Below are 57,671 nucleotides of genomic sequence, written 5' to 3'. Positions count from 1 at the left end.
ACCCTCGGCCTGATCGCCGGGTTGGTCGCGGCGATCATCGTTGGGCTGTCGGCGTCGGAGGCGTTGGTCCGGCTCGGTATCCCCGACCCCGGACCGTTGACGACGTACGGGCTGCCGGCGGTGAAGGCGATCGGCGAGGTCGCGGCGGTGATCGCGATCGGGTCGTTGCTGCTGGCGTCGTTCCTGGTGCCGCCGCAGAAGTCGGGTGTCCTCGATGTCGGCGGCTACCGGGCGGTGCGGACCGCGTCGAATGCGGCGATCGTGTGGGCGGCGTGTGCGCTGGTCCTGGTCCCGCTGACGGTGTCGGACACCGCGGGGCAGCCGTTCGCGGAGGCGTTGAAGCCGGAGAACCTGTGGAAGGCGATCCCGCAGATCGAGCTGGCCGGGGCGTGGCGGAACACGGCGATCCTGGCGATCCTGCTCGCGGTTTGTTCGCGGATGCTGCTGCGGTGGAACTGGACGCCGGTGGTGCTCGGGCTCGGCATCGTGACCCTGATCCCGCTCGCGCTGACGGGGCATTCGTCGGCAGGCGGCTCCCACGACATGGCGACGAACAGCCTGCTGTGGCACCTGGTCGCGGCATCGTTGTGGGCGGGTGGACTGTTCGCGCTGCTGGTGCATGCCCGCCGCGGCGGTGAGCACACCGATCTCGCGGCCCGCCGGTTCTCGGTGATCGCGACGGCGGCGTTCGTGATCATGGCGTTCTCCGGGGTGATCAACGGCCTGGTCCGGCTGCCCCTCGACGAGCTGTTCACCAGCACCTACGGGTGGCTGCTCGTCGCGAAGACGGTTGCACTGGTGATTCTCGGCGTGTTCGGGTTTCTGCAGCGGCGACGGGCGCTGCCCGCGTTGGCCGCCGACCCGACCTCGCGCGGTGCGCTGGTCCGGTTCGCGGGCGGCGAGGCGATCGTGTTCGCCGCGACGATCGGTCTCGCGGTGGGGCTCGGCAGGACCCCGCCCCCGCCGGAGGACATCCGCCCGACTCCCGCGGAGGTGCAGCTCGGCTACAACCTGGACGGTCCGCCGACCGTCGCCCGGCTGATGTTCGACTGGCGATTCGACCTGATCTTCGGGACCGCCGCGATCATCGCCGCGGTCTGGTACGTGATCGGTGTCCGCAGGCTGAAGGCGCGCGGGGACGCGTGGCCGATCGGCCGGACCGTCGCGTGGCTGCTCGGCTGCGCGACCCTGCTGATCGGCACCTCGTCCGGGCTCGGCCGGTACGCGCCCGCCGTGTTCAGCGTCCACATGGGCGCCCACATGGCGCTGTCGATGCTCGCGCCGGTGCTGCTGGTGCTCGGTGGCCCGATGACCCTGGCGTTGCGTGCCCTCAAGCCGGCGGGCCCCGACGGTGCGCCGGGCCCGCGCGAATGGCTGCTCGCGGCGTTGCACAGCAGGTTTTCCCGCTTCGTCACGCACCCGCTGGTCGCGTCGGTGCTGTTCGTCGGCGGCTTCTACGCCCTCTACCTCGGCGGGATCTTCGGCTCGACGCTGGACTCGCACGGTGCGCATCTGCTGATGAACCTGCACTTCATCCTCAGCGGCTACCTGTTCTACTGGGTGGTGATCGGGATCGACCCGGCGCCGCGCCAGATCGAGCCGGTGACGAAGCTGGCGATGGTGTTCGGGTCGCTGCCGTTCCACGCGTTCTTCGGGATCGCGCTGATGAGCACGATGGAGGTCATCGGTGGCTGGTACTACCGGTCGCTGGCGTTGGGCTGGAACGACGACCTCTTCGGTGACCAGAAGGTCGGCGGCGGCATCGCCTGGGCGACCGGGGAGATTCCGCTGGTGCTGGTGATGCTCGCCCTGCTGGTGCAGTGGTCGCGGTCCGACCGGAAGGTTGCCAAGCGCATCGACCGGGCCGCGGACCGCGACGACGACGCCGACCTCGCCGCCCATAACGCGATGTTCGCGGAACTGGCGCGCCGCGATCGGGAGGGCTGGAAGTAGCCGCGTCGCCGGTCGGTCAGGCCGGGGTCGCGTGCAGCCGCTCCCTGGCCTCGGCCGGGCTGACGACCTCGGCACGTCGGCCGGCCTGCAGGTCTGCAGCTCCGCCGCCGTCACGCAGTCGGCCCAGTATCGCGACTCCTCCGCGGGTGAGAGCGCAGCCGGGCCGAACATCTCGTAGCACTTGAGGACCGAGTGCCATCCGGTGATGTGGATCCACAGCTGGCTGGCCGGGTTCCCGCGCAGCGCCGCGAGCAACTTCTCGACGCCGCGTTCGAGGTCACCCGACGGTCGGGTCTGCATGACCTGAGCATGGAGGCGGTCGCCGCGGAAGTGGGCGTCGGAAAACCGGTGCTGTACACGGTGTTCCGCACCCGCGGTGATCTCGTGGCCGCGCTGCTCGACCGTGAGTACCAGCGTGCGGTTGCTCAGGTGCTGGACACGTTGCCCACCGATCTGACCCGCACCGGACCGGCCGCCGCGTACGGCGGCACCGTGACCGCGTTCGTTCGGGTGGTGCTCGACAACCCGACCCGGTGGCGCCTGATCCTCACCGGACCCGACGACGCACCGAGCGAATACCGCGACCATCTGCGGACCGCGCGGGCGGCGATCCTCGACCGCGCGGTCGACTTGGCGCGCATCGGCATTGGGTTGGAACCGGCGCTCGCCGGGTTCGACGCGGAGCTGCTTGGGCACACGATGATGTCGTTCGCGGAGATGCTCGGCAGGCTCGCGGTCAGTGATCCCGAGACGTACACCCGTGACCGGTTGGCCGCCTATGCGCAGGCCCTCGCGGGTCTCGTCCCCGCCGCCGCTGCCCCCTGACCCGGCGGTGGTCGCGCTACCACAGTCCACCGACGACGGTCGCGCCGCGAACCGGTGATCCGTCCCCGCTGTGGAGCGATTCGCGGGTTGTCCACAACGCGCCGTTGGCCCCTCCCGCATCGGCCCGCTCCCGGGCACGGTGGTCGGTGGGGGCGACCAGCCCCGGAACAGGAGGACGGACATGTACGAGACGCACACGGCGGTGGTCGGCACCGTCATCACCCATCCGGTGAAACGATCCACCAATGCGGGCGAGGAGGTGCTGAGCTTCCGGATGGCCAGCAATGCCCGGCGGTTCGACCAGGCGTCGGGGGAGTGGACCGACGGCGGCACGCTCTACCTGACCGTCAGTTGCTGGCGCAGACTGGTCGGGGGCGTCGGCGCATCGCTGATGAAGGGGGATCCGATCATCGCGTACGGCCAGCTGCGCACCAACGAGTACACGAACCGGGATGGTGTCGAACGATCCGACCTCGAGATGCGGGCAACCGCCGTCGGCCCCGACCTCGCCCGCTGCACCGCGAAACTCGACCGGACATCGAAGGTCCCGCCGTCCGAGGCGGACGGGCTCGACGATCCCGACGAGGGCGCGGAGGCGGTGAACGCGGAGGTCGCCGTCGTCGGGTGAGCGCGGACGCGATGTCCCGAAACCCGGACCCGGGCCCGGTGTGCGCCTACCGTGATCAGATCGGCACGGATCGGTCACCGACAGGAGGCACGGATGCCTGGGATGCGATGGAGGACGGCACTGCTGGCGGCGGTGACGGCGGCGCTCGTTGGGATGGCCCCGATCGCGACGTCACCGGCCGCGGCGGCCCCGCCCGCCGACGGACCCGGCAGCGTCGTCGACACGCGGCCGCTGCCCCCGCAGGCCGCGCTCCCCGGAGCGGCGGACGGGTACCGGGTCACCTATCGCACCGCCGATCACCGCGGTGCACCCCGGCTGAGCTCCGGGGCGGTGTATGTGCCGCAGGGGCAGGCCCCGCCGGGTGGCTGGCCGGTGGTGTCGTATGCGCACGGCACCATCGGCCTCGCCGACCAGTGCGCGCCGTCCGCGGTCGGTGGCACCGCGGTGGAGGCGGAGTTCATGGACCGGTGGCTGCGGCGCGGGTACGCGGTCGTCGCCACCGACTACGCGGGCCTCGGCACCCCGGGCGAGCTCGCGTACCTCGACGGTGTCGCGGCCGCGCACGACGTGATCGACATGGTGCGCGCCGGGCGGCAGCTGGTCCCCGCGCTCTCCCCGCGCTGGGTGGTCGCCGGCCTCTCGCAGGGCGGGCACGCGGCCCTCAGCACCGCCCACCTGGCCACCGCGTACGCGCCGGAGCTCGACTACCGCGGCGCGGTCGCCCTCGGTGCACCGATCAACCTCGACCAGGTGTTCGCGCTGGGTAGGCCCGGCATCCCGAACATCGGTGTCGCCGGGCTGACCAAGTTCACGCTGTTCACAATGGCGGGGCTGCGGTCCGCGCGCCCCGACCTGAACATCGACTCCTACCTCTCGCCCCGGGGCCGCGAACTCGCGACCATCGCGCAGCGGGTATGCACCCTCGAGTTCAACGAGTACCTCGGTGGCGCGTCGGTCGGTGACCTGTTCTCCCGGCCGCTGCACGACCTGCGGCCGGCCCTGACCGAGTATCTCGGCGTGCCGACCGGCGGCTACGACCGCCGACTGTTCCTCGGGCAGGGCGCCGTCGACCTGGTGGTGCCGATCCCGCTCACCCTGGTGTTCACCGGGCAGCTCGCGGCGTCCCGGACCGACGTCGATTTCCGGGTGTACCCGTCCGCGGATCACCTGGGCACCCCGGCGGCGGCGTTCGACGACGCCGCGGTGTTCGTCGACGGGGTGATGCGGTGAGGCCGCGCACCGTGGTGTGACCGCCGGGCCGTGGATTGGGGCGGCACCTGTCCTCCCGATACGCTGGTGCGCATGGCGGAGTTCATTTACACGATGAAGAAGGTGCGCAAGGCGCACGGCGACAAGGTCATCCTCGATGACGTCACGATGAGCTTCTACCCGGGAGCCAAGATCGGTGTCGTCGGCCCGAACGGCGCCGGCAAGTCCTCCATCCTCAAGATCATGGCCGGCCTCGACCAGCCGTCCAACGGTGAGGCGTTTCTCGACCCGGAGGCCACCGTCGGCATCCTCATGCAGGAGCCCCCGCTCAACGAGGAGAAGACCGTCCGCGGCAACGTCGAGGAGGGCCTCGGCGAGATCAAGGTCAAGCTCGACCGGTTCAACGAGATCGCCGAGCTGATGGCGACCGACTACTCCGACGAGCTGATGGAGGAGATGGGCAAGCTCCAGGAGGAGCTCGACCACGCCGACGCGTGGGACGTCGACTCCCAGCTCGAGCAGGCGATGGACGCGCTGCGCTGCCCGCCCGCCGACGAGCCCGTCACGCACCTGTCCGGTGGTGAGCGCCGCCGCGTCGCGCTGTGCAAGCTGCTGCTGAGCAAGCCGGACCTGCTGCTCCTCGACGAGCCGACCAACCACCTGGACGCCGAGTCGGTGCTCTGGCTTGAGCAGTTCCTCGCCTCGTACCCGGGCGCCGTGCTCGCCGTCACCCACGACCGCTACTTCCTCGACCACGTCGCGCAGTGGATCTGCGAGGTCGACCGCGGCAAGCTGCACCCGTACGAGGGCAACTACTCCACCTACCTGGAGAAGAAGGCGGAGCGCCTCGAGGTTCAGGGCAAGAAGGACCAGAAGCTGCAGAAGCGGCTCAAGGAGGAGCTCGCCTGGGTCCGCTCGGGTGCGAAGGCCCGGCAGACGAAGAACAAGGCCCGCCTCGACCGGTACGAGGAGATGGCCGCCGAGGCCGAGAAGCACCGCAAGCTCGACTTCGAGGAGATCCAGATCCCGACGCCGCCGCGCCTCGGCAACGTCGTGGTCGAGGTCGACCACCTCGACAAGGGCTTCGAGAACCGGGTCCTGATCAAGGATCTGTCGTTCACGTTGCCGCGCAACGGCATCGTCGGTGTCATCGGCCCCAACGGTGTCGGCAAGACCACGCTGTTCAAGACGATCGTCGGTCTGGAGCAGCCGGACTCCGGCAGCGTGAAGGTTGGCGACACGGTCAAGCTGAGCTACGTCGACCAGTCCCGCGCGAACATCGACCCGAAGAAGACGGTGTGGGAGGTCGTCTCCGACGGCCTCGACTTCATCGAGGTCGGGCAGAACGAGATGCCCTCGCGCGCCTACGTCAGCGCGTTCGGCTTCAAGGGTCCGGACCAGCAGAAGCGGTCGGAGGTGCTGTCCGGTGGTGAGCGCAACCGCCTGAACCTGGCGCTGACCCTCAAGGAGGGCGGCAACCTGATCCTCCTCGACGAGCCGACCAACGACCTCGACGTCGAGACGTTGAGCTCGCTGGAGAACGCGCTACAGCAGTTCCCCGGCTGCGCCGTCGTGATCTCCCACGACCGCTGGTTCCTGGACCGGACCTGCACCCACATCCTCGCGTGGGAGGGCAACGTCGAGGAGGGCAAGTGGTTCTGGTTCGAGGGTAACTTCGAGGCGTACGAGGCCAACAAGGTCGAGCGGCTCGGTGCCGAAGCCGCCCGCCCGCACCGCGTCACTCACCGCAAGCTGACGAGGGACTGATCCGCGATGGCACACACCTGTCAGATCGAGGTGCGCTGGGGCGACTCCGATCGTCTCGGCCACGTGAACAACGTGCTGTACGCGGAGTACGCGCAGGAGTCCCGGGTGCGGTTTTTCCGGGAGTCCGTGACGATCGGTGGCCCGCTCCACCCGCTGGTGGTGCGCAAGCTCTCGTTCGACTACCTGCGTCCGGTGACGGACGAGACGGCGCCGCTGACCGTCGAGCTCACCATCCCGAAGGTGGGCACCTCCTCGTTCGCAGTGCATCAGGTGATGCGGGACCGCACCGGCGCGGTGTGCGCGGAGGTCGACAGCGTGATGGTCGCGTTCGATCCGGTGACCGAGCAGGCCGTTCCGTTGCCCGACCGGATCCGTGAGCAACTGCGCACGCACGCCCCGGTCGACGTGACCTCGTAGCATCCGCCGATCGGGGACCCGGCCCGGCTAGGCTCGTCGGTACACACCTGCTCCAGCGACCAGGGGGTGACCGCGAGATGACCGTGTCCGCAGATCGATTCGGCCCGGAATGGGGCGCTGGCCTGCCCGGCGCCCTGTCCGGGCATCTGCCGGAGGTGGCGGCCGCCTACTTCCGGGGCACCGACGTCGCCTGGACCGGTGGGATCGTCACCGACGAGGCGATGGCCGCGTTCCGGGCCCACCTGGAGCTGGCGGCGACCCGGGGGACCGCCGGGTCGCTGGCCAGGGCAGGCGTGGTGGGCGGCGTGCCCGCGCTGCAGGTCGTCACCGACGACATGCCGATGCTCGTCGAGTCCGTCACCGCCCTGCTCGCCCGCCTCGGGGTGACCGTCGTTGAGATCGTGCATCCGGTGCTGCGGGTGCGGCGGGACCCCGACGGCGCACTGGTCGACGTGCTTGTCGACGGGGCACAGCACGAACGTTCCACGCACACCGAGTCGTGGATGCACCTGCAGCTGCATCCGGCCACCGACCCGGCGCGGTTCGACGTCATCGCCGACGCGGTCCGGGACGTGCTCGTCGACGTCCGCACCGTCATCTCCGACACCGACGCGATGCGCGGGGTGCAGCGCGATCTCGCCGACGGTCTCGAACGGTTCGCCGACTCGGCCCCGACCGGGTATCCCGAGCGGCAGGTCCGCGACGATGCTGCGCTGCTGCGCTGGTTCGCGGCTGGCCACTTCGCGCTCCTCGGCTACCGCCGCTACGCGTACGGGGACCCCGCGGTCGACGACACCCGCACGGCCAGTGTCGTCCCGGGCAGCGGGCTCGGGGTTCTCGGCGCGTCCACCCGCACCGACCATCGGATCGACCTTCCCGCACCGGAGTTCCGTTCGGACCAGCAGTTGTTGACGTTCGCGCAGGGGCCGCTTCCCGCGACGGTGCACCGCTCGGTCTACCCCTCGTTCGTGCGGGTCCTCGACCTCGATTCCGCCGGTCGGACCGTCGGCGAGCACCGTTTCCTCGGCGTGCTCACCGTGACCGCGGTGCACGAGAACATCCTCGACATTCCGGTCGTCGCGACCCGCGCCCGCGCGGTGATCGCCCGCGCGGGCTTCGACCTGCACTCGTTCTCCGGGCAGGCGATGCTGGAGGTCATCCAGTCGCTGCCGCGGACCGAACTGTTCTCCGTCGACGCGGACACACTGTTCGACACGGTGACCGCGGTCCTCGCGATCGGGGTGCGCAGGCAGGCACGCCTGTTCCTGCGGGATGATCACGACGGCCGGTTCGTGTCCGCGCTCGTCTACCTGCCGCGCGATCGGTACAACACCCGGTCGAGGCTGGCGATGCAGTCGATCCTGTTGCGTGAACTTGGTGGCGGCACACTCGATTACAGTGCCCGCGTCACCGAGTCCGACCTGGCCATGGTGCATTTCACGATCCGTACCGAGCCCGGCGCTCCGGTCCCGCCCGTCGACACCTCGGCGGCCAACCGGGAGCGGATCGAGGCGCTGCTCGCTGCCGCGACCCGCGCCTGGGACGACGACCTGATGGACGCAACGACCCGGGAACCGCGGGTGCCGTCGCTGACCGCGCAACGGTACGCGGCCGCCTTCCCGGAGAGCTACAAGGAGGATTTCGAGGCCGCCCGCGCCGTCCGCGACATCGCCCGGCTCGAGCGACTTCGGGTGGGGGAGATCGACCTGGAACTGTACCGTCGGCGCGACGCACGGCCGGGGCAGTGGCGGTTCACCCTGTACATCACCGGGGACGGGGTGTCACTGAGTCAGGTGCTGCCGGTGCTGCAGTCCCTCGGAGTCGAGGTGATCGACGAGCGTCCGTACGATGTGTTCCGACCCGACGGAACGCCCTGCTGGATCTACGATTTCGGGGTGGCGGCGGCGCCGGAACTGATCGACACCGCGGTCGAGGAGAACCTCGAGGTCGAGCTCGACGAGGCGGAGCGGGGCGGGTCGGCCGAGGCTCGGGCGCTGCAACGCCGGTTCACCGACGCCGTCACCGCGGTCTGGTACGGCCGCTCCGAACCCGACCGGTTCAACGAGTTGGTGCTGCGTTCGCACCTCGACTGGCGTCAGGCCGCGGTGCTGCGGGCGTACGCGAAGTACCTGCGGCAGGCGGGATTCCCGTACAGCCAGTTCCACATCGAGTCGGTGCTGCTGGACCACGCGCACACGACCCGGCTGCTCGTCGAGCTGTTCGAGGCGAGTTTCGATCCGGACGCGGCGTCCGCCGACCGGGCCGAGCAGCTCGCCGGGGAGCTGCAGTCCAGGGTCAAGGACGTCGTCGGCCTCGACGCCGACCGGATCCTGCGCGCCATGCTCTCGCTGATCCTCGCGACCCTCCGCACCAATGCGTACATGCGCGACGCGGCCGGTGCGCACCGCGACGTGTTGGCGTTCAAGCTCGATCCCGGTCGGATCCCCGAACTGCCCCGCCCCCGACCGCGTTTCGAGGTGTTCGTGTACTCGCCCCGCGTCGAGGGGGTGCACCTGCGGTTCGGGCCGGTGGCACGCGGCGGGTTGCGCTGGTCGGACCGGCGGGAGGACTTCCGCACCGAGATCCTCGGCCTGGTCAAGGCGCAGGCCGTCAAGAACGCGGTGATCGTGCCGGTCGGGGCGAAGGGGGGCTTCGTCGTGAAGCGGCCGCCGTCCTCGACCGGGGACCCGGCAGCCGACCGGCAGGCCACGCTCGCCGAGGGGCGGGCCTGTTACCGGTTGTTCGTGGCGGGACTGCTCGACCTCACCGACAACGTCGAGCGGGCCACCGGTCGGGTGCTGCCGCCGAATCGGGTGGTGCGCAGGGACGGTGACGACACCTACCTCGTCGTGGCGGCCGACAAGGGCACCGCCGCGTTCTCCGATCTCGCCAACGAGGTGGCCGCCGACTACGGCTACTGGCTCGGGGACGCGTTCGCGTCCGGCGGGTCGGTCGGCTACGACCACAAGGAGATGGGTATCACCGCGAAGGGGGCGTGGGAGTCGGTCAAGCGGCATTTCCGTGAGCTCGACGTCGACGTGCAGTCCCAGGACGTCACGGTGGTCGGGATCGGCGACATGAGCGGTGACGTCTTCGGCAACGGGATGCTGCTGAGCGAACACATTCGGCTGGTCGCGGCGTTCGACCACCGGCACGTGTTCCTCGACCCGGACCCGGACGCGCCGCGGTCATTCGCGGAGCGGCGACGGCTGTTCGCGCTGCCGCGCTCGTCGTGGGCGGACTACGACCGCGACGCGATCAGCGCGGGCGGCGGGGTCTGGGAGCGGTCGGTCAAGGCGATCCCGATCTCGGCGGCGGCCCGCACCGCCCTCGGGCTCGACACCGCCGTCACGGAACTGCCGCCCCCGGAACTGATCCGGGCGATCCTGCGGGCCCCGGTTGACCTGCTCTGGAACGGCGGCATCGGCACCTACGTCAAGTCGCGGGCCGAGTCCGACGCCGACGTCGGGGACAAGTCCAACGACATCGTCCGGGTGAACGGCGCCGAGGTGCGGGCCAGGGTGATCGGCGAGGGCGGCAACCTTGGCGTCACCCCGCGCGGCCGGGTCGAATACGACCTGTCCGGCGGCCGGATCAACACCGACGCCCTCGACAACTCCGCCGGGGTGGACTGCTCCGACCACGAGGTGAACATCAAGATCCTGCTCGACACGGCGGTCAGTGCTGGCGAACTCGGGCACAGCGAACGCAACGAGCTGCTCGCGTCGATGACCGACGAGGTGTCCCGGCTCGTGTTGCGCGACAACATCGCCCAGAACCTGCTGATCGGAACCTCCCGCGCCGACGCGGCGGGGATGCTCGGCGTGCACGCACGGCTGATCGCTGTGCTCGAACGCGACCGCGGCCTGGACCGGGGGCTCGAGGTGTTGCCCACCGAGGACGAGATCGCGCACCGCGCGGAGGCCGGGCTCGGGCTCACCTCGCCGGAGCTCGCGACCCTGCTCGCCCACGTGAAGCTGACCCTCAAGGACGACCTGCTGGCGAGCGAGCTGCCCGACAGTGACAGTTACGCGACCCGGCTGCCGCGGTACTTCCCGGTGCCGCTGCGGGACCGGTTCGCGTCGCAGATCCGCACGCACCGGCTGCGTCGTCAGATCGTCGCGACGACCCTCGCGAACGAGGCCGTCGACGTCGGTGGGATCAGCTACACCTACCGGCTCGCCGAGGAGGCCGGTGCGAGCAGCACCGACGCGATCCGCGCGTTCACCGCGGCCACCGAGATCTTCGACCTGCGGGGGGTGTGGGCGGACATTGCCGCTGCCGCGGTGCCCACCTCGGTCAGCGACGACCTGGTCCTCGAATCGCGACGGATGCTCGACCGCGTCTCCCGCTGGCTGCTGACCAACCGCCCCCAGCCGATCGCGGTCGGTGCCGAGATCAACCGCTATGCGGCCCGGGTGCGGACCCTGACGCCGCGGGTGCCCGGCTGGCTGCGCGGGCATCACCTCACCGAGCTGGACGCGCGGATGGCGGCGGTGCTCGGCCGCGGGTGCCCGCGGGATCTGGCGCTGCGGGTGTTCGGCATGCTCGACGCGTTCCCGATCCTCGACATCATCGACATCTCGGACATCACCGACCGGGACCACGACGAGGTCGGCTCGCTGTACTACGCACTCGACTCGCACCTCGGGATCGACGGATTCCTCACCGCCGTTTCGGGTCTCGCGCGGGGTGATCGGTGGCATTCGCTGGCTCGGCTTGCGCTGCGCGACGACCTGTACGGGTCGCTGCGGGCCCTGACGATGGACGTGCTGTCCGGGGGCGAACCGCACGAGAGCGCGGCCGAGAAGATCGAGGACTGGGAGTCCACCAACGCCTCCCGGCTGGCGAGGGCGCGGGCGGCGCTCGGCGAGATCGGGGCGTCTGGAACCCTGGACCTCGCGACGCTGTCGGTGGCGGCGCGTCAGGTACGGAGCATGGTGCGCGGAGCGGGCACCCGAGCGGAGGGTATGCGGTGAGCGGGGAGCGGACGGGAACGCAGCTGGGGTTCCACACGAAGGTGGGGGTGCGGTGGTCCGACATGGACGTCTTCCAGCACATCAACCACGCGCGCATGGTGACGCTGCTCGAGGAGGCACGGATCCCGTGGCTATTCGAGGACGGACTGCCGACGGTTGCGCTGCGGGAGGGCGCGGTGATCGCCGACCTGCACGTGCGCTACCGCGGCCAACTGCGGCACGACGACGGGCCACTGGACGTGCTGATGTGGATCGACCAGGTCCGCGCCGTGGACTTCACGATCGGCTACGAGGTGCGGGCAGGCGGCGCCGATCCGGCGTCGGCGCCGTCGATCGTGGCGTCCACCCAGATCGCGGCGTTCGACATCAACACGCAGCGGCTACGCAGGCTTTCCGCACCCGAGCGGGAATACCTGGAGCGCTGGCAGCGTGACTGACCGCGTCCTCGTCGTCCCCGACTCGGGGGAGCGGGCAAACCTCGCGGCGTTCCTTGCCCGGGCGGTTCGGCTCGACGACAGCGCCGTCGTTCGCATGCGACGTCGCGACGACGCGCACGTCGTGGCTTGGGTGACAACGGGATTCGACACGATTGCCTCCCGGGTGGTTGCCGCGCGGCTGCGTCCCGACGACATCGTCGCCGCGGCCGACGGGCTGCTGCACGCACTCGACGCGGCCGGGGAGGAGATCGACCCCGGATTCCCGATGGATTCGGCGTGGCGGGGTGCGTTGCCCCCCGACGGGGGATGGGTGCACGTGGACGACCTTCCCGCGCGCCTGCTGATCGACCTGGCCCGGCAGGGCACCGAGGTGGCTGCGGAGCACGGCGGTCACGGGCCGCCCGCGTCCCTCCTGGAGCAGGAGGTCCTCGCCGTCGACGGCGGCGGTGAGCAGGTGGGCATCACGATGCGCACCGTCTTTGCGCTGGCCGCAATGGGATTCGTGCCGGGCGGTGATGTGGAGTCGGCGGTGGTGGATCCGGCCGAGCTGGTCCGGGTCCGGGCAGCGCGGACCTGGCTGCGGCTCGACGCCCGGTATGGCTCGGTGGCCGCCCGCCGCGGCGGGGACATTCCGCTGTCGGTGCTGTAACGGTCCCGGGCCGTTCCTCACACCAGCCAGGCGGCGGCATTGCCGGGCAGCGCGCCGTCCACGAGAGCGGCACTGGCCAGCAGCAGCTGCCCGGGCGGCAGTGCGACCGGCGCGTCGGTGGCGTTGAGTGCGCAGATCAGCCCGCCGCGGCGACGGAAGGCGAAGCAGCCGGGAGGGCTTCCGTACCAGTCGATTTCGGTTCCTGTGCACTCGGGACGCCGGCTCCGTAGTTCGATCGCGGAGCGGTACAGCGACAGCATCGACTCGACGTCCTCGAGTTGGGCCTCCGCCGTCAGGGTCGACCAGTCGGCCGGCATCGGCAGCCACGTTGCCGCTGCGGTGGTGAAGCCGTACGGCGGCTCGCTGCCCTCCCACGGGAGCGGGACCCGGCAGCCGTCGCGGCCCCGTTCGGTGTGCCCGGACCGGGCCCACACCGGGTCCTGCAGCGCCTCGTCGGGCAGATCGACGTTCGGCAACCCCAGTTCGGCACCGTTGTAGACGAATACGGCACCGGGCAATGCGAACTCGACGAGTGCCATCGCCCTGGCACGGGCCAGGCCGATCGCACCGCCCCCGTACCGCGTCACCTCCCGCGGCACGTCGTGGTTCGACAGCGTCCACGTCGGGGTGCCACCGACCGCGTCGACCGCGGCGAGGGAATTGTCGATCGCGGTGCGCACCGGCTCGGCGCCGAATTCCGCCTCGGCGAGCCGGAAGTTGAATCCCAGGTGCAGTTCGTCGGGCCGGATGTACTCCCCGAACCGCTCGTTGTCGCGTACCCAGATCTCGCCGACCGCCATCGTGCCCGGGTACTCGTTCATCACCGTGCGGATGCCGCGGTGGATCTCGTGCACGCCCGGATTGTCGAAGCGCGGATCGTCGTCGTCGTTGCGCAGCAGCGCGCTCGCCGCCCACTCGTGATCGGGCAGGCCCTCCGGCTTCGCCATGCCGTGCGCGACGTCGATCCGGAACCCGTCGACGCCGCGGTCCAGCCAGAATCGCAGCGTGCTGTGCAGGTCGTCGGCGACCTCGGGGTTGTCCCAGTTCAGGTCCGGCTGCTCGCTGGCGAAGATGTGCAGGTACCACTGGCCGGGGGAGCCGTCGGCCTCGGTGACCCGGGTCCACGCCGGACCACCGAAGATCGACGGCCAGTTGTTCGGTGGCTCGTCGCCGTTCGCGCCGCGCCCATCCCGGAAGATGTACCGCGCGCGCTCCGGGGCGCCGGGCGCCGCGGCCAGCGCCTGTACGAACCACGGATGTCGATCGCTGGTGTGGTTGGGCACCAGGTCCATCGTGACCCGCATGTGCCGGGCATGCGCCTCGGCGATCAGCGCATCCATCGTGTCGAGGTCGCCGAAGAGCGGGTCGATGTCCCGCGGGTCGGACACGTCGTACCCGTGATCGGCCATCGGGGACCGCATCACCGGGCTCAGCCACAGCGCGTCGATACCGAGCAACTCCAGGTATCCGAGCCGGTCGCGGACCCCGGCAAGGTCGCCGACGCCGTCGCCGTCACCGTCGGAGAACGAGCGGGGATAGACCTGATAGAAGACGGCGTTCGTCCACCACCGGTCATCGCAGGCCCGATCCGGGGGACCCGCCGCGCGTTCCGCTGTGCTCACGGTCGCCACAGTGCCACACCGGGGCGATGCCCACGACTCGGCGCGGGCGCACCGATCGGCCCGCGCTGCGGGTCAGACGGGGGAGTTCACCAGCGAGTTGGCCGCCATGTCGATGTACTCGACAAGGGCGCGCCGGTGCGCGGCGTCGAGGGTGCGCTCGTCGATCGAATCGATCGCGATGTGCATGCAGCGCAGCCACGCGTCCCGCTCGAGTGGGCCGATCTTGAACGGGTGGTGCCGCATCCGCAGCCGCGGATGGCCGCGTTCCTCGGAGTAGGTGCGCGGGCCGCCCCAGTACTGTTCGAGGAACATGCGCATCCGGCGCTCGGCAGGCCCCAGATCCTCCTCGGGGTAGAGGGGGCGAACGATCTCGTCCTTCGCGACCTCCTCGTAGAAGCGGGCGGTCAGCTTGCGGAACGTCTCGGCCCCACCGACCGCGTCGTAGAAGCTCATCTCGGCATCACTCATGGCGTCACCCATTGTGCCTGCCCGCAGGTGGGGTGTCGACGTGCCTTCGGCGTTGCCTCCCGTTCACCGAATGTCCCGCATGCGGTGCCGCAAATGCGCGTGCGTCCGCGCGTCATCCGTGGTCAACTGGGACAGGTCGTTCTCCGGAGGTCGCATGAAGCACCGGCACAGCACCCGCGCGCATCGACAACTCGAGCCCACCGACGCCCGTGACAGGCCGGGGTCGGGGGCTTCTCCGCAGCGCGCATCGCCCGCGCTGTACGCGATCGACGAAGGCAACAGGCCGACCCGCCCGGGTGACGACCTGGTGGCCGCCTGGGTGAAGCGCCGGGTGCTGCTGCTGAACGCCACCTACGAGCCGCTGACCGCCCTCCCCGTTCGCCGCGCGGTCGTGCTGTTGGTCTGCGACAAGGCCGATTCCGTGCACGAGGACCCGCTCGGCCAGGTCATCCATTCCGCTGGCTGTTCGGTCCAGGTTCCGTCGGTGATCCGGCTGCGAAATTACGTGCGGGTGCCGTACCGGGCGCGGATCCCGATGACCCGCGCCGCACTGATGCACCGTGACCGGTTCCGGTGCGCCTACTGCGGCGACAAGGCGGAGACAATCGACCACGTGGTCCCGCGCAGTCGCGGCGGCGAACACACCTGGGAGAACTGCGTCGCCTGCTGCGCACCCTGCAACCATCGCAAAGCGGACAAACTCCTCAGCGAGCTCGGGTGGACGCTTCGCGCAGCGCTGGTCCCGCCGAAGGGTCAGCACTGGCGGCTGCTCGCGTCGACGAAGGAACTCGACCCGTTGTGGCTGCGGTATCTCGGGGAGGGCGCGGCCTGAGCCGGTCAAGCCCGCCCCAACGGCACATTTTCCCCGGCCCTGGGCTAAGTTTGGCGGGTGAGCATTCTCGAGACAACGCTGATCTACGTCGGGATTCCCGTCGTCGTCATCGCGGTCATGGCGGGGCTGTGCTATCCGGCCAAGCGTGACCCGAGTCCCAAGCCCCCGCGGTACACCCTGGACAAGAAGTGGACCCACGAGCCGGTGCTCTGGTCCGCCGTCGACGAGGTCACCACCCGTCCCGGCCACCACGCTGGCCACGCCGCGATCACGGCGGGCTCGGCAGATCTGATCGGAGGTTCCGCAAGTGGCAGGTGGTAGTAGTTTCCCGGCAGTGATCGAGGCTGATCTCCCGGTGGGCACGGTGGTCACCGCCAGCGGGCGGGTCTCCGGCGTGCATCGGGTCGGTGAGCCGCTCGACACCGCGCTCCCGTTCACCGCCGACGAGCTCGTCGCGCTCGACGACGCGCTGATCGACGCGACCCGCGCGACGAAGGTGCGGTTCAACGTGTATGTCGGCACCCTCGGCGCCGACCCGGCTGCGGGCGTCACCGAGCTGTTCCCGACCACCCCGGAGGCGGAGCGGTCCGTGCTCATCGCGGTGTCCCCGAACCAGCGGGTCGTCGAGGTCCGGTCCGGCAAGGACGTCGCGGACCGCGTCACGGACCGCGTCGCGCAGCTCGGTGTGACGGCCGCGGTGGCGTCGTTCGCCGACAACGACCTGATCGACGGCCTCGTCGCCGCGATCCGCGTGATGAGCGCGGCGATCGCCAAGCCGTAGGCAGCACGCACCACCCCGAGTTCCCCAATGCCACATTCGGTCACCTGACGTGACCCAATGTGGCATTGGGGAACTTCTTGTTTGTCGGGCTACCCGGCGTCGAACGCGCGGGCCGCGAGCGAACGCACGATGCCGGCGCGCCCCTCGACGACCAGACGGCGCAGCGCGGGCGGATGCTCGCCCGCCAGGAACGCGTCCGCGGCGGCAACCGCGTCCTGGTCGATCGACCACGCCGGGTACAGCCCGACGACCACCGTCTGCGCGACCTCGCTCGAGCGCCGCTGCCAGACGCCGGGGATGTCGGCGAAGTAGCGTGCCACGAACGGTTCCAGCAGCTCGCCCTGACCGGCCGGCGCGAAGCCGCCGATGATGGAGCGGGCGGTGATGTTCGCGACCGCGTCGTCGCCGACCACCGTCGCCCAGGCCTGCTCCTTGACCGCCCGCTGCGGTCGGGCCGCGCGGGCGGCGGCGGCAGCGCGGGCACCGGCCGCGGTCGGATCCCGTTCCGCCTCCGCGTCGATGACCGGCGAGTCGATCCCGTCCGCGTCGATCTCACCGGCCGCCGCCAGCGCCGTCAGCACCCGCCACCGCAGATCGGTGTCGACAGTCAGGCCCGGCAGCCCCACCCGCTCCGGTGCGCCGCCGAGCAATTCGGCGAGCACCTCGGTGTGCCACGGCGCCAGGCGCGCGCCGGTCAACGCGTTGACGAACGCCAGCTGGTGATCCGAACCCGCCTCGGCCTCGCGGGCCAGCTCCAGCAGCCGGTTCGCGAAGTCCGGCCAGCCGGTCTCGGCGGCCCAGCCCGGCTCGGCGTACGACGCGAGCGCGGTGTGCGCCTGCATCAGCAGCCGCGAGGCGACCCCGACCTCCGTCTCGGCCCCGATACCGTGCTGCACCAGCGCGACGAAGTCGCGGGCCCGGAACTCGGCCTGCCGCGTCATCTCCCAGGCCGCCGACCACACCAGCGTGCGGGGCAGCGGATCGGTGATGTCGCCGATCCGCGCGATCGCCGTCTCCAGCGACTCCGGGTCGAGGCGCACCGAGCAGTAGGTGAGGTCGTCGTCGTTGACCAGCACCAGCGCGCCGCGCGCCACCCCGACCAGGTCGGGCACCTCGGTGCGCGGGCCGTCGACGTCGAGCTCGACCCGCTCGGTGCGGACCAGCTTGCCGTCGACGTCGTCGTAGACGCCGACCGCGAGCCGGTGCACCCGGGTCTCGCCAGCGCCGGGCGCAGCACCGTCCTGCACCACCGCGAACGAGGTGAACCGGCCGTCGCCGTCGACCTCGAACTCGGGACGCAGAATGTTCAGGCCGGTGGTCTTGAGCCACTGCGCCCCCCAGCCGGACAGGTCTCGTCCGGAGGAGCGCTCCAGCGCGGCGAGCAGGTCGTCGAAGGTGGCGTTGCCGTAGGCGTGCTCGGCGAAGTAGGCGCGCAGCCCCGCCAGGAATGGCTCGAGACCGACGTACGCGACCAGCTGCTTGAGTACCGACGCGCCCTTCGCGTACGTGATGCCGTCAAAGTTCACCTCCACCGCGGCCAGGTCCGGGATGTCCGCGGCGATCGGGTGCGTCGACGGCAGCTGGTCCTGCCGGTACGCCCACGACTTCTCGACGTTCGCGAAGGTGGTCCAGGCGTTGGTGTACTCGGTGGCCTCCGTCTGGCACAGCACCGACGCGAACGTGGCGAACGACTCGTTGAGCCACAGGTCGTCCCACCACTTCATCGTCACCAGGTCGCCGAACCACATGTGTGCCATCTCGTGCAGCACCGTCTCGGCGCGGCGCTCGTACGAGTAGCGGGTCACCTTGGAGCGGAAGACGTAGTCCTCCAGGAAGGTCACGGCGCCGGCGTTCTCCATCGCACCGGCGTTGAACTCGGGCACGAACAGCTGGTCGTACTTGCCGAACGCGTACGGCACCCCAAAGTTGCGGTGGTAGAACGCGAACCCCTGCTTCGTCTCGGTGAACAGCCGATCGGCGTCCATGTGCTCGGCGAGCGATGCGCGGCAGAAGATGCCCAGCGGGATGTCGCCGTGCTCGTCGGAGTACGAGTCGGTCCACTCCGCGTACGGCCCCGCGATCAGGGCAACCAGGTAGGTGCTCATCCGCGGCGTGGTCGCGAACGTGTGCCTGCCCGCCGCGGCGGTACCGACACCGTTGGAGATCACCTTCCAGTCCGCCGGTGCGGTGACCGCGATGTCGAAGGTAGCCTTGAGGTCCGGCTGGTCGAAGCATGCGAACATCCGCTTCGCATCCGCGGTCTCGAACTGCGAGTACAGGTACACGCTGTCGTCGGTGGGGTCGACGAACCGGTGCAGGCCCTCGCCGGTGTTGGTGTACAGGCAGTCGGCGTCGATGACCAACTCGTTGCTGGCGGCAAGACCGGTCAGCGCGATCCCGGTCTCCTCCGAGTAGCCGCTGACGTCGACCGGGGCGCCGTTGAGGGTCGCCGAGTGCACGGTCTTCGCGATCAGGTCGATGAACGTCGCGCCGCCCTCGGTCGCGTCGAACGTGACGGACGTGCGGGAGCGGAAGGTCAGGTCGCCCGGTCCGCCTGCACCGTCGGTCAGGTCCAGGTCGACCGTGTAGTTGTCGACGGTCAGCAGGGCGGCGCGCTCTGCTGCCTGCTCGCGGGTCAGGTTCGGTGGGGCCACGGGTGAACACTCCTCGGGGGTCGGGGACACAAGGTTCGGCTCCATCCCATCACGAGGCGCCGACGCCAATGCGCGAGCGGGTGCGCGTCGCGGACGGTGCCGTCACCGGTACGTCTCGCCCAGCGCGACAGCGGGATCGGCGAGCCGGTCGGCGTCCACCGCACGCCCCGACCCGATCAGCGCCTTCACATCGTCGGTGACGTCCCAGACGTTGACGTTCATCCCGGCCAGCACCCGATCGCGGTCGTCGAGCCAGAACGCGACGAACTCGTGCCGCGCCGCGTCGCCGCGCAGCACCACCCGTGCGTATCCGGTCGGGGTGTGCCCGACGTACTCCATGCCGAGGTCGTACTGGTCGGTGAAGAAATACGGCAGGGTGGTGTACTCGGCCCGGTGTCCGAGCATCGTCGCCGCGGCGACCGCCGGTTGGTTCAGGGCGGTCGCCCAGTGCTCGACCCGGACCCGCGTCCGGAGCACCGGATGTTCCTGGGCGGCGATGTCGCCCACCGCAACGATGTCCGGGTCGCTGGTGCTCAGTCCCGCGTCGACGAGGACGCCGCCGTCCACGGCCAGCCCGGCGTCCCGCGCGAGTTCGACGTTGGGTTGCGCCCCCACCGCGATCAGCACCGCGTCCGCGTCGACGACGTCGCCGCTGCCCAGCCGCACCCCGGTGGCCCGGCCGTCGGCGGTGACGACGGCGTCCACCGCACTCTCGAGCCGCAGGTCAACGCCGTGCTCGCGGTGCAGTTCGGCGAAGACGGTCCCCATCTCGGGTCCGAGCGCGCCGAGCAGGGGCAGCGGTGCGGTCTCCACCACGGTGACCGTGGCGCCGCGACCCCGGGCCGCCGCCGCGACCTCGAGCCCGATCCAGCCCGCCCCGACGATCACCAGGCGGGTGCCGTGGCGCAGCGCCGCGAGCAGGGCGTCGGATTCGTCGACGGTCCGCAGGTAGTGCACCCGGTCGGCGTCCGCGCCGGGGATCGGCGGTCGCCGTGACCGCGACCCGGTCGCCAGCGCGGCCTTGTCGTAATGCACGGTGCCGCCGTCGGGCAGCGTGACCGTGTGCGCGGCCGGGTCGAGGGTGGTGATGGTGGTGCCCAACCGCAGGTCGATGTGGTGGTCGCGGTACCAGTCGGCGGGGTGAACGGTGAACTCGGTGAGGGGCTTGCCGCCGGTCAGGTGCTCCTTCGACAGCGGCGGCCGCTCGTAGGGCAGCCGCTCCTCGGCGCAGAACAGCACGATGCTGCCGTCGAAGTCCTTCCCGCGCAGTTCTTCCGCGAGCCTGGCGCCGGCGAGGCCGCCGCCGACGATGACGAACGTTCGGGTCGCTGACATCGGTCACCCTCCGGGTCCGGGATCTGCGTGCGTACCGTCGACGGTACTGCCGCGTCGGGGACGCGGGAAGCAATCGCGGCGGGCCGGGGTTGTGATCGACGGGCGGCCGCCCGGAATCACACGAAGGATGGAGGAACGCGCGTGAGCGAGACAGTCCGGAAGGACACCGCCGATTTCTGGTTCGACCCGCTGTGCCCGTGGTGCTGGATCACCTCCCGCTGGATCCTCGAGGTCGAGAAGGTGCGCGACATCGAGGCCCGCTTCCACGTGATGAGCCTCGCGGTCCTGAACGAGGACAAGGATCTGCCCGAGAACTACCGGGCGATGTTGGAGAAGGCGTCGGGCCCGGTTCGGGTCGCGATCGCCGCGGCGCAGGCACACGGCGATGAGGTGCTGCTGCCGCTGTACACGGCGATGGGCACCCGCATCCACGATCAGGGCAATGAGGACCTCGGTGTCGTCATCGCCGAGGCACTGGCCGAGGTCGGGCTGCCCGCCGACCTGGCGTCCGCCGCCGACACCGACGCCAACGACGCGGCACTGCGGGCCAGCCACCGGGCGGGCATGGATGCCGTCGGCGACGACGTCGGCACCCCGACCATTCACGTCAACGGGGTCGCGTTCTTCGGCCCCGTGCTGTCCCGGATTCCGCGTGGCGAGGACGCGGGACGGGTCTGGGACGGCGTCGTCGCGCTCGCCGGCTACCCGCACTTCTTCGAGCTCAAGCGCACCCGCACCGAGGACCCAGCCTTCGGCTAGCCCCGCTCGCCCTGCCGGACCCCTCGCCCTGCCTGACCCCTCGCCCTGCCCGACCCCTCGCCCTGCCTGACCCTCGCCCTGCCCGACCGAATGTGGGATTCGGTCAGTCAGGACGACCGAATCCCACATTCGGTCAGGGGGAGGGGAGGTAAGGGGAGGTAAGGCGAGGGGAGGGAAGGTCAGGGGTGGGGCGAGGGGAGGATCGGGGAGGCTACTTCGGGGGCATCCTGATGCCGCCGTCGACGCGGACGACCTCGGCGTTCATGTACGAGTTGGTGAGCAGTTCGAGCACCATGCTCGCGAGCTCGTCCGGCACGCCGAGACGGTGCGGGAACAGCACGCTCTCGCCGAGCTTCGCCTTGAACGCGTCGGACTGCGGCCCGGAACCGTAGATCGGGGTGTCGATCAGGCCGGGCGCGACGGTGTTGAGCCGGATGCCAGCGGCGGCGAGGTCCCTGGCGACCGGGAGGGTCATGCCGACGACTCCGCCCTTCGACGAGGAGTACGCGGCCTGCCCGATCTGGCCGTCGAACGCCGCGACCGACGCCATGTTGACGATCGCGCCCCGCTCGCCGGTGGCGGTGGGGTCGAGGCGGCTCATCGCGGTCGCCGCGATGCGGGTCACGTCGAAGGTGCCGATCAGGTTGATCTCGATGACCTTCTTGTAGAGGTCGAGATTGAACGCGGACTCGTAGCTGCCGTCCCGGCCGATGGTCCTCGATGCGGAACCGATGCCAGCGGAGTTGACGGCGGCGCGCAGCGGGCCGAGCTCGGACGCGGCGTCGACGGCCTCGACGATCTGGTCGGTGTTCGTGACGTCGACCTGGACGAACAGGCCGTCGATCTCCTTGGCGAGGGCGTTGCCCACCTCCGCGTTGAGGTCCGCGATGACGACCTTCGATCCGCGGGCGGCAAGCTGCCGGGCGGTGGCCGCGCCGATGCCGGACGCGCCGCCGGTGACGATTGCACTGGTTCCGTTGAGTTCCATAGCGCAGACCCTAGCGTTCGCTCAGTTCGGCGTGGCCGGTGGTGGAAACTTCGCCCCGCCGTGGTCCCTGGCGGGAACCTCCTCGCCGGTCCCTATCATCGATGCATGCGCGTATACCTGGGTGCCGACCACGCCGGCTTCGAGCTCAAGAACACCATCAAGGACCATCTGATCGCGAACGGGCACGAGGCGGTGGACTGCGGGGCGCACGAATACGACGCCCTCGACGACTACCCGGCCTTCTGCATCGACGCCGCTCGCCGCGTCGTCGAGGACGAGGGCAGCCTGGGCATCGTCCTCGGCGGCAGCGGCAACGGTGAGCAGATCGCTGCCAACAAGGTTCCCGGCGCCCGCTGCGCGCTGGCCTGGAGCGTGGAGACCGCGCAGCTCGCGCGGCAGCACAACAACGCCCAGCTGATCGGCATCGGCGGCCGCATGCACTCGGTCGAGGAGGCACTCGCCATCGTCGACGCGTTCCTCGCCACCGAGTGGTCGAACGAGGAGCGTCACCAGCGCCGCATCGACATCCTCGCCGCGTACGAGCGCACCGGCGACGCCCCCGCAGTCCCCGGCGTCGAGAACTGAACGCGTGCCCGAAGGGCACACCCTGCATCGACTCGCGCGGGAGCACCAGGCACGCTTCGCCGGTGCTCCCGTTCGCGTCTTCAGCCCGCAGGGCCGATTCCTGGCAGGTGCGGCGGCGGTCGACGGTCGGGTACTCGAACGGGCGGACGCGTACGGAAAGCATCTGCTGCACCACTACGAGGGCGGACGGATCGTGCACGTCCACCTCGGGCTGTACGGAAAGTTCACCGAATTGCCGCTGCCGATGGGGGAACCGGTCGGGCAGGTGCGGATGCGGATGATCGGCGCGGAGGTGGGTACCGACCTGCGGGGTCCGACGGCGTGCGAGATCTACGACGAGCCGCAGGTGCGGGCACTCGAAGGTCGGCTCGGGCCGGACCCGCTGCGGACCGATGCCGACCCGGATCGGGCGTGGCGCCGAATCTCCAAGTCGCAGAGCGCGATCGGCGCCCTGCTGATGGATCAGGCGGTGCTCGCGGGGGTCGGTAACGTGTACCGCGCTGAGGTGCTGTTCCGGCACGGCATCCACCCGGACCGTCCCGGCGCGAAGCTGGGACGCGAGGAGTGGGACGCGATCTGGGGCGACCTGGTCGCGTTGATGGCGGTCGGCGTCGACGCCGGAGTGATGCACGTGGTGCGCCCCGAGCATGACCGCGGTGCCCCGTCGTACGCGGTGGACCGCCCGCGCACTTACGTCTACCGGCGGGCGGGGGAGCCGTGCCGGGTGTGCGGCACCCCGGTCCTGCACGCGGTCATGAAGGGCCGCAACCTGTTCTGGTGCCCCACCTGTCAGCTGGCCTGACGGACGAAGCGGCCCGGATCCGATCGGACCCGGGCCGCCCTGCGTCGAGAACTCAGAAGTCGCCGAAGTCCATGCCGCCACCGTCGAAGCCGCCGAAGTCCTGGCCGCCGACGTCGCCGCCGCCGCCCATGTCGCCCCCGCCGCCCATGTCGCCCCCGCCGCCCATGTCGCCGCCGTCGCCCATGTCGCCGCCCGCGTCACCGCCGGCGTCGCTGCCGTCGCCCGCGCCGCTCTCGAACGACTGCGCGTCGTACGGGACGCCGGCCATGCCGCTGAACATCGCGGAGAAGAGCATCATCGAACCGATGCCCCAGGCGCCTGCGACGAGCGCGGGCTTCCACCACGGCTCCGAGTACCAGCCGGCGGGGACCGGTCGACCGGCGACGCGACCGCCGGGGTAGTAGTTTGGCGTCGCCGCCGACGGGTTCGGCGAGGCCGCCACCTGCCTGCCCTCGAAGTCGATCTGCCGGTCCTCGGTGACCTGACCGGCGGCCCGCTGCCCGTCGATGCTGGGCACCTCGGGGCCGGGGTCCATGCCCATCGCGGTGCGTGCGGCGCGGATGTAGTACAGGCCCTCAAGCGCGGTCTGCTTCGCCAGGCGTGCCTGTGCGGGCGTGTTCGCCTGCTCGATCTGGGAGCCTGCCGCGGTGAAGCGTTCGGAGGCGTCGGCGAGCGCCTGCTTGGACGCGTCGTCGGTGCCGGTCAGATTGAAGACCTGGCCGCCGAGTCGCTCGATCGACTGCCTGGCGTCGGCCTTGGCGTCCTCGAGTTGGTTGGCGGCGTGTCCGACCGACTTCTTCTGGCTCTTCATGACCAGGAAGACGACGGCGCCCAGGACGACGAGGATCAGGAGGAGTTCCACACGAGACCTTCCAGACGAACCGGCCGGAAGGGCGTGGGCGGTTCGCACACGGGGACAAAACGGACATCCTCAGGATACCGGTGTTTCGGCGTTGCCTCCCGCTACCGTTCGGCTGCCGCGAAACTTGTCGGCGACCGATGCGAACATGTGTTCGTGTCCAATCGTGAAGAGGCGACGATCCTGCACGCGGATCTCGACTCGTTCTATGCGTCGGTCGAACAGCGCGACGATCCGTCGCTGCGCGGCAGGCCGGTGATCGTCGGCGGCGGGGTGGTCCTCGCGGCGAGCTACGAGGCGAAGGCGTTCGGGGTGCGGACCCCGAGCAGCGGGGCGGCTGCGCGGCGGCTGTGCCCGCAGGCGATCGTCGTTCCGCCGCGCATGTCCGCCTACGCGGCGGCGAGCCGGGCCGTGTTCGAGGTGTTTCGGGACGTCACGCCGCTGGTCGAGGGCATCTCGATCGACGAGGCGTTCCTCGATGTCGGTGGTCTGTCCCGGATCGCGGGCACGCCGACCGAGATCGCAACGAAACTGCGCCGCGACGTCCGGGACCGGGTCGGGCTGCCGATCACCGTCGGGATCGCTCGGACCAAGTTTCTCGCCAAGGTGGCCAGCGCGGTGGGTAAGCCGGACGGTCTGTTGCTCGTACCGCCGGATCGCGAACTGGCGTTCCTGCATCCACTGCCGGTGGAGCGGCTCTGGGGCGTCGGCGCGGTGACGAGTCGCACGCTGCGCGACTACGGCATCACGACGGTCGGGCAGATGGCGGCGCTGCCGGAACGCGAACTCGTCGCGGTGGTGGGCGGCGCGGCCGGCCGGCACCTCCACGCGCTGGCCTCGGCTCGCGATCCGCGCCGGGTGCAGACCGGAACCCGCCGCCGCTCGATCGGCGCCCAGCACGCCCTCGGCCGCGGGCCGCGCTCCCCGGCCGAGATCGACGCGCTCGCCGCCGCACTGGTCGACCGGGTCACGCGTCGGCTGCGCCGCGCCGGGCGGGTGTGCCGCACCGTCGTGATTCGGTTGCGGTTCGCGGACTACACCCGCGCGACCCGGTCCCGGACGCTGCCGCAGGCGACCGCCCGCACGGAGACGGTGCTCGCGGCGGTGCGGGCGCTGTTGGCGCAGGCGGGCCCGGTCATTGCCGAGCGCGGGTTGACCCTGGTCGGGGTCGCGCTCACCGGCCTCGACAGGGAGGGCGCCGAACAGCTGGCCTTGCCGTTCGATACGGCCGCCGCGGCCGGGTCACCGGACGTGACCGCGCTCGATAGCGCACTCGACGCGGTCCGGGACCGGTTCGGGTCGGTCGCCGTCACCAGGGCCGCGCTGCTCGGGAAGGAGCGGGGAGCGAGCGTCCCGATCCTTCCCGACCCCTAGCGCAGGCTCAGGCGTTCGCGGCCTCGTTCAGCTGCTCCAGGGTGCCCGTCGCCTCGAGGTACTCCTGCACCCAGCGTTCGATCACAGCGGACGTCTTCTCGACCTTGGTGAACTGGCCGACGACCTGCCCGACCGGGTTGAACGCGACGTCGACGGTCTCGTTCGGGTACTTGTGTGTTGCGGCGACGGCCATGCCGGAGACCATGTACTGCAACGGCATGCCAAGCGGTTCGGGGTTGCCCTCCTGCTCCCACGCCTCCGTCCAGTCGTTGCGCAGCATCCGGCAGGGCTTACCGGTGAAGGACCGGCTGCGGACGGTGTCGCGGCTGGAGGCGTCGATGTACGCCTGCTGCTGGACCTGGGTGTTCTCCGCCTCCTCCACCATCAGCCACTGCGAGCCCGACCAGGCGCCCTGCGCGCCGAGCGCGAGTGCCGCCGCGATCTGCTGGCCGCTGCCGATACCGCCCGCCGCGAGCACCGGCACCGGCGCGACCTCCCTGACGACCTGCGGCCACAGCACGATCGAGCCGACCTCGCCGCAGTGGCCGCCGCCCTCGCCGCCCTGCGCAATGATGATGTCGACGCCTGCGTCAGCGTGCTTGCGGGCCTGATAGGGCGAGCCGCACAGCGCGGCAACCTTGCGGCCCGCGTCGTGGATGTGCTTGATCATCTCGACCGGCGGGGTCCCGAGCGCGTTGGCGATCAGGGTGACCTTCGGGTGCTGCAGCGCGACCTCGACCTGCGGGGTGGCGGTGGCCTCCGTCCAGCCGAGAAGCTGCAACGCGTTATCGCTGCCATCATCGGGCAGGGGGACGCCGTGGTCGGTGAGGATCTTGCGCCCGAACTCGAGCGTCTCCTTCGGCACCATGTTCTGCAGCATGGTGGTGAGCTCGTCCGCGGACAGGTTCGAGTCCATGCCCTCGTACTTGTTCGGGATGACGATGTCGACACCGTAGGGGTGGTCGCCGATGTGCTCGTCGATCCAGTTCAGCTCGATCTCGAGCTCCTCGGGGGTGAACCCGACCGCGCCGAGCACTCCGAAGCCGCCCGCCTTGCTGACCGCGACGACGACGTCGCGGCAGTGGGTGAACGCGAAGATGGGGAACTCGATGCCGAGGTCATCGCAGAGCGGGGTGTGCATGCGCGGTTCCTTCACTGATTCGGTGGCAAACCTGTAACAGGTTGCACCTTAGATCGGTGCGCGGCGCTGCGGGGCGGTCCAGGGAAACGAAAAAGCCCGCCACCGAATGGTGGCGGGCTTTGCCCTGCTGGAGGGGATGACGGGAATCGAACCCGCGTAGCTAGTTTGGAAGACTAGGGCTCTACCATTGAGCTACATCCCCGACGCATACGACAACTTGGGATCGCCATGACTGCCGTCTGCGTTGGAGACTGTACATAACCTCGCTTTGGATTCGCCAATCGGGTGGTCGTAGGATTCCCACTCGGTGCGGGCGCCGCGGTTTCGATTCGCGGGGTCGGTACTTCGCGAACGGACGGGGTGTGGCGCAGCTTGGTAGCGCATCCGCTTTGGGAGCGGAGGGTCGCAGGTTCGAATCCTGTCACCCCGACCAGGGACAACACGAAACAGACGCGGGCATCCGAAGATCGGGTGCCCGCACACCGGATAGACCACACGAAGGAGCATGTCCGTGAAGAGCACCGTCGAGCAGCTGAGCCCGACGCGGGTCCGTATCAACGTCGAGGTGCCCTTCGAGGAGCTCAAGCCCGACTTCGACAAGGCGTACAAGGCCCTCGCGCAGCAGATCCGTCTCCCCGGCTTCCGCCCGGGCAAGGCCCCGGCGAAGCTGCTCGAGGCGCGTGTCGGTCGCGGCGCGGTGCTTGAGCAGGTCGTCAACGACGCGCTGCCGGGCCGCTACCAGGAGGCGGTCGTCGCCGGCGAGGTCAAGGTGATCGGCCAGCCCGAGATCGAGATCACCAAGATCGAGGACGGCCAGGAGCTCGCGTTCACCGCCGAGGTCGACGTGCGCCCCGAGATCACCCTGCCCGACTTTGCGGCGCTGGCCGTCGAGGTCGACCCGATCGAGATCACCGACGAGGCCGTCGACGAGCAGCTGCTGTCGCTGCGTCAGCGCTTCGGCACCCTGGTCGGCGTCGACCGGGCCGCCGAGGAAGGCGACTTCGTCTCCATCGACCTGTCCGCGACCGTCGACGGCGAGGACGTCCCGGAGGCCTCCACCACCGGCCTGTCCCACGAGGTCGGGTCCGGCCAGCTGATCGAGGGCCTCGACGAGGCGATCATCGGTCTGAAGGCCGGTGAGTCGAAGGAGTTCACCACCAAGCTGGTCGCGGGCGAGCACGCCGACAAGGAGTCGGTTGTCACCGTCAAGGTCGACACCGTCAAGAAGCGTGAGCTGCCCGAGGCCGACGACGAGTTCGCCCAGATGGCCAGCGAGTTCGACACCCTCGACGAGCTGAACGCCGACCTGCGTGAGCGCGTTGCGCGCGTCAAGAAGGTCGAGCAGGCGGGCCAGATCCGGGACAAGGTCCTCGCGACCCTGCTCGAGACCGTCGAGGTCCCGCTGCCCGAGGCCGTCGTCAAGGCCGAGGTCGACGCCGCCATCCACGACGCGGTCCACGGCCTCGACCACGACGAGGCGAAGCTCGCCGAGCTGCTCGAGTCGCAGGGCTCCTCGCGTGAGGAGTTCGAGGCCGACGCCAAGACGTCCGCCGAGAAGTCGGTCAAGACGCAGCTGCTGCTCGACGCGATCGCCGAGGCCGAGGGCACCAATGTCGGCCAGCAGGAGCTGACCGAGCGGATCCTGTTCCAGGCGCAGCAGTACGGCATGGCGCCGGACCAGTTCATCCAGCAGATCCAGCAGGCGGGCCAGCTCGGTGCGGTCTTCGCCGACGTGCGTCGCGGCAAGGCGCTCGCCGGAGTGGTCGAGAAGTTCACGGTCACCGACACCACCGGTGCCACCGTCGACACCAAGGAACTGTTCGGCAGCCCGGACGACGAGGCCGAGGCGGCGGACGAGAGCTAGTTTTCACGCCATCAGCGAACAGGGGCGGCACCGGGACTCCGGGGCCGCCCCTGTTCGTTAGTGTCTGTGTCAGGACACAACGTTCCCCGCTCGCGACTCGTGCGTGGTCGGGCAACCCAGTGATCGAGAACATTCAGCGATCGAGAAGGCAGGTACCGTGACTTCACAGAACCCGGCGGCGTCGCAGGGCACCGTCATGACTTCGGCCACGTCAGGTCTGAACCTCAGCGACTCGGTGTACGAGCGACTGCTGCGCGAGCGCATCATCTTCCTCGGTACCCAGGTCGACGACGACATCGCCAACAAGCTGTGCGCGCAGATTCTGCTGCTGTCGGCGGAGGATCCGACCCGCGACATCTCGCTGTACATCAACTCGCCCGGCGGTTCGGTGACGGCGGGCATGGCCATCTTCGACACCATGCAGTTCGCCGAGTGCGACATCGCGACCTTCGGCATGGGCCTTGCCGCGTCGATGGGTCAGTTCCTGCTCTCCGCGGGCACCCGGGGCAAGCGGTACGCGCTGCCGCACGCGCGGATCATGATGCACCAGCCGTCCGCCGGCATCGGTGGCACCGCCGCCGACATCGCGATCATGGCCGAGCAGTTCGCGCAGACCAAGCGTGAGATGGCCGAGCTGATCGCCGAGCACACCGGTCAGACCGTCGAGCAGATCACGATCGACTCGGATCGCGACCGCTGGTTCACCGCGACCCAGGCCCTCGAGTACGGCTTCGTCGACCACGTCATCTCCCGCGCGCGGCAGGCCGGCGGCACCGGAAACAACTAGGCAGCACGGCACGTCCGCCCCGACGCCCCCTACCTTCCTGGAGAAGCAGATGACCAACCTCTACACCCCGCGCGCGCTCTCGGGCACCGCCCCGGCCGGACCGTCGGCCCGCTACATCCTGCCGCAGTTCACCGAGCAGACCAGCTACGGCGTCAAGACCTCCGACCCGTACAACAAGCTGTTCGAGGAGCGAATCATCTTCCTGGGCAACCAGGTCGACGACGTCTCCGCGAACGACCTGATGGCGCAGCTGCTGGTGCTGGAGTCGCAGGACCCCGACCGCGACATCACGATGTACATCAACTCGCCCGGCGGCTCGTTCACCGCGCTGATGGCGATCTACGACACCATGCAGTACGTGCGTGCCGACATCACGACCGTGTGCCTCGGGCAGGCGGCGTCGGCGGCCGCCGTGCTGCTCGCGGCGGGCACCCCGGGCAAGCGTCTCGCGCTGCCGAACGCGCGGGTGCTGATCCATCAGCCCGCGACCGGCGGCATCCAGGGGCAGGTCTCCGACCTGGAGATCCAGGCCGCCGAGATCGAGCGGATGCGCAGGCTGATGGAAGAGACCCTCGGTCGGCACACCGGCAAGGATCCGCAGGTGATCCGCAAGGACACCGACCGGGACAAGATCCTGACGGCCGAGGAGGCCAAGGACTACGGGATCATCGACAACGTCCTCGAGTACCGGAAGCTCTCCGCGCAGAAGTGACGCGCCCCGTGCGCTTGTGACGTCTGGGTGTCGACCCGCCCGACCTGTAACGGTCCGGGCGGGTCGGCGCGAAACACGGTCAACAAGTCGACCCCGTTCCGGCTGGGCGGGTACGGTCACAGTCAGGGGTTACGCCCGTCGGGCGCGGCCCATGCGACATCGGCCCAACAGCAACCCAACCGGCCGGACCGGAACGGTCAGCACCCGTAGCGAGTGCAGCTGAGAAGGAAGTAGGACCTGACGAGATGGCACGCATCGGTGACGGCGGAGACCTGCTGAAATGCTCGTTCTGCGGTAAGAGTCAGAAGCAGGTGAAGAAGCTCATCGCGGGCCCCGGCGTCTACATCTGCGACGAGTGCATCGACCTGTGCAACGAGATCATCGAGGAAGAGCTCGCCGAGTCCAGCGACGTCAAGCTCGACGAGCTGCCGAAGCCGGCCGAGATCCGCGACTTCCTCGAGAACTACGTGATCGGCCAGGACGCGGCCAAGCGGACCCTCGCGGTCGCGGTCTACAACCACTACAAGCGCATCCAGGCCGGCGACAAGGGCCGGGACGTGCGCGGTGAGACCGTCGAACTGGCGAAGTCGAACATCCTGATGCTCGGCCCGACGGGCTGCGGCAAGACCTACCTGGCGCAGACCCTCGCGAAGATGCTCAACGTGCCGTTCGCGATCGCCGACGCGACGGCGCTCACCGAGGCCGGGTACGTCGGCGAGGATGTCGAGAACATCCTGCTCAAGCTGATCCAGGCCGCCGACTACGACGTCAAGCGCGCCGAGACCGGCATCATCTACATCGACGAGGTCGACAAGATCGCCCGCAAGTCGGAGAACCCGTCGATCACCCGCGACGTGTCCGGTGAGGGCGTGCAGCAGGCGCTGCTGAAGATCCTGGAGGGCACGCAGGCGAGCGTGCCGCCGCAGGGCGGGCGCAAGCATCCGCACCAGGAGTTCATCCAGATCGACACCACCAACGTGCTGTTCATCGTCGCCGGTGCGTTCGCCGGCCTGGAGAAGATCGTCGCCGACCGGGTCGGCAAGCGCGGGCTCGGGTTCGGTGCGGAGGTCCGGTCGAAGGCGGAAATCGACACCCAGGACCACTTCGCCGAGGTCATGCCGGAGGATCTGATCAAGTTCGGGCTGATCCCCGAGTTCATCGGGCGCCTCCCGATGGTTGCGTCGGTGACGAACCTGGACAAGGAGTCCCTGGTCCAGATTCTCTCGGAGCCGAAGAACGCCCTAGTCAAGCAGTACACCCGGTTGTTCGAGATGGACGGGGTGGAACTCGAGTTCACCACGGACGCGCTCGAGGCGGTCGCCGACCAGGCGATCCTGCGCGGCACCGGCGCCCGCGGCCTGCGCGCCATCATGGAAGAGGTTCTGCTGCCGGTGATGTACGACATCCCGAGCCGCGACGACGTCGCCAAGGTGGTCGTGACGGGGGAGACCGTCAACGACAACGTGCTGCCGACGATCGTGCCGCGCAAGCCGGACCGCGAGCGCCGCGACAAGTCGGCGTAGCAGCTTCAGCGGACCACGGCGCCCCCACCGACCGGTGGGGGCGCCGTGCTCTGCTCGTCCATCCCGCGCGTCGGGGTTACGGTCGACAGCGCGGGTATCGCAACGGTGCGCCCGCCGGACATGTGAGGAGATCAGGCAAATGCCGCAGCAGGTACGAGGTGTGATCGCGCGCTCGAAGGGCGCCCCGGTGGAGATCGTCCCGATCACCGTCCCCGACCCCGGCCCCGGCGAGGTCGTCGTCGCCGTCGCCGCATGCGGCGTCTGCCACACCGACCTCACCTACCGGGACGGCGGCATCAACGACGAGTACCCGTTCCTGCTCGGCCACGAGGCGGCGGGTGTCGTCGAAAGCGTGGGCGAGGGTGTCGATTCCGTCGCCGTCGGCGACTTCGTCGTGCTGAACTGGCGGGCCGTGTGCGGGCAGTGCCGTGCCTGCAAGCGGGGCCGCCCGCAGTATTGCTTCGACACGTTCAACGCGACGCAGAAGATGACCCTCGAGGACGGCACCGAGCTGACCCCGGCGTTGGGGATCGGTGCCTTCGCCGACAAGACGCTCGTGCACGCAGGCCAGTGCACCAAGGTGGATCCCGCCGCCGACCCCGCCGTCGTTGGCCTCCTCGGCTGCGGCGTCATGGCGGGCATGGGCGCGGCGATGAACACCGGCAATGTCGGCCGCGGCGACTCGGTCGCCGTCATCGGCTGCGGCGGCGTCGGTGACGCCGCGATCATGGGCGCGCGGCTCGCGGGCGCGAACACGATCATCGCGATCGACCGCGACGCCAAGAAGCTGGAGTGGGCGCGGGACCTCGGCGCCACCCACACGCTGAACGCGACCGAGTTCGACGTCGTCGAGGCCGTGCAGGACCTCACCGGCGGATTCGGTGCGGACGTGGTCATCGACGCCGTCGGCCGCCCGGAGACGTGGAAGCAGGCGTTCTACGCGCGGGACCTGGCAGGCACCGTGGTTCTCGTCGGGGTCCCGACCCCGGACATGACCCTGGAGATGCCGCTGGTGGACTTCTTCTCCCGCGGCGGCGCGCTGAAGTCGTCGTGGTACGGCGACTGCCTGCCCGAGCGGGACTTCCCGATGCTCGTCGACCTGTACCGGCAGGGACGACTGCCGCTGGAGAAGTTCGTCACCGAACGGATCGCGCTCGACGAGGTCGAGGCGGCGTTCGAGTCGATGCACCGCGGTGAGGTGCTGCGTTCGGTGGTCGTGCTGTGACGCGCGAGGCCAGCGTAGCGACGGGGAACGGGTTCCGGGTGGACCGCGTCGTCACGTCGGGGACGTTCGAACTCGACGGCGGCAGCTGGGATGTGGACAACAACATCTGGCTGATCGGGGACGACTCCGAGGTCGTGATCGTGGACGCCGCGCACACCGCCCAGCCGATCGTCGATGCGGTCGCGGGCCGGAAGGTCGTCGCGATCGTGTGTACACACGGGCACAACGATCACATCACCGTCGCCCCCGAACTGTCCGAGCGGCTGGACGCACCGATCCTCCTGAGCCCCGCCGACAACATGCTGTGGGAGATGACGCACCCCGGCGTCGCGCACGGGACGCTGGAGGACGGACAGCGGATCACGGTGGCGGGCACCGACATCCAGGCCATCGCGACGCCAGGTCACTCGCCGGGGTCGACGTGCCTGTACCTGCCGGAGGCGGGGGAGTTGTTCACCGGCGACACCCTGTTCGCGGGCGGTCCCGGTGCGACGGGGCGCTCGTACTCGGATTTCCCGACGATCATCGGGTCGATCCGCGACAGGCTGTTCGCGCTGCCGCCGGAGACGCGGGTGCACACCGGGCACGGGGACGGCACCACCCTCGGCGCCGAGTCGCCGCACCTGGAGGAGTGGATCCGGCGCGGCAACTGACCCGGTCCGCCGCCGTCCGGGGTGGTTACGGGCGGCGGCGGGCGACGAGGTGGACGTCCGGGAACCGGTGCAGCACATCCGGTCGGCTCGTCATCCGCCACTCCTCGTCGAAGCCCGCGTCGGCCAGTGCCCGGGCCAGCGCATCCGGGTGCCACCGCCAGGCCCGGCGGACGACGTGATCGAACTCGACGATCTCGCCGGGCGTATCGGTGCTCTGACCGGCGACCGCGACGAGTGCACCGGGACCCGTCAGTGCGGCCCATCGAGCCAGCACCGCCGGGACATCCGCCGGTGGGACGTGAATCAGGCTGTACCGTGCGAGAATCGCGCGGACCGGCCTGCCGCCGAAGTCCACCGATCCGAGTAACGCGTCGTCGCAGGCGAACTCGAGGTGCGGGTGGTCGCGGCGGGCAATGTCGAGCATGCCGCGGCTCGGGTCGACGCCGATCACCTCGAGACCGCGTGCGGTGAGGTCGGCGGTGATGCCACCGAGTCCGCACCCCACATCCACCACGACACCCTCCGCGGGCCCGTCGCCGACGAGTTCGGCGAAGGCCGCGATCGTGTGCCGCTCGAGGGCCGTCTGATAGGCGGACGGAAACGTTTCGGAGTACAGATCGGCGAGCGCGTCGTAGCCCGGTTGAGTCACGCCCCGAGTGTCGCAGATCGTCGGGTGGGGAGGGTCGCGCGGTGGGCAGCCGCACCGAACGGGCGGTTACTGGACACGCCTCTCGGGCGATGGTCCGGCAACCGCCCGTTCGTGACCGGCGGGGCGCCCTACGGCACGGCGATCCGCTGCGCCCCGGCGTAGACGTTCATTGTCTCGCCGCGGAGGAACCCCACCAGCGTGAGACCGGACTCGGCGGCGAGGTCGACCGCCAGGGACGACGGCGCGGAGACCGCGGCGAGCATCGGTACCCCGGCCACCACGGCCTTCTGCACCAGCTCGAACGAGGCGCGGCCGCTGACCGCGAGGATCGTCCCCGACAGCGGCACCCGACCCTCGGTGACTGCCCAGCCGAGGACCTTGTCGACGGCGTTGTGTCGGCCGACATCCTCCCGCAGCGCGAGCAGGGCGCCGTCGGCGGTGAACAGCCCGGCCGCGTGCAGGCCGCCGGTGGAGTCGAACACCCGCTGCCGGGCGCGCATCGTGTCCGGGAGGGCGGCGAGCACCGTCGCGGGCACCGTCAGCGTCGACGCGGTGAGGTCGTATGGCGCCCGCACCCGGACCGCATCGAGCGACGCCTTCCCGCACACCCCGCAGGCCGAGGTGCTCAGGAAGTTCCGCTGGGCAACAACAGGTTCCGGTGTTCCGGCGGTCAGTGCGACGTCGAGGACGTTGTACGTGTTCGCGCCGTCGGAGTCGACCCCGTCGCAGTACCGGATCACCGTGACGTCGTCGGCGGACCGAATGATCCCCTCGCCGAGCAGGAATCCATGCACTAGGTCGACGTCGTGTCCGGGGGTGCGCATGGTGACGGTCAGCGATCGGCCGCCCATCCGGATCTCCAGGGGCTCCTCGACGGCGAGGCTGTCCGGGCGCCGGACGGTGCCGGACGGCGCGATCCGGAGCACCGGCCGCCTCGTGGTGACCCGACCCATCAGCCGACCGGCTCCAACCGCACCACCACGGCCTTCGAGACCGGCGTGTTCGACTTGGCGGCAACGTGATCGAGCGGGATCAGCGGATTGGTCTCCGGGTAGTAGGCGGCGGCGTTGCCCTTCGGGGTGGAGTACTCGACCACCCGGAAGTCCGACACCCGTCGCTCCTCGACGGTGCCGTCGGCTGCCGTCCACTCCGAGACGATGTCCACCCGGGATCCGTCGATCAGCCCCAACTCGACCAGGTCCGCGGCGGACACGAAGATCACCCGGCGCCCACCCTTGACGCCGCGATACCGGTCGTCGAGGCCGTAGATCGTGGTGTTGTACTGGTCGTGGCTGCGCAGCGTCTGCAGGATCAGCCGGCCGGGGGGTGTCGGCACCCACTGCAGCTCGCCGGTGACGAAGTTCGCCTTCCCGGTGGTGGTGGGGAACTCGCGCCGATCCCGCGGCGGATGCGGCAGCTGGAAGCCGTCCGGGCGGCGGACCCGCTCGTTGTAGTTCTCGCACCCGGGCACCACCCGGGAGATGGCGTCCCGGATCCGGTCGTAGTCGGCGGACAGCGCCAGCCAGGGCACGCTGTGTTCGGCGCCGAGCAGTTCGCGTGCCAGGTCGCAGATGATCGCCACCTCGCTGCGCAGGTGCTCGCTGACCGGCGTCAGGCTGCCGCGGGACAGATGCACCATCGACATCGAATCCTCTACGGACACCAGCTGTTTGCCGCCTGCCTGGATGTCCTTGTCGGTGCGGCCCAGGGTCGGCAGGATCAGCGCGGTGGCGCCGGTGACCACGTGCGAGCGGTTCAGCTTCGTGGACACCTGCACCGTCAATCGGCAGCGGCGCAGCGCATCCTCGGTGGTGGCCGTGTCCGGGGTGGCGCGAAGGAAGTTGCCGCCCATCGCCATGAACACCCGGGCCTGGTCGTCCCGCATCGCGCGGATCGCGTCGACGGTGTCGAGGCCGTGCTTGCGGGGGCTGGTGATGCCGAACTCGCGGTCGAGCGCGTCGAGGAAGCTGTCGGGCATCCGCTCCCAGATGCCCATCGTCCGGTCGCCCTGCACGTTCGAGTGCCCGCGGACCGGGCAGACACCGGCGCCCGGCTTGCCCATCATCCCGCGCATCAGCAGCAGGTTCGTGATCTCCTGGATCGTCGCGACGCCGTGCGTCTGCTGGGTCAGCCCCATCGCCCAGCACGCGATCGTCCGCCGGGACCGGATCAACGCGTCCGCCGTGTCCCGCAGCTGGGTGCTGGTCAGTCCGGTCGCGTCGAGGACAGTGTCGAGATCGACGGTGCGGGCCGCTCGCTCGTACTCCTCGAATCCCGCGCAGTGCTCGGCAATGAAGTCCCGATCCAGCACCGTGCCCGGCGCGGCGTCGTCCGCCTCGAACAGCAGCCGCGCCAATCCGCGGAACAGCGCCATGTCGCCACCGAGTCGGATCTGCAGGAACTCGTCCGCGATCTCGACGCCCTTGCCGATCACGCCGCCGACCTTCTGCGGATCCTTGAACCCCAGCAGTCCGGCCTCCGGCAGTGGGTTGATCGCGATGATCTTCGCGCCGTTGCCCTTTGCCGCTTCCAGCGTCGACAGCATGCGCGGATGGTTGGTGCCCGGGTTCTGGCCCGCGATCAGGATCAGGTCCGCGTACTCGAGGTCGGGGACGGTCACCGAGCCCTTGCCGATGCCGATCGACTCGGTCAGCGCACTGCCCGACGACTCGTGGCACATGTTCGAGCAGTCCGGCATGTTGTTGGTGCCGAAGCTGCGGATCATCAACTGGTACAGGAATGCGGCCTCGTTGCTGGTGCGGCCCGAGGTGTAGAAGACGGCCTCATCCGGCGTGGCGAGCGCGGTCAACGTGTCGGCGATCAGCCGGTAGGCCTCGTCCCAGTCGATCGGGGTGTAGTGGCTCGCCCCCTCCCTCAGCACCATCGGATGGGTGATCCGGCCCTGTTGACCCAGCCAGTAGTCGGTCTTCTCCGCCAGTTCGGCCAGCGGGTGCGCGGCGAAGAACTCCGGGGTGACGGTCCGCAGCGTCGCCTCCTCCGCGACCGCCTTCGCGCCGTTCTCGCAGAACTCGGCTGGCTTGCGGTGCCCGGGCGTCTCCGGCCACGCGCAGCCGGGGCAGTCGAAGCCGTGCCGCTGGTTCAGCCGGGTCAACGTCTGGGCGGTGCGCGCCACCCCCATCTGCTCGACGGCTCGCTCCATTGACACCACGACGGCCTTGACCCCCGCGGCGTGGTCCTTCGGGGGGCTGACCGCGACCTGGGATTCGTCGATGTCCTGTGCCGGGGCTTTGCGAGTCATGTGTCCATAGTGGCGCGATCGGGAGCGGACCGATAGGCAACACCGCACACGGGTGTCGCAAATTGGGATAGCCTCACCTTCTTTCCGTGAGCATGAGGGTGGAGAACATGGATCGTCTGACCCGTCGCGGGTTCCTGATCGGGGCCTCCGGCGTCGCGCTGGCCGTCGCCACCGGATGCGGCAGCGGAGACGCCCAGCCGAGTGGCTCGACGGGCGCCACCCTCGGCGACAAGTATGGCCGGGTGGTCGTCGCCGACGACCCGCGGCGGGTGGTCAGCGTCGGCTACAACGACCACGACGCGATCCTTGCGCTCGGGGTCGTCCCGGTCGGGGTGTTCGACTGGTACGGCAATCAGCCCGACGCCACCTGGCCGTGGGCGCATGACCGCCTCGGCGGCGCGCACCCGGCCGTGATCGGCACCGCGGGCGCCGGGCTGGACATCGAGGCGGTGGCGGCCACCGACCCGGACCTGGTCCTCGGCACCTATTCCGGGCTGACGCAGAACGAGCACGACACGCTGTCCGCCCTCGCGCCGACCGTCGGGCAGCCCGCGGAGTTCGCCGACTTCGGGGTGCCTTGGCAGATCCAGACCCGGACCATCGGCAAGGCCCTCGGCCGGTCGGCGCAGGCCGACGACCTCGTCAACGCCGTGCAGCAGCAGTTCACCGACGTCGCGGCCGCGCACCCGGAATTTGCGGGCAGGACGGTGATCGTCGGTGCGCTGAAGGGGCCCGGCCAGTTCGGGGTCTACGGCCCCGAGGACCCGAAGGTGCGGTTCTTCACCGAACTCGGTTTCGTGAATCCTCCTGTCACCCAACAGATCACCGGCACCAACTTCGCCCCGATCAGTACCGAACAGTTGACCCTCGCCGACACGGACCTGCTCGTCTGGTATGCCGGCGGCGGCTTCGGCGACAAGCTCCGTGCTGAGCTCGCGGCGACACCCGTCTACGCGGGTCTGCCCGTCGTGGAGGGGGGCCGCGTCATCATCCTCGACGACGCGGCCGCCGAGGCGATGACGTGGAGCACGGTGCTGTCGCTGCCATACGCTCTGAACGACATTCCGCCGCGCATCGCTCCGCTGCTCGGCGGCTGACCACCCGAACGGAAGGACCCTTGTGCGCAGCGATCTGTTCACCAACACCGAACGCAGCGGGACGCCAGGCACATTCATGCTGCAGAACAAGCGGATGCTCAAGGTGGACCTGCGGGGCACCGGCGGGCACTTCCTGGCCAGACAGGGGTCGATGGTGGCCTACCAGGGTGAGGTGGACTTCGCGTACCAGGGCAGCGGCGGCATCGGGAAGTTCTTCAAGAAGGCACTCACCGGCGAGGGCATGTCGCTGATGCAGGTGTCCGGCAGCGGCGACGTGTTTCTCGCGGCCGACGCCGACGAGATCTTCCTGTTCGAACTCGAGGGCGAGTCGGTGACCGTCAACGGCGGCAACGTCCTCGCGTTCGAGTCCACCCTCGGCTGGGACATCAACCGTGTCGAGGGCGCGTCGATGCTCAGCGGCGGACTGTTCAACACCACATTCAGCGGTCACGGGGTCCTCGCGATCACCGCCTACGGCACCCCGGTGGTGCTGAACGTCGACGTGCCGACCCACGTCGACATGCAGAGCGCGGTGATGTGGTCGACCGGGCTGCAGTCCACCATCCGCAAGACCGCGAAGCTCGGCGCCGTCGTCGGACGCGGGTCGGGGGAGGCGTACCAGTTGGGCCTGACCGGCAGCGGATTCGTCGTCGTGCAGGCGTCCGAGGGGCATCCGGCGATCCCGAAGCAGTAGTCACGGTCGGGGTCGCTCGCCGGGGTGCAGCACCTGCTGCAGCCCGGCGAGCCCGGCCGCGTCGTTGCGCTGCTGCAGGACCGCGCCGGTCTCCGCGTCCACGATCAACCGGATCGGCGCAGGCTTGCGCGGTGGGGGCGCGAGTTCGACCTCCCAGCAGCGGCGGCCGAGGAACTCGGTGTCGACGACCGGGCCGGTCGGTCGGGTGAAGTCATTACCGAGCCAGTCCGTCGCGGGCCGGGTCACCGCCAACTCGCGGCCGGGGCCGAGGTAGTGGACCCGGCGCGCATCGGCCCGCAGCGGTGGTTCGTCGTGCTCGAACCGCCACGCGGTGTCGCCGTCGCAAATGAACAGCGGCTCGCCGGTGCGGGTGTCGATCCGGGTACGCGGACCGTCCCGCCACAGCCGGACCTCGTCGCCGCCCAGCCCCACGAACACCGGGGGTGCACCGGCACTCGCCCAGCTGACGAGTTCGGGCGTCCGTTCCGGATCGACAACCCGGACGACACCGTGAACCGGTGCGGTCGGACCCTCGTCCATTGCCACCAGCACCTGTATCCACGATGTCACGGACACATGCTCCCGCGTCCGTGGCGTCGGCGGCGTGACTCGCCCGCGGTGCGCGTGTCGTGCACTACGGTCGTCGAGGAATTACGTCGAGGGAGGGTGCGGCATGGGCGGGTCGGGTGCACGGACGGCACTGGTGACGGGCGCGTCGTCGGGGATCGGGGCGGCGGTCGCGGGGGCCCTCGCCGGACGCGGGTGGACGGTGTACGGCACCAGCCGCAACCCGGATGCGATCACGAACCCAATCCCCGGCGTCCGATACCTGCCGCTCGACCTCACCGACGAGGCGTCCATCGCCGCCTGCGCCGCCGCGGCGGGCGCCGTCGACGTTCTCGTCAACAATGCGGGGGAGAGCCAGAGCGGTCCGCTCGAGGAACTGCCGATGGACGCGATCGAACGGCTGTTCCGCACCAACGTGTTTGGCGCGGTGCGGCTGACCCAGCTGCTGCTGCCCGGCATGCGGGCCCGCCGCTCCGGCCGGGTCGTGATGGTCGGGTCGATGCTCGCGAGTTTCCCCCTCGCACACCGATCCTCGTACGTTGCGACGAAGGCCGCGATCAAGGGCTTCGCGACCGCCGCACGTCGCGAGGTGTCCCCGTTCGGGGTCGCGATCACCACCGTCGAGCCCGGCTCGATCGCCACCGGCATCGGCGAACGGCGCACCCACTATCTCGCCGATGACTCGCCGTACACCGCCGACTACCGCACGATGATCGAGCATCTCGACGCCAACGAACGGTCCGGGATCAGCGCGGACACGGTCGCGCGGACCGTGCTGACGGCGATCGACGCCAAGCGGCCGCGACCGCTGTATGCCGTCGGCTCCAACGCCCCGATGGTGTTCGCGCTGCGCCGGATCGCGCCGCGCGGGCTGGTCGAGCGGATCGTCGCCCGCAGGCACGGCCTGCGCTGACCTCTAGGGCATGTCTCCCACTCCCCATTTCGGCGCCGAGACGGATTAGGAGACACGCCCTACCCATCCGCGGACAGCGGCGGGACCCGGTCACGCCACGGCACCGCCTGCTCAAGCTGGGCGGCGACGGCAAGTAGCAGGTCCTCGCGGCCGGGTGCGGCGACGAGCTGCACCCCGATCGGCAGCCCCTCCCGACTCTGCGCCAGCGGCAGGCTGATCGCCGGATTGCCGGACACGTTGTAGGCGGCCGTGAACGGGCCGAACTCGAGGATCCGCCGAATCCACGACCGGACGGTGTGCCCCGCGGCGTCGTAGTCGAGGGTGCCGTGCGGCGGCGGCAACTGTGCCACCGTTGGCGTCACCAGCAGATCGTGGCGAGCGAAGAAGTCCCCGACCGCGCGGGTGACGCGGCCCTGGGCGTCGATCGCGGCGGCGACGTCCGGCATCCGCGCGGCCGCGGCCTCCTGCAGAACCACCCGCGACACCGACTCCAGCAGATCGGGATTCGGTCGGATCGGGGCCCGCAGCATCGCCGCACCCGTCGAGTACGCGGTGAGCAGGCACGCCTCCACGACGTCGTCCTCGCATACCGCGGGCGCTGCCTCGGTGATGTCGTGCCCGATCCACTCGAGGACGCGCGCCGCGGTGATTGCGGCGTCCGCGACCTGCGCGTCGACGGGCACGCCGGCCAGGGTGGACACCGCGACCCGCAGCCGACCGGGGTCGGTCGACAGCGACGTCGGATACGGCACGGCCGGGGGAGCGGCGGCGTACTTCTCCCCGATGATCGGCCCGCTGACCGCGTCCAGTAGGGCCGCGCAGTCCCGGACCGTGCGGGTCAGGCCGAACTCGTACACCTGGCCGAACCCCACCTCCCCGGTCACCCCACCACCCGAGGATCCGCTCGAACCGGACGGCCCGACCGGCACCCGGCTCCGGCTCGGTTTGAGCCCGACCAGCCCGCAGCACGACGCGGGGACCCGCAGCGACCCGGCGCCGTCGTTGCCGTGCCCGATCGGCACCGCGCCCGCCGCGACCAACGCCGCGGACCCGCCGCTCGACCCGCCGACCCCGCGATCGAGGTTCCACGGGTTGCGGGTCGCCCCGTAGCGTCGGGATTCCGTCGCGAAGTTCAGTCCCAGCTCCGGTGCCGTGCTCTGACCGAGCGCGACCAACCCGGCGGCCCGGAACCGGCGCATCACCTCCAGATCGCAGCCAGCGACGGCGCCGCGGAGGGCGCGGCTGCCAAGGGTGAACGGGATCCCCCGGACGACGGGGCCGCTGTCCTTGACGACCATCGGCACCCCGGCCAGCGGCCCCGACGGGTCGGCGTCGGGTGCCGGGTCGAACACCGGCAGGGTCAGCGCGTTCAGGTCCGGGTTCACCGCGTCCAGCGCGCGCCGCGCCGCGGCCTCGACCTCGGCCGCCGTCACGTCCCCTTGCCGGATCAGTGTGGCCAGGCCGACCGCATCGTGGGCGGCGTACTCGTACACGTGCATGCCGCCATCACACCCCGACCGTGCCCCTGCCGGCCACCGGGTTTTTGGTGTACCAGAGGTGTCCCACCGCAGGTTCCACCAGTAGCTGTGCACCCCCGGCCACGCCAGTCGCGGCGGTGGCGGTCGGATCGCCGGTCCCGATCCACACGGCAACGGCGCCGGCCACGCAGATCGCCGGGCGCAGCAACGTCATCGGCCCCAACACGACCGCCATCGCCAGATACCTGGTCCGCCACGGCAGGACGCACCAGGTCGCGATGGCGACGAGTGTGACCAGGGCGAACGGTGTCAGGGCCGCCGCCAGCGCCTCGGCCGCGGTCCGGCGGACCTCCCGCGGGACAACGAGCAGACCGATCGCCAGGGGGCCAGCCGCCAGGGCCGCCCATACCGCGACACCCCTCGCCTGCGCCAGGGTGTCGCGCCGCAGGGTGGCGAGTCGACCCGTCCGGCCCTGCGCCGCCCGATAGCCCGCGAACGCGCCGTCGAGCAGGGCGATCGTCAGGACCGTCAGCGCCGCGACGTTCACCCGTCCGCCCCGCGCACCCCGATCAGCGGGCGCCACACTCCGTGCAGGCTCTGCCCACCGCGGCAGGAGACGTCGAACGACGGCGCGGCCGCCGTGGCAGCGCCCAGCAGGAAGTCGGTCGGGTGCGCCCGCCGCATCGACAGATTGCCGTCGTGCCGGGAGATGGGTTCGCGCATCCGGCTGCGGTGGAAGACCCAGGAACCCAGGTTGGTCAGCCACCCTGGCTCCGGGTCGTAGTGGAGGAAGCCGACGATTGTGGGGGTCTCGTGACGGGCCAGGAACTCGCGGACCTGCGCGCGGTCGAGGTGGTGCAGGAAGCCGGTCGAGATCACCACGGTCGGCACGCCGTCCGTCGCCAGGTCGAGTGCGTCGGCTACCTCGAAGCGGACGGCGCAGTCGTCGAGGCGGGCGAGCGTGCGTCCCCTGTCGACGAGGTCGGCATTGAAGTCGGTGGCGACCAGTTCCACACCGGGGAGGGCGCCGGAACGGGCGAGGCCGCGCAGGATGTACCCGGTGCCGCAGCCGACGTCGACGATCCGCCGCACCGTGTGCCGCGGGGTGATGAGCCTGATCTCGTCGGCCACCCGGCGCGGCACCTGCAACTCCTCGCCCAACCGTTGGAGTTCGGCATGGATCCGGAGCAGCACTCGTCGGCAGTGGTCGGCGTCGAGCACGCCGTCCACCGCGGGAAGCGCCTCGACCAGGCGGGCCGCACGCTCCTGACCCGACGCCCGCAACCGGGTCGCGGCGTCGTCCCGTCGCACCGGTGCAACCGCGATCAGGTCGGTGATCTCCAGCGGCTCCATGGCGACATGGTGGCAGTCGGTGCAGGCAGAGGCAATGACATTGCGATCGGCGGAGTAGGGGCAACCGAATGATCCGGTTCCGGGATAGCCTCGGGCATGGCCACCGTGCACCCCGCCACCCGGTCCGACGTTCCCGAACTCGCCCGCGTCCTCGGTCGGGCGTTCGATGACGACCCGGTGATGCAGTGGATGTGGCCCGACCCGCTGGACCGGCGGCGCGGGCTGCCGCGGATGTTCGCCGCCTTCACCCGGCACCACCATCTGGCCCACGGCGGCGTTGAGGTGGCCGCGGCCGACGGCCGCGCCGTCGGGGCGGCGCTGTGGGATCCGCCCGATCGGTGGCGGCAGTCGCGGTGGACCCAACTGGTGATGGCCCCGTCCATCCTGCGGGCCTTCGGGCGCCGGGCCGGGGTCGCCGCCGCGGTCGGCGCGACGATCGAGGCCGCACACCCGGACGGGCCGCACTGGTATCTCGGCACCATCGGCACCGACCCGACCGCCCGCGGTGGCGGGCACGGGCAGGCCCTGATGCGGTCCCGTCTCGACCGGTGCGACCTCGACCGCGCGCCCGCGTACCTGGAGTCGAGCAAGGAGTCGAACGTCCCGTACTACCAGCGGTTCGGCTTCGAGGTGACCCGGGAAATCGTGATCCCCGACGGCGGACCCACGCTGTGGGCCATGTGGCGGGAACCACGGTAGGGGACGTTCTCTAGAATTGCGCAGGTGACCAGTGCCGCGCCGCAGAACCCCGAGAACCCCGCAGACGCCCTCCCGAAGAGCTGGGACCCCAGCGCCGTCGAGGAGCAGTTGTACGAGGGCTGGGTGGCGGCCGGCTACTTCCAGGCCGACGCCGCCAGCGACAAGCCCGGCTACTCCATCGTGCTGCCACCGCCGAACGTCACCGGCAGCCTGCACATGGGGCACGCGCTCGACCACACCCTGATGGACGCGCTGACCCGCCGCAAGCGGATGCAGGGCTTCGAGGTGCTGTGGCTGCCCGGCATGGACCACGCGGGCATCGCGACGCAGACCATCGTCGAGAAGCAGCTCGCCGCCGCGGGCACCAAGAAGGAGGACCTCGGCCGCGAGGCCTTCATCGAGAAGGTGTGGGACTGGAAGCGTGAATCCGGGGGCACCATCCAGGGTCAGATGCGTCGCATCGGGGACGGCGTCGACTGGTCCCGCGACCGCTTCACGATGGACGAGGGCCTGTCCCGTGCCGTGCAGACCATCTTCAAGCGGATGTACGACGACGGCCTGATCTACCGCGCCGAGCGGCTCGTCAACTGGTCGCCGGTGCTGCAGACCGCGATCTCCGACATCGAGGTCAAGTTCGAGGAGGTCGAGGGCGAACTCGTCTCGCTGCGTTACGGTTCCCTCGACGACGCCGAGCCGCACGTCATCGTCGCCACCACCCGCGTCGAGACGATGCTCGGCGACACCGCCGTCGCCGTGCACCCCGACGACGAGCGCTACCGGCATCTCGTCGGCACCACCCTTGAGCACCCGTTCACCGGCCGCGCGATCCCGATCATCGCCGACGACTACGTCGACCCCGAGTTCGGCACCGGCGCCGTCAAGATCACCCCCGCGCACGACCCCAACGACTTCGAGATGGGTCTGCGGCACAACCTGCCGATGCCGACCATTATGGACAAGGCGGGTCGGATCGCGGACACCGGAACGCAATTCGACGGCATGGACCGGTTCGAGGCGCGCGTCAAGGTGCGCGAGGCCCTCGCCGAGCAGGGCCGCGTCGTCGCCGAGAAGCGTCCGTACCTGCACAGCGTCGGCCACTCCGAGCGGTCCGGCGAGACCATCGAGCCGCGGTTGTCGATGCAGTGGTGGGTCAAGGTGGACGCGCTCGCGAAGGCCGCAGGCGACGCGGTCCGCGACGGCGCGACCACCATCCACCCGGCCAGTCAGGAGCCGCGCTGGTTCGCGTGGGTCGACAACATGCACGACTGGTGCATCTCCCGGCAGCTGTGGTGGGGCCACCGGATCCCGATCTGGTACGGCCCGGACGGCGAGGTGGCGTGCTTCGGCCCCGACGAGACAGCGCCCGAGGGTTGGGAGCAGGATCCGGACGTCCTCGACACCTGGTTCTCGTCCGGGCTGTGGCCGTTCTCCACGATGGGCTGGCCGGAGCAGACCCTCGAGCTCGAGAAGTTCTATCCCACCAGCGTTCTCGTCACCGGCTACGACATCCTGTTCTTCTGGGTGGCCCGGATGATGATGTTCGGCACCTACGTCTCCGGTGACGATGCAGTCCAGGGCGGCAAGGTTCCGTTCACCGACCTGTTCCTGCACGGCCTGGTGCGTGACCAGTTCGGCAAGAAGATGTCGAAGTCCCGCGGCAACGGCATCGACCCGCTGGACTGGGTGGACCGGTTCGGCGCGGACGCGCTGCGTTTCACCCTGGCCCGCGGCGCCAACCCGGGCAGCGACCTCGCGGTCGGTGAGGACCATGCGCAGTCGTCCCGCAACTTCGCGAACAAGCTGTTCAACGCCACCAAGTTCGCGCTGATGAACGGCGCGGTCGTCGCCGACCTGCCCGCCCGCGAGCAGCTCACCGACGCCGACCGCTGGATCCTGGACCGGCTCGAGCAGGTCCGCGCCGAGGTCGACGAGGCGTTCGAGAAGTTCGAGTTCTCCAAGGCCTGCGAGGCGCTGTACCACTTCGCGTGGGACGAGGTGTGCGACTGGTACCTCGAGCTGGCGAAGGTGCAGGTCGCGGATGGTTCCGTGCATGCAGACGGCACCAAGGCCGTGCTCGGCAACGTCCTCGACACGCTGCTGCGGATGCTGCACCCGGTGATTCCGTTCGTCACCGAGACGCTGTGGAAGGTGCTCACCGGCGGCGAGTCGGTCGTCGTCGCGTCCTGGCCCGCCGCGACCGGCACCCCGACCGACGCGGACTCCGCCCGCCGGATCGCCGACCTGCAGAAGCTTGTCACCGAGATCCGCCGGTTCCGCAGCGACCAGGGACTCAAGCCGTCGCAGAAGGTCGCGGCCCGGCTGTCCGGCGCCGCGGACGCCGACATCGAGGCCCAGCTCGCGTCGGTGTCGTCGCTCGCGAAGCTCACCGAGCCGTCGGACGGCTTCGCCGCGACCGCGTCGGTCGAGGTGCGGCTGAGCCGCGCCACCGTCACCGTCGAACTCGACACCTCCGGTGCCGTCGATCTCGGCGCCGAACGCAAGCGGCTCGAGAAGGACCTCGCGGCGGCCGAGAAGGAGCTCGCCGGGACCGCGGCGAAGCTCGGCAACGAGGCCTTCCTCGCGAAGGCCCCGGACGCGGTCGTCGACAAGATCAAGGGACGTCAGCAGGTGGCGCAGGAGGAGATCACCCGCATCACCGCGCGGCTCGAGGAGTTGGGTCGGGCGTGAGCGACGAGCAGGGGACCCCGTCCCCGGTGGACCTCGCGGAGCTGGCGCTGGTCGAGGCCGAGCTCGACCAGCGTTGGCCCGAAACGAAGATCGAGCCGTCGCTGACCCGGATCGCCGCGCTGATGGATCTGCTCGGGTCCCCGCAGCAGGCCTACCCGGCGATCCACGTCGCGGGCACCAACGGCAAGACGTCGGTGACCCGGATGATCGACGCCCTGCTCACTCGGCTGCACCGCAGGGTCGGCCGCACCACCAGCCCGCACCTGCAGCTGGCGACCGAGCGGATCAGCATCGACGGCGCGCCGGTCTCGCCGCGCACCTACGTCGACACCTACCGCGAGCTCGCGCCGTACATCGAGATGGTCGACACCCAGTCGCGGGCAGCCGGGGGTCCGGCGATGAGCAAGTTCGAGGTGCTCACCGCGATGGCGTTCGCCGCGTTCGCGGAGGCGCCCGTCGACGTCGGCGTCATCGAGGTCGGGCTCGGGGGCCGCTGGGACGCAACGAATGTCGTCGACGGCCAGGTCGCGGTGATCACCCCGATCAGCCTCGACCACGCCGACTATCTGGGCACCGACCTGGCAGGCATCGCCGCCGAGAAGGCCGGGATCATCAAGAAGGCGCCGGACTCGCTGGTGCCGCGGGACACCGTCGCGATCCTCGCGCAGCAGGAACCCGAGGTGATGGACGTGCTGCTGCGCCGCGCGGTGGAGGCGGACGCGGCCGTCGCCCGCGAGGGATCGGAGTTCACCGTCCTTGCGCGGCAGATCGCGGTCGGCGGGCAGCAACTCGAACTGCAGGGGCTCGGCGGGGTGTACACCGACATCTTCCTGCCGATGCACGGCGAACATCAGGCCCGCAACGCCGCGCTCGCCCTCGCCGCGGTCGAGGCGTTCTTCGGGGCGGGTCCCGACCGGCAGCTCGACGCCGACGCGATCCGGGAAGCCTTTGCGTCGCTGACGAACCCGGGCAGGCTTGAGCGGGTCCGCAACGCGCCGACCGTCTTTCTCGATGCCGCGCACAATCCGGACGGGGCCCGCGCCCTCGCGTCGGCGCTGTCGGCCGAGTTCGACTTCCGCAAACTCGTCGGCGTCGTCGCGGTATTGGGGGACAAGGACGCCGACGGCATCCTCACCGCGCTGGAACCGGTCTTCGACGAGATTGTGGTCACCCGCAACGGTTCCCCTCGTGCGATGGACGTCGAGCACCTCGCCGACCTGGCGGTCGCCCGGTTCGGGGACGAGCGGGTGGTCGTTGCCCCGACCCTGCCGGATGCGATCGAAACGGCGATCGGGCTTGCCGAGGAGGTCGCCGAACCCGGCGAGGCCATCTCCGGCGCCGGTGTCGTCGTCACCGGATCCGTCGTCACCGCGGGCGAGGCCCGCACCCTGTTCGGAAAGGACCCGGCGTGAGCACCCCCGATCAACCTGCCCAGTTCAAGCCCCCGACCACCGACCCGTGGAAGGGATTCCGCGGGGTCTGCTCCGGCACCCTGATCCTCGAGGCAATCGTGGTCTTCCTCGGGATCCCCGCGGTCGCGAAGCTCGGCACCGGCATCAGCACCGGAGCGGTCGTGTACCTCACCGTGCTCGGTGTCCTGATGATCCTCGCGTGCGGGGTGCAGTCCCGGCGCTGGGGTTTGCGTCTGGACCTCGGCCTGCAGGTCGGCCTGATCGCGGGCTGGTTCATTCACCCGGCGATCGGCGTGATGGGTCTGATCTTCGCCGCGGTGTGGGCGTACCTGCTGTACCTGCGCAAGGACATCGAAGCGCGGATCGAGCGGGGACTGCTGGCAGGGCAGCGGGACTGACCCACTATTCTGTCCTTTCGTGACTGAGCGCACCCTGGTACTGATCAAGCCCGATGGCGTTGCCCGCAACCTGATCGGCGACATTCTCGCGCGCGTCGAACGCAAGGGTCTGTCCGTCGCCGCGCTGGAGATGCGCACCGCCGACGCGGATGTGGCGGGCAAGCACTACGCCGAGCACGTCGAGCGGCCGTTCTACCCGGGCCTGCTCGAGTTCATCACCTCCGGCCCGCTGGTCGCGGCCGTCGTCGAGGGACACCGGGCGATCGCCGCGTTCCGCCAGATCGCGGGCGGCACCGATCCCGTCGAGAAGGCCGCTCCCGGCACCATCCGCGGCGACCACGCCCTCGACGGTCAGCAGAATCTCGTGCACGGGTCCGATTCGGTCGAGTCCGCCGAGCGGGAGATCGCGCTCTGGTTCCCGCGGCTCGCACGACCCTGACCGCCCCGTTTCCGCAGCCCCGGCTCAGGTTGCCCGATCCGATCGGGGACCTGAGCCGGTTTCGTTCGCCCGCACGGTGCGGCGTCGGTCGGGGCACCGTGGACGTGTGGGATACTGACAGCGGTTGACCCGCACACGTTTCGTCACCGTCGAGAGCTGCGTGCGGTCCAACCGGTGACACCACGGCTCGATGCCCGCATCGCTGCCGCCATGGACGAGGAAATCCCTCCCCGGCGGCACGCTGGATGATCAGGCGCACGGGACGCGGAGTTCAGCCCGCCAGGCTCCGCGCGAATTGGACGTGACCGTTTCGATCACCGACAAGCCGCGCGGAGCGAGACCAGACGAACTCACACCCCGGTGTGAGGACCAGACAGCGCCCCCGAGTGGCCGCGCACATCCGACAGGGATGGACGCGCCCGGGGGCTCGAGGAGACTTACGTGGCCGACCAAGCGCCGCCCGAGAATTCACAGCCCACCGATCCGGTGTTCCCGGAGAAGATGCGCGTTCACGCCCTCGCCAAGATGCTCGGCGTGACCAGCAAGCAGGTGCTCGCCCAGGTCGCGGAGTTCGGGACGGAACTGCGCAGCGCCCAGTCCAGCATCGACCGCGCGCTCGCCGAGCGCGTGCACGCGGCGATGGCCGCACCGACGGCACCGGCCGCCGAGCAGGCCGCCGAATCGGCTTCCGCCGCCGACCCGGTGCTGCGCGCCGCCCCCGACCTGATCGCCGACGCGCACATCCCGCAGCAGCCCGGCCTGTTCACCGACGCCGACGCCGAGGCGGCGCCCGCCGCGGCCACCGAGCCGCCGCTGTTCCAGGCCCCGCTGTTCCTACAGCCGGAGACGGCCCCCGAACCCGCACCGCGTCGTCGCCGCGCGCGCCGGGAAGCGGCCGCCCCCGACGAGGCGGCCCCGATCGAGGTCACCTCCGGAACCGCCGCGGCCGCGGCGGTCGAGGAGCCGACGGCGAGCGAGCAGCAGGCGGATGGTTCTGCCGCGGAGGCCACGACCTCCGAGGAGGCCGGAGCGGCCGGCGCGGAGCACGCCGACGACGAGTCCGCGGAGGGCCAAGGCCGGCGCCGCCGCCGCGGGCGCCGGGGCCGCGGCCGGGGTCGCGGTGAGCAGGGCGCGGAGACCGACACCGCCGACGACACCGAGACCGCTCCCGCGGAGGACGGGCCAGCGGCCGACGCATCGGCGGACGCGGACACCGAGGCGGCGGAGGCCGAGACGGCCGACGCCGAGTCGGGTGCGGAGGAGTCCGAGGACGGCACGAGCAGGCGTCGTCGTCGCCGCCGCCGTCGCAAGGGCAGCGGCGACGGCGACGCCACCGAGGACGACGGTGTCACGACGGTCGTGCACGAGCGTGAACCCCGCACCAAGGCCCGCGCCAAGGACGAGGTGCAGGGCATCTCCGGATCCACCCGGCTCGAGGCCAAGCGTCAGCGCCGCCGCGACGGCCGGGACGCGGGCAGGCGCAGGCCGCCGATCCTCACCGAGTCCGAGTTCCTGGCCCGTCGTGAGGCGGTCGACCGGGTGATGGTGGTCCGGGAGAAGAGCGGTGCCGCGCACCCCGACGGCCTGACCCAGGTCGCGGTCCTCGAGGACGACGTCCTCGTCGAGCACTTCGTTACGACGTCGGCGTCCGCGTCGATGGTCGGCAACGTCTACCTCGGACGGGTGCAGAACGTGTTGCCGTCGATGGAGGCGGCCTTCATCGACATCGGGCGCGGACGCAACGGCGTCCTCTACGCCGGTGAGGTCAACTGGGAGGCCGCCGGTCTCGGCGGCAACAGCCGCAAGATCGAGCAGGCGCTCAGGCCGGGCGACCAGGTGCTCGTCCAGGTCTCCAAGGACCCGGTCGGGCACAAGGGTGCCCGCCTGACCACCCAGATTTCGCTGGCGGGACGGTTCCTCGTCTACGTTCCCGGCGGCACGTCCACCGGGATCAGCCGCAAGCTGCCCGACACCGAACGCAAGCGGCTCAAGGAGATCCTGCGGGAGGTGGTTCCGCCGGAGGCGGGCGTCATCATCCGCACCGCAGCGGAGGGCGTCAGCGAGGAGGAACTCGCCCGCGACGTGCAGCGGCTGCAGTCGCAGTGGTCCGACATCGAGAAGGAGGCCGAGGCAGCGGACAAGGGCAAGTCGGGTAACCCGAAGGCCCTGTACGAGGAGCCGGACCTGCTGGTCAAGGTCGTGCGCGACCTGTTCAACGAGGACTTCTCCAAGATCGTCATCGAGGGCGAGAAGTCCTGGTCGACGGTGGAAAACTACATCCGGACCGTCGCACCCGACCTGTTGCCGCGGGTGGAACGGTACGAGCCTGCGGCGGGCGGACCGGACATCTTCGCGGTCCGGCGCATCGACGAGCAGCTGGCGAAGGCGCTCGACCGGAAGGTGTGGCTGCCGTCGGGCGGCACCCTGGTGATCGACCGCACCGAGGCGATGACCGTCGTCGATGTCAACACCGGCAAGTTCACCGGAGCGGGCGGCAACCTCGAAGAGACCGTCACCCGGAACAACCTGGAGGCCGCCGAGGAGATCGTGCGGCAGATGCGGCTGCGGGACATCGGCGGCATGATCGTCGTCGACTTCATCGACATGGTGCTCGAGTCGAACCGGGATCTCGTGTTGCGTCGGCTCACCGAGTCACTCGGACGCGACCGGACCCGGCACCAGGTGTCCGAGGTCACCTCGCTCGGCCTGGTTCAGATGACCCGCAAGAAGCTGGGCACCGGTCTGGTCGAGGCGTTCTCGACCACCTGCGAGCACTGCCACGGCCGCGGCATCGTCGTGCACGCCGATCCGGTCGAGGTCCGCTCCGGTGACGACTCCGGCTCCCGCAACCAGGGCAAGGGCGAATCGGGTGGCGGACGCCGCAAGCGGGGCCGCGACAAGGCGCAGGCCGCCGAGCCAGCACCGGAGAAGGACGGGCACGCCGCGGAGGCCGACGCGTCCGTCAAGCGGGCGCACCCGGTGGCGTTGGCGATGGCCGCACACCTGCACCCCGAGGACGAGCATCCGGACACGGCGGACGCCGCAGCCGCGGCCGCCGAGGTCGTCGTCACGGAGACGGCGGACGTCGTCGCGGACCCTGCCGTCGAGACGCCGGTCGTCGCGGCGGATACCGCACCCGAACCCGCCGCCGAGCCTGCGCCCGAACCCGTCTCCGAGCCTGCACCGGAACCCGCTGGCGAGCCCGCGGCAGCGGCGCGCCCGCGCCGCCGGTCGCGCCGGGCCTCCCGCGCGGCCGCGGCACCCGTGGCTGGCGTCGACGAGGGGACCGTGCTGACGCTTCCCGCGCACCCGGACCCGGCGCCTGCGGAACCCGCGGTCGTGGTCGAGCCGGTCGTCGAGCCGGCCGCCGCCGTCGAGGCCACGCCGGTGTCCGGCGCGGCGGAGGCGGCGGCAGCTGAGCCCGCCGCACCGAAGCGGCGTGCGCGTCGGCGGTCCGCCGGGCGTCCCGCCGGACCACCGACGGAATCGTGATTGGCCGACCGCTCGAGGTCACGGGCAACGGCGGCGGGTGGGGCGGTTTGACCCTGCCGATCGCCATCCCGTAACCTTGAGCGGTCGCTACTCGGTGACACCGCTCTGCTGCGCCCGTCCGGGTGCCGGGGTGTCCGGGGAAGCAAGTACACAGACCAGTCGCGCGGCGGTAGTCGCGTGAGCACGTTCGAATTAGCAAGGGGTAGCCGTCCGATGGCAACGTACGCGATCGTCAAGACCGGCGGAAAGCAGTACAAGGTCGCTGTTGGTGACCTCGTCAAGGTCGAGAAGATCGAGGGTGAGCCCGGCGCTGCTGTCTCGCTGACCCCGGTCCTCCTCGTCGACGGAGCCGAGCTGACCACCGACGCCGACAAGCTGGCGAAGGTCACGGTCACCGGTGAGGTCGTCGAGCAGACCAAGGGCCCGAAGATCCGGATCCACAAGTTCAAGAACAAGACCGGCTACCACAAGCGTCAGGGCCACCGGCAGAAGCTGACGGTCCTCAAGGTCACCGGCATCAAGTAACTCGGGCTCCGAGTCTTCTTCCAACCCAGGAGGGTCTGTCATGGCACATAAGAAGGGTGCATCCAGCTCGCGCAACGGTCGCGATTCGAATGCCCAGCGACTCGGCGTGAAGCGGTTCGGCGGCCAGTCCGTCAGCGCAGGCGAGATCCTGGTGCGTCAGCGTGGCACGCACTTCCACCCCGGCGTCAACGTCGGTCGTGGCGGCGACGACACCCTGTTCGCCCTTGCCGCCGGTGCCGTCGAGTTCGGCACCAAGCGTGGACGCAAGACCGTGAACATCGTTCCGGCCGAGGCACAGGCCTGAGTCTGCTGCTTCGAGCAACGCTTCCAGGAGGGGCGGGCCAGGGTCACACACCCGGCCCGCCCCTCCTGCTTTTCACCGACTGAAGGGAAGGATCCGGCAGTCATGTCCCGATTCATCGACCGCGTGACGCTGCACGTCAGCGCAGGCAAGGGCGGCAACGGGTGTGCCTCGGTGCACCGCGAGAAGTTCAAGCCGCTCGGCGGACCGGACGGCGGCAATGGCGGTCGGGGCGGTGACGTGATCCTCGTCGTCGACTCGAACGTACACACGCTGCTGGATTTCCACTTCCATCCCCGCGCCAAGGCAACCAACGGCCGCCAGGGTGAGGGCGGAAACCGAGAGGGCGGCAACGGCTCCGACCTCGTCCTCAAGGTCCCCGACGGCACGGTCGTGCTGGACCGGGACGGCCGCATCCTCGCCGACCTGATCGGCACCGGAACCCGGTTCGTCGCCGCGCAGGGTGGGCGCGGCGGGCTCGGCAACGCTGCGCTGTCGTCGAAGGCGCGCAAGGCGCCCGGCTTCGCGCTCCTCGGCGAGGAGGGCGTCGAACGCGACCTGGTGCTCGAACTGAAGTCGGTCGCCGACGTCGGCCTCGTCGGATTCCCGTCGGCGGGCAAGTCGTCGCTGGTGTCGGTGCTGTCCGCGGCCAAGCCGAAGATCGCCGACTACCCGTTCACCACGCTGCAGCCGAACCTGGGCGTCGTGTCCAGCGGTGACACCACGTTCACCGTCGCGGACGTGCCCGGCCTGATTCCGGGTGCCAGCGACGGCCGCGGACTCGGCCTCGACTTCCTGCGGCACCTCGAACGGTGCGCGGTGCTCGCGCACGTCGTCGACTGCGCGACCCTCGAACCCGGTCGCGACCCGGTGTCCGACGTCGACGCACTCGAAGCGGAGCTGGCCGCGTACACCCCGGCGCTGTCCGGCGACGCGGGACTCGGTGACCTCGCCGACCGGCCCCGCATCGTGATCCTGAACAAGGCCGACGTGCCGGATGCGGCGGAGCTCGCCGAGATGGTGACCCCCGAGTTCGAGGCACGCGGTTGGCCCGTGTTCACCATCTCCGCGGTGAGCAGGGACGGCCTGCGCCCGCTGACCTTCGCGCTGGCGAAGATGGTCGAGGACTACCGCATCGCGCACCCGCCCGCCGCACCCAAGCGGCAGGTGATCCGCCCGATCGCCGTCGATGAGACCGGGTTCAGCATCATCGCCGACCCCGAGACGCCCGGCGGTTTCATCGTCCGCGGTACCCGACCCGAGCGGTGGATCCGGCAGACCGCATTCGACAACGACGAGGCCGTCGGTTACCTCGCGGACCGGCTTGCCCGTCTCGGTGTCGAGGACCGGTTGATCAAGATGGGTGCCGAGCCCGGCTGTTCGGTGACGATCGGCGACGTCAGCTTCGACTGGGAGCCGCAGACCGCGGCCGGTGTCGACATCACCCGCACCGGTCGCGGCACCGACGCCCGCCTCGACCAGGATGAGCGGATCGGTGCCGCCGAACGCAAGCACGCGCGTCGCATCCGCCGCGGACTGGACTCCGACGGCGACGGCAAGTGACCGGGGTGTCCGACACCCGCACCCAGATCGCCACCGCCCGGAGTGTCGTGGTCAAGATCGGCTCGTCGGCGTTGACCAGTCTCGAATCCGGGTTGGACAGAAGGAAACTCGACGCGCTCGCCGACGCCGTCGAGGCCCGCATGCGCGCGGGCTCCGACGTGGTCGTGGTGTCGTCGGGCGCGGTCGGTGCGGGCATCGCGCCGCTGGGCCTGTCGAAACGCCCCCGGGACCTCGCGACCAAGCAGGCGGCGGCGAGTGTCGGTCAACTCGCGCTCGCCCATGCGTGGGGCACCTCGTTCCACCGGTACGGCCGGACGGTCGGGCAGGTGCTGCTCACCGCCGACGACATCGCCCGTCGCACCCAGCACCGCAACGCGCAGCGGACGCTGGACCGGTTGCGGGCGCTGCACGCGGTCGCGGTGGTCAACGAGAACGACACCGTCGCGACCACCGAACTGCGGTTCGGCGACAATGATCGGCTCGCGGCGATGGTCGCGCACCTGGTCAGCGCCGACGCGCTGGTGCTGCTGTCGGACGTCGACGGTCTCTACGACGGGGACCCCCGTAAGGGCGGAGCCATCCTGATCCCCGAGGTGACGAGCCCCGAGGACCTGGACGGTGTGGTCGCCGGCTCCGGGGGGGCGCTGGGCACCGGCGGGATGGCCTCGAAGCTGTCCGCGGCCCGCCTGGCCGCCGACTCCGGTGTCCCGGTGCTGCTGGCCGCCGCCACCGACGCGGCGGAGGCGTTGTCGACGGCGAGCGTCGGTACCGCGTTCGCGGCCCGTCCGACGCGCATGTCGGCGCGCAAGTTCTGGGTCCGGCACGCCGCCGACACCCAGGGTGAGCTGCACCTCGACGCGGGCGCCGTCCGTGCGGTCGTCGACAAGCGGCGCTCCCTGCTCCCGGCGGGCATCACCGCGACCGGCGGCCGATTCCACGGCGGCGACGTGGTCTCGCTGCTCGGCCCCGACGGCCTGCCGGTGGCGCGGGGTGTGGTGGCGTACGACGCCGCGGAACTCGAGGAGATGCTCGGCCGGTCCACGATGGAGTTGCCGTCCGACATGCAGCGGCCCGTCGTCCACGCCGACGACCTCGTCCGACTCTGACCGTCCGCTCAGGCTGACCGAATGTGGGATTTGGTCAGTCAGGCTGACCGAATCCCACATTCGGTCAACCCGGGGGGTGGCAGCCGGGGGGTGGCAGCCGGGGGGGGAAGGTCGACGCGGGGTCGGGTGGCGTGTCGGGGGAGGGTTCAGGTGACGAGAGTGGTGAGGGTCTCCGCGCAGCCTGCGTCGAGTTTCAGGGTGGCGAGGTCGTCGCCGCGGGTGGCGCCGCGGTTGACGATCGCGATCGGCATGCCGAGCTTCGCGGCCCGGCGGACGAAGCGCAGCCCTGACATCACCGTCAGCGACGAACCCAGCACCAGCAGCAGATCGGCGGACTCGACCATCGCGAACGCGGCGTCGACGCGGTCGCGGGGGACGGACTCGCCGAAGTAGACGATGTCCGGCTTGAGGACGCCGCAGCAGCGCGCGCAGTCCACGACGCGGAAGTGCGCGGTCTCCTCGAGTACGGCGTCGGCGTCCGGCGCGATCTCCACACCGGACGCGGCGGCAACGGATTCGGCGAAGCCGGGGTTGGCGGCGTCCAGTCGTTCGGCCAGCGACATGCGGGAGATCCGGTGCCCGCATCGCGTGCATCGCACCTGCGCGTAGCTGCCGTGCAGGTCGATCACCGACCGGCTGCCCGCCTTCGTGTGCAGCAGGTCCACATTCTGGGTGATCACCCCGCGCACCGTGCCGGTCCGTTCCAGTGCGGCCACCGCACGGTGACCCGAGTTGGGTCGGGCCCCGTCCATGTACCGCCAGCCCAGGTGGTTGCGGGCCCAGTAGTGCCGCCGGAACGCCGCGTCGCCCATGAACTGCTGATAGGTCATCGGGGTCCGGGGAGGCGCGTCGGGTCCGCGGTAGTCGGGGATGCCGGAGTCGGTGGACATGCCCGCACCGGTCAACGCGACGACGCTGCGGCCCCGGATGAGCTCCAACAGACCCACCGTCGTCCGAGGCGCGGTGGATGCGGTCATGGAGTCCAGGCTAGCGCGACCCGTCCCGGCGCGACCCCGGTCCGTCCTCGTCGTCGACCACCGGCGGGCCGTCGGGGTGCGGCGCGCCACCCTCGTTGACCCAGTCGGCGATCTCGGCGGCATCCTCCCGCGTGACGGGACGGCGCCGATGGAACAGGGATCTGACCTTGGTGCCGATCTTCGACATGGCTCGATGCTACCCACCGGCGGGGGGGGGGGGGTGGGGCGGCGTC

General features: G+C 70.3%; 51 protein-coding genes, 2 tRNA genes and 1 pseudogene (1 of these 54 running past the window's edge). 36 read left to right on the top strand and 18 right to left on the bottom strand.

Translation table 11 applies throughout. The annotated features are described in order from the left end of the window. A protein-coding gene (locus ACWF62_RS11820) for a cytochrome c oxidase assembly protein (protein ID WP_452630143.1) crosses the window boundary here: on the top strand, positions 1–1,953 show its 3' portion. Its footprint begins 78 nt before the window's first position; 1,953 of the gene's 2,031 nt are visible here — the last part of the coding sequence; its start codon lies beyond the left edge, outside the window; its stop codon occupies positions 1,951–1,953. Positions 1,954–1,974: 21 nt separating this feature from the next. On the opposite strand, the pseudogene ACWF62_RS11815 reads toward ACWF62_RS11820, so the two are convergent. After that, positions 1,975–2,187, bottom strand: a pseudogene (locus ACWF62_RS11815) (oxygenase MpaB family protein); the annotation flags it as partial. Between ACWF62_RS11815 and ACWF62_RS11810 the strand changes: the two are divergent. From ACWF62_RS11810 to ACWF62_RS11775, 8 genes are all read left to right on the top strand, one after another. Further along, on the top strand, positions 2,161–2,778 hold the full coding sequence (locus tag ACWF62_RS11810; protein WP_452630142.1) for a TetR/AcrR family transcriptional regulator: 618 nt from the start codon (positions 2,161–2,163) through the stop codon (positions 2,776–2,778). The pseudogene ACWF62_RS11815 and the gene ACWF62_RS11810 overlap by 27 nt on opposite strands. A 181-nt stretch (positions 2,779–2,959) precedes the next feature. Next, on the top strand, positions 2,960–3,406 hold the full coding sequence (locus ACWF62_RS11805) for a single-stranded DNA-binding protein (RefSeq protein ID WP_452630141.1): 447 nt from the start codon (positions 2,960–2,962) through the stop codon (positions 3,404–3,406). Positions 3,407–3,499: 93 nt separating this feature from the next. Continuing rightward, a complete protein-coding gene (locus tag ACWF62_RS11800; RefSeq protein WP_452630140.1) occupies positions 3,500–4,636 on the top strand; it encodes a lipase family protein in 1,137 nt (378 codons plus the stop codon). A gap of 72 nt (positions 4,637–4,708) precedes the next feature. Continuing rightward, positions 4,709–6,382, top strand: coding sequence for an energy-dependent translational throttle protein EttA (gene ettA / locus ACWF62_RS11795; RefSeq protein ID WP_378506465.1), 1,674 nt, complete (start codon positions 4,709–4,711; stop codon positions 6,380–6,382). Between the two features lie 6 nt (positions 6,383–6,388). Continuing rightward, the gene (locus ACWF62_RS11790; RefSeq protein ID WP_378570644.1) at positions 6,389–6,799 is read left to right on the top strand and encodes an acyl-CoA thioesterase; all 411 of its coding nucleotides are present in this window, start codon (positions 6,389–6,391) and stop codon (positions 6,797–6,799) included. A 77-nt stretch (positions 6,800–6,876) separates the two neighbouring features. Next, positions 6,877–11,778, top strand: coding sequence for an NAD-glutamate dehydrogenase (locus tag ACWF62_RS11785; RefSeq protein WP_452630139.1), 4,902 nt, complete (start codon positions 6,877–6,879; stop codon positions 11,776–11,778). Then, positions 11,775–12,215 carry an acyl-CoA thioesterase gene (locus ACWF62_RS11780; RefSeq protein ID WP_378506468.1) on the top strand — a complete coding sequence of 147 codons (441 nt, stop codon included), beginning with the start codon at positions 11,775–11,777 and terminating at the stop codon, positions 12,213–12,215. The genes ACWF62_RS11785 and ACWF62_RS11780 overlap by 4 nt, the downstream gene beginning before the upstream one ends. After that, positions 12,208–12,864 carry a hypothetical protein gene (locus ACWF62_RS11775; RefSeq protein ID WP_378506469.1) on the top strand — a complete coding sequence of 219 codons (657 nt, stop codon included), beginning with the start codon at positions 12,208–12,210 and terminating at the stop codon, positions 12,862–12,864. The genes ACWF62_RS11780 and ACWF62_RS11775 overlap by 8 nt, the downstream gene beginning before the upstream one ends. A 17-nt stretch (positions 12,865–12,881) precedes the next feature. On the opposite strand, the gene ACWF62_RS11770 is transcribed toward ACWF62_RS11775, so the two are convergent. Then, positions 12,882–14,486 carry a glycoside hydrolase family 13 protein gene (locus tag ACWF62_RS11770; protein ID WP_452630138.1) on the bottom strand — a complete coding sequence of 535 codons (1,605 nt, stop codon included), beginning with the start codon at positions 14,484–14,486 and terminating at the stop codon, positions 12,882–12,884. Between the two features lie 72 nt (positions 14,487–14,558). Further along, positions 14,559–14,954: a globin gene (locus ACWF62_RS11765; RefSeq protein ID WP_378506471.1), complete on the bottom strand. Its 396-nt coding sequence runs from the start codon at positions 14,952–14,954 to the stop codon at positions 14,559–14,561. Positions 14,955–15,108: 154 nt separating this feature from the next. On the opposite strand from ACWF62_RS11765, the gene ACWF62_RS11760 reads away from it, so the two are divergent. From ACWF62_RS11760 to ACWF62_RS11750, 3 genes are read left to right on the top strand one after another with little or no spacing between them, the layout of a single operon-like run. Next, complete coding sequence (locus tag ACWF62_RS11760; protein WP_378506472.1) at positions 15,109–15,786, top strand: HNH endonuclease; 678 nt, start codon at positions 15,109–15,111, stop codon at positions 15,784–15,786. Between the two features lie 57 nt (positions 15,787–15,843). Continuing rightward, on the top strand, positions 15,844–16,107 hold the full coding sequence (ctaJ, locus tag ACWF62_RS11755) for an aa3-type cytochrome oxidase subunit CtaJ (RefSeq protein ID WP_378506473.1): 264 nt from the start codon (positions 15,844–15,846) through the stop codon (positions 16,105–16,107). Beyond that, positions 16,094–16,567 (top strand): DUF5130 family protein, encoded by a 474-nt coding sequence (locus ACWF62_RS11750; RefSeq protein ID WP_378506474.1) that lies wholly within the window; start codon positions 16,094–16,096, stop codon positions 16,565–16,567. The genes ctaJ and ACWF62_RS11750 overlap by 14 nt, the downstream gene beginning before the upstream one ends. Positions 16,568–16,656: 89 nt before the next feature. On the opposite strand, the gene pepN is transcribed toward ACWF62_RS11750, so the two are convergent. Further along, a complete protein-coding gene (pepN, locus tag ACWF62_RS11745) occupies positions 16,657–19,221 on the bottom strand; it encodes an aminopeptidase N (protein ID WP_378506475.1) in 2,565 nt (854 codons plus the stop codon). A 102-nt stretch (positions 19,222–19,323) separates the two neighbouring features. Further along, positions 19,324–20,556 (bottom strand): NAD(P)/FAD-dependent oxidoreductase, encoded by a 1,233-nt coding sequence (locus tag ACWF62_RS11740; RefSeq protein WP_452630136.1) that lies wholly within the window; start codon positions 20,554–20,556, stop codon positions 19,324–19,326. 141 nt (positions 20,557–20,697) lie between these two features. Here ACWF62_RS11740 and ACWF62_RS11735 point away from each other — a divergent pair, with 141 nt between their 5' ends. Beyond that, on the top strand, positions 20,698–21,315 hold the full coding sequence (locus ACWF62_RS11735; protein ID WP_452630135.1) for a mycothiol-dependent nitroreductase Rv2466c family protein: 618 nt from the start codon (positions 20,698–20,700) through the stop codon (positions 21,313–21,315). A 211-nt stretch (positions 21,316–21,526) separates the two neighbouring features. Here the strand turns inward: ACWF62_RS11735 and ACWF62_RS11730 are convergent, their stop codons facing one another. Next, a complete protein-coding gene (locus ACWF62_RS11730) occupies positions 21,527–22,303 on the bottom strand; it encodes an SDR family NAD(P)-dependent oxidoreductase (protein WP_378506478.1) in 777 nt (258 codons plus the stop codon). Between the two features lie 105 nt (positions 22,304–22,408). Between ACWF62_RS11730 and ACWF62_RS11725 the strand changes: the two genes are divergently transcribed. Then, positions 22,409–22,888, top strand: a complete 480-nt coding sequence (locus tag ACWF62_RS11725; protein ID WP_378506479.1) for a ribose-5-phosphate isomerase — start codon at positions 22,409–22,411, stop codon at positions 22,886–22,888. 4 nt (positions 22,889–22,892) lie between these two features. Next, positions 22,893–23,690 (top strand): Fpg/Nei family DNA glycosylase, encoded by a 798-nt coding sequence (locus tag ACWF62_RS11720; RefSeq protein WP_378506480.1) that lies wholly within the window; start codon positions 22,893–22,895, stop codon positions 23,688–23,690. Between the two features lie 52 nt (positions 23,691–23,742). Here the strand turns inward: ACWF62_RS11720 and ACWF62_RS11715 are convergent, their stop codons facing one another. After that, the gene (locus tag ACWF62_RS11715) at positions 23,743–24,552 is read right to left on the bottom strand and encodes a DUF1542 domain-containing protein (RefSeq protein WP_378506481.1); all 810 of its coding nucleotides are present in this window, start codon (positions 24,550–24,552) and stop codon (positions 23,743–23,745) included. A gap of 147 nt (positions 24,553–24,699) precedes the next feature. On the opposite strand from ACWF62_RS11715, the gene dinB reads away from it, so the two are divergent. Beyond that, on the top strand, positions 24,700–25,923 hold the full coding sequence (gene dinB / locus ACWF62_RS11710; RefSeq protein WP_378506482.1) for a DNA polymerase IV: 1,224 nt from the start codon (positions 24,700–24,702) through the stop codon (positions 25,921–25,923). Between the two features lie 7 nt (positions 25,924–25,930). Here the strand turns inward: dinB and ACWF62_RS11705 are convergent, their stop codons facing one another. Both ACWF62_RS11705 and ACWF62_RS11700 read right to left on the bottom strand, forming a co-directional pair. Continuing rightward, complete coding sequence (locus ACWF62_RS11705; protein WP_378506483.1) at positions 25,931–27,064, bottom strand: nitronate monooxygenase; 1,134 nt, start codon at positions 27,062–27,064, stop codon at positions 25,931–25,933. Positions 27,065–27,192: 128 nt separating this feature from the next. Further along, positions 27,193–27,266: transfer RNA gene (locus ACWF62_RS11700), tRNA-Gly, on the bottom strand. A 154-nt stretch (positions 27,267–27,420) separates the two neighbouring features. Here ACWF62_RS11700 and ACWF62_RS11695 point away from each other — a divergent pair. From ACWF62_RS11695 to ACWF62_RS11665, 7 genes are all read left to right on the top strand, one after another. After that, positions 27,421–27,497 (top strand) — tRNA-Pro (locus ACWF62_RS11695). Between the two features lie 78 nt (positions 27,498–27,575). Further along, on the top strand, positions 27,576–28,928 hold the full coding sequence (gene tig, locus ACWF62_RS11690) for a trigger factor (protein ID WP_378506484.1): 1,353 nt from the start codon (positions 27,576–27,578) through the stop codon (positions 28,926–28,928). Positions 28,929–29,124: 196 nt separating this feature from the next. Continuing rightward, entirely contained in the window at positions 29,125–29,715 is a 591-nt protein-coding gene (locus ACWF62_RS11685) for an ATP-dependent Clp protease proteolytic subunit (protein ID WP_378506737.1), read from the top strand. Positions 29,716–29,764: 49 nt separating this feature from the next. Continuing rightward, on the top strand, positions 29,765–30,427 hold the full coding sequence (locus ACWF62_RS11680) for an ATP-dependent Clp protease proteolytic subunit (RefSeq protein ID WP_378506485.1): 663 nt from the start codon (positions 29,765–29,767) through the stop codon (positions 30,425–30,427). 245 nt (positions 30,428–30,672) lie between these two features. Further along, the gene (clpX, locus tag ACWF62_RS11675) at positions 30,673–31,950 is read left to right on the top strand and encodes an ATP-dependent Clp protease ATP-binding subunit ClpX (RefSeq protein ID WP_378506486.1); all 1,278 of its coding nucleotides are present in this window, start codon (positions 30,673–30,675) and stop codon (positions 31,948–31,950) included. Positions 31,951–32,089: 139 nt separating this feature from the next. After that, positions 32,090–33,175, top strand: coding sequence for an S-(hydroxymethyl)mycothiol dehydrogenase (locus ACWF62_RS11670; RefSeq protein WP_378506487.1), 1,086 nt, complete (start codon positions 32,090–32,092; stop codon positions 33,173–33,175). Positions 33,176–33,213: 38 nt separating this feature from the next. After that, positions 33,214–33,828 (top strand): MBL fold metallo-hydrolase, encoded by a 615-nt coding sequence (locus tag ACWF62_RS11665; protein WP_452630134.1) that lies wholly within the window; start codon positions 33,214–33,216, stop codon positions 33,826–33,828. Positions 33,829–33,853: 25 nt separating this feature from the next. Here ACWF62_RS11665 and ACWF62_RS11660 read toward each other — a convergent pair whose 3' ends face one another. The 3 genes from ACWF62_RS11660 to ACWF62_RS11650 all read right to left on the bottom strand — a co-directional run bounded on the left by ACWF62_RS11660 (position 33,854) and on the right by ACWF62_RS11650 (position 37,736). Further along, positions 33,854–34,477 carry a class I SAM-dependent methyltransferase gene (locus ACWF62_RS11660; RefSeq protein ID WP_452630133.1) on the bottom strand — a complete coding sequence of 208 codons (624 nt, stop codon included), beginning with the start codon at positions 34,475–34,477 and terminating at the stop codon, positions 33,854–33,856. Between the two features lie 128 nt (positions 34,478–34,605). Next, positions 34,606–35,430 (bottom strand): formate dehydrogenase accessory sulfurtransferase FdhD, encoded by an 825-nt coding sequence (gene fdhD / locus ACWF62_RS11655; RefSeq protein ID WP_452630132.1) that lies wholly within the window; start codon positions 35,428–35,430, stop codon positions 34,606–34,608. Beyond that, a complete protein-coding gene (locus ACWF62_RS11650; protein ID WP_452630131.1) occupies positions 35,430–37,736 on the bottom strand; it encodes an FdhF/YdeP family oxidoreductase in 2,307 nt (768 codons plus the stop codon). Before ACWF62_RS11650 ends, fdhD begins: the two co-directional genes overlap by 1 nt. 92 nt (positions 37,737–37,828) lie before the next feature. Between ACWF62_RS11650 and ACWF62_RS11645 the strand changes: the two genes are divergently transcribed. Together ACWF62_RS11645 and ACWF62_RS11640 are read left to right on the top strand one after the other, a co-directional pair. Next, complete coding sequence (locus ACWF62_RS11645; protein WP_378570698.1) at positions 37,829–38,833, top strand: iron-siderophore ABC transporter substrate-binding protein; 1,005 nt, start codon at positions 37,829–37,831, stop codon at positions 38,831–38,833. Positions 38,834–38,855: 22 nt separating this feature from the next. Then, positions 38,856–39,527 (top strand): AIM24 family protein, encoded by a 672-nt coding sequence (locus tag ACWF62_RS11640; RefSeq protein WP_378506493.1) that lies wholly within the window; start codon positions 38,856–38,858, stop codon positions 39,525–39,527. On the opposite strand, the gene ACWF62_RS11635 is transcribed toward ACWF62_RS11640, so the two are convergent. Then, positions 39,528–40,097: a hypothetical protein gene (locus ACWF62_RS11635; protein WP_452630130.1), complete on the bottom strand. Its 570-nt coding sequence runs from the start codon at positions 40,095–40,097 to the stop codon at positions 39,528–39,530. Between the two features lie 103 nt (positions 40,098–40,200). Here ACWF62_RS11635 and ACWF62_RS11630 point away from each other — a divergent pair, with 103 nt between their 5' ends. After that, positions 40,201–41,007: an SDR family NAD(P)-dependent oxidoreductase gene (locus ACWF62_RS11630; RefSeq protein WP_452630129.1), complete on the top strand. Its 807-nt coding sequence runs from the start codon at positions 40,201–40,203 to the stop codon at positions 41,005–41,007. 59 nt (positions 41,008–41,066) lie between these two features. On the opposite strand, the gene ACWF62_RS11625 is transcribed toward ACWF62_RS11630, so the two are convergent. The 3 genes from ACWF62_RS11625 to ACWF62_RS11615 are packed head-to-tail and all read right to left on the bottom strand — an operon-like array spanning position 41,067 to position 43,838. Next, entirely contained in the window at positions 41,067–42,506 is a 1,440-nt protein-coding gene (locus tag ACWF62_RS11625; protein WP_452630127.1) for an amidase, read from the bottom strand. 7 nt (positions 42,507–42,513) lie between these two features. Further along, positions 42,514–43,032 (bottom strand): hypothetical protein, encoded by a 519-nt coding sequence (locus ACWF62_RS11620; protein ID WP_378506496.1) that lies wholly within the window; start codon positions 43,030–43,032, stop codon positions 42,514–42,516. Further along, positions 43,029–43,838: a class I SAM-dependent methyltransferase gene (locus tag ACWF62_RS11615; protein ID WP_378506497.1), complete on the bottom strand. Its 810-nt coding sequence runs from the start codon at positions 43,836–43,838 to the stop codon at positions 43,029–43,031. The genes ACWF62_RS11620 and ACWF62_RS11615 overlap by 4 nt, the downstream gene beginning before the upstream one ends. A gap of 96 nt (positions 43,839–43,934) precedes the next feature. Here ACWF62_RS11615 and ACWF62_RS11610 point away from each other — a divergent pair, with 96 nt between their 5' ends. The 10 genes from ACWF62_RS11610 (at position 43,935) to proB (ending at position 56,461) form a co-directional block, all read left to right on the top strand. Continuing rightward, entirely contained in the window at positions 43,935–44,537 is a 603-nt protein-coding gene (locus ACWF62_RS11610) for a GNAT family N-acetyltransferase (protein WP_378570677.1), read from the top strand. Positions 44,538–44,561: 24 nt separating this feature from the next. Then, the gene (locus tag ACWF62_RS11605; RefSeq protein WP_452630125.1) at positions 44,562–47,225 is read left to right on the top strand and encodes a valine--tRNA ligase; all 2,664 of its coding nucleotides are present in this window, start codon (positions 44,562–44,564) and stop codon (positions 47,223–47,225) included. Further along, entirely contained in the window at positions 47,222–48,637 is a 1,416-nt protein-coding gene (folC, locus tag ACWF62_RS11600; protein ID WP_378506500.1) for a bifunctional tetrahydrofolate synthase/dihydrofolate synthase, read from the top strand. The genes ACWF62_RS11605 and folC overlap by 4 nt, the downstream gene beginning before the upstream one ends. Next, positions 48,634–49,035 carry a DUF4233 domain-containing protein gene (locus ACWF62_RS11595; protein WP_378570683.1) on the top strand — a complete coding sequence of 134 codons (402 nt, stop codon included), beginning with the start codon at positions 48,634–48,636 and terminating at the stop codon, positions 49,033–49,035. Before folC ends, ACWF62_RS11595 begins: the two co-directional genes overlap by 4 nt. A gap of 19 nt (positions 49,036–49,054) precedes the next feature. Further along, complete coding sequence (ndk, locus tag ACWF62_RS11590) at positions 49,055–49,474, top strand: nucleoside-diphosphate kinase (protein ID WP_378570685.1); 420 nt, start codon at positions 49,055–49,057, stop codon at positions 49,472–49,474. Positions 49,475–49,915: 441 nt separating this feature from the next. Further along, positions 49,916–52,966: a translation initiation factor IF-2 N-terminal domain-containing protein gene (locus ACWF62_RS11585; protein WP_452630124.1), complete on the top strand. Its 3,051-nt coding sequence runs from the start codon at positions 49,916–49,918 to the stop codon at positions 52,964–52,966. A gap of 213 nt (positions 52,967–53,179) precedes the next feature. Continuing rightward, positions 53,180–53,491, top strand: coding sequence for a 50S ribosomal protein L21 (rplU, locus tag ACWF62_RS11580; protein WP_378506504.1), 312 nt, complete (start codon positions 53,180–53,182; stop codon positions 53,489–53,491). A gap of 40 nt (positions 53,492–53,531) precedes the next feature. Next, the gene (rpmA, locus tag ACWF62_RS11575) at positions 53,532–53,795 is read left to right on the top strand and encodes a 50S ribosomal protein L27 (protein ID WP_378570689.1); all 264 of its coding nucleotides are present in this window, start codon (positions 53,532–53,534) and stop codon (positions 53,793–53,795) included. Positions 53,796–53,897: 102 nt separating this feature from the next. Beyond that, complete coding sequence (obgE, locus tag ACWF62_RS11570) at positions 53,898–55,355, top strand: GTPase ObgE (RefSeq protein ID WP_378506506.1); 1,458 nt, start codon at positions 53,898–53,900, stop codon at positions 55,353–55,355. Between the two features lie 5 nt (positions 55,356–55,360). After that, positions 55,361–56,461, top strand: coding sequence for a glutamate 5-kinase (gene proB / locus ACWF62_RS11565; RefSeq protein WP_378570700.1), 1,101 nt, complete (start codon positions 55,361–55,363; stop codon positions 56,459–56,461). A gap of 146 nt (positions 56,462–56,607) precedes the next feature. On the opposite strand, the gene ACWF62_RS11560 is transcribed toward proB, so the two are convergent. Both ACWF62_RS11560 and ACWF62_RS11555 read right to left on the bottom strand, forming a co-directional pair. Beyond that, on the bottom strand, positions 56,608–57,438 hold the full coding sequence (locus ACWF62_RS11560) for an NAD-dependent protein deacetylase (RefSeq protein WP_452630123.1): 831 nt from the start codon (positions 57,436–57,438) through the stop codon (positions 56,608–56,610). Between the two features lie 10 nt (positions 57,439–57,448). Next, on the bottom strand, positions 57,449–57,625 hold the full coding sequence (locus tag ACWF62_RS11555; RefSeq protein ID WP_452630121.1) for a hypothetical protein: 177 nt from the start codon (positions 57,623–57,625) through the stop codon (positions 57,449–57,451). Positions 57,626–57,671: the final 46 nt, after the last annotated feature.

Source organism: Rhodococcus sp. NPDC054953, from assembly GCF_053609225.1.
The sequence above is the reverse complement of the archived record's forward strand: the minus strand, read 5'-3'. Positions and strand labels throughout refer to the sequence as shown.

Excerpts from the sequence above, each read along its gene's own strand:
- ACWF62_RS11610 (WP_378570677.1), top strand. The coding sequence starts at position 43,935 with ATGGCCACCGTGCACCCCGCCACCCGGTCCGACGTTCCCGAACTCGCC.
- ACWF62_RS11805 (WP_452630141.1), top strand. The coding sequence starts at position 2,960 with ATGTACGAGACGCACACGGCGGTGGTCGGCACCGTCATCACCCATCCG.
- ACWF62_RS11705 (WP_378506483.1), bottom strand. The coding sequence starts at position 27,064 with ATGCACACCCCGCTCTGCGATGACCTCGGCATCGAGTTCCCCATCTTC.
- ACWF62_RS11645 (WP_378570698.1), top strand. The coding sequence starts at position 37,829 with ATGAGGGTGGAGAACATGGATCGTCTGACCCGTCGCGGGTTCCTGATC.
- obgE (WP_378506506.1), top strand. The coding sequence starts at position 53,898 with ATGTCCCGATTCATCGACCGCGTGACGCTGCACGTCAGCGCAGGCAAG.
- ACWF62_RS11680 (WP_378506485.1), top strand. The coding sequence starts at position 29,765 with ATGACCAACCTCTACACCCCGCGCGCGCTCTCGGGCACCGCCCCGGCC.
- fdhD (WP_452630132.1), bottom strand. The coding sequence starts at position 35,430 with ATGGGTCGGGTCACCACGAGGCGGCCGGTGCTCCGGATCGCGCCGTCC.
- ACWF62_RS11785 (WP_452630139.1), top strand. The coding sequence starts at position 6,877 with ATGACCGTGTCCGCAGATCGATTCGGCCCGGAATGGGGCGCTGGCCTG.
- ACWF62_RS11760 (WP_378506472.1), top strand. The coding sequence starts at position 15,109 with ATGAAGCACCGGCACAGCACCCGCGCGCATCGACAACTCGAGCCCACC.
- ACWF62_RS11740 (WP_452630136.1), bottom strand. The coding sequence starts at position 20,556 with ATGTCAGCGACCCGAACGTTCGTCATCGTCGGCGGCGGCCTCGCCGGC.
- ACWF62_RS11625 (WP_452630127.1), bottom strand. The coding sequence starts at position 42,506 with ATGCACGTGTACGAGTACGCCGCCCACGATGCGGTCGGCCTGGCCACA.
- ACWF62_RS11670 (WP_378506487.1), top strand. The coding sequence starts at position 32,090 with ATGCCGCAGCAGGTACGAGGTGTGATCGCGCGCTCGAAGGGCGCCCCG.
- ACWF62_RS11630 (WP_452630129.1), top strand. The coding sequence starts at position 40,201 with ATGGGCGGGTCGGGTGCACGGACGGCACTGGTGACGGGCGCGTCGTCG.
- ACWF62_RS11555 (WP_452630121.1), bottom strand. The coding sequence starts at position 57,625 with ATGTCGAAGATCGGCACCAAGGTCAGATCCCTGTTCCATCGGCGCCGT.
- ACWF62_RS11800 (WP_452630140.1), top strand. The coding sequence starts at position 3,500 with ATGCCTGGGATGCGATGGAGGACGGCACTGCTGGCGGCGGTGACGGCG.
- ettA (WP_378506465.1), top strand. The coding sequence starts at position 4,709 with ATGGCGGAGTTCATTTACACGATGAAGAAGGTGCGCAAGGCGCACGGC.
- rplU (WP_378506504.1), top strand. The coding sequence starts at position 53,180 with ATGGCAACGTACGCGATCGTCAAGACCGGCGGAAAGCAGTACAAGGTC.
- ACWF62_RS11730 (WP_378506478.1), bottom strand. The coding sequence starts at position 22,303 with ATGGAACTCAACGGAACCAGTGCAATCGTCACCGGCGGCGCGTCCGGC.
- ACWF62_RS11615 (WP_378506497.1), bottom strand. The coding sequence starts at position 43,838 with ATGGAGCCGCTGGAGATCACCGACCTGATCGCGGTTGCACCGGTGCGA.
- ACWF62_RS11725 (WP_378506479.1), top strand. The coding sequence starts at position 22,409 with ATGCGCGTATACCTGGGTGCCGACCACGCCGGCTTCGAGCTCAAGAAC.
- ACWF62_RS11560 (WP_452630123.1), bottom strand. The coding sequence starts at position 57,438 with ATGACCGCATCCACCGCGCCTCGGACGACGGTGGGTCTGTTGGAGCTC.
- rpmA (WP_378570689.1), top strand. The coding sequence starts at position 53,532 with ATGGCACATAAGAAGGGTGCATCCAGCTCGCGCAACGGTCGCGATTCG.
- ACWF62_RS11685 (WP_378506737.1), top strand. The coding sequence starts at position 29,125 with ATGACTTCGGCCACGTCAGGTCTGAACCTCAGCGACTCGGTGTACGAG.
- ACWF62_RS11765 (WP_378506471.1), bottom strand. The coding sequence starts at position 14,954 with ATGAGTGATGCCGAGATGAGCTTCTACGACGCGGTCGGTGGGGCCGAG.
- ACWF62_RS11650 (WP_452630131.1), bottom strand. The coding sequence starts at position 37,736 with ATGACTCGCAAAGCCCCGGCACAGGACATCGACGAATCCCAGGTCGCG.
- clpX (WP_378506486.1), top strand. The coding sequence starts at position 30,673 with ATGGCACGCATCGGTGACGGCGGAGACCTGCTGAAATGCTCGTTCTGC.
- ACWF62_RS11790 (WP_378570644.1), top strand. The coding sequence starts at position 6,389 with ATGGCACACACCTGTCAGATCGAGGTGCGCTGGGGCGACTCCGATCGT.